The 57,671-nt window shown below is 50.6% G+C and carries 48 protein-coding genes and 3 tRNA genes (2 of these 51 running past the window's edge); 33 read left to right on the top strand and 18 right to left on the bottom strand.

The window, feature by feature from the left end; all coding sequences use genetic code 11:
* Window positions 1–844 carry the 3' portion of an MFS transporter gene (locus C6Y40_RS18450; protein ID WP_105935873.1) on the top strand. 332 nt of this gene lie to the left of the window's left edge, so only the last 844 of its 1,176 coding nucleotides appear in the window; its start codon lies off the left edge, out of view; its stop codon occupies window positions 842–844.
* Window positions 845–868: 24 nt separating this feature from the next.
* Here the strand turns inward: C6Y40_RS18450 and C6Y40_RS18445 are convergent, their stop codons facing one another.
* From C6Y40_RS18445 to C6Y40_RS18420, 6 genes are read right to left on the bottom strand one after another with little or no spacing between them, the layout of a single operon-like run.
* The gene (locus tag C6Y40_RS18445) at window positions 869–1,786 is read right to left on the bottom strand and encodes a hydroxymethylglutaryl-CoA lyase (RefSeq protein ID WP_105935872.1); all 918 of its coding nucleotides are present in this window, start codon (window positions 1,784–1,786) and stop codon (window positions 869–871) included.
* On the bottom strand, window positions 1,779–3,755 hold the full coding sequence (locus C6Y40_RS18440; protein ID WP_105935871.1) for an acetyl/propionyl/methylcrotonyl-CoA carboxylase subunit alpha: 1,977 nt from the start codon (window positions 3,753–3,755) through the stop codon (window positions 1,779–1,781). The genes C6Y40_RS18445 and C6Y40_RS18440 overlap by 8 nt, the downstream gene beginning before the upstream one ends.
* Window positions 3,756–3,758: 3 nt before the next feature.
* On the bottom strand, window positions 3,759–4,559 hold the full coding sequence (locus C6Y40_RS18435) for an enoyl-CoA hydratase/isomerase family protein (RefSeq protein ID WP_105935870.1): 801 nt from the start codon (window positions 4,557–4,559) through the stop codon (window positions 3,759–3,761).
* Between the two features lie 9 nt (window positions 4,560–4,568).
* Window positions 4,569–6,176 carry a carboxyl transferase domain-containing protein gene (locus C6Y40_RS18430; RefSeq protein WP_105935869.1) on the bottom strand — a complete coding sequence of 536 codons (1,608 nt, stop codon included), beginning with the start codon at window positions 6,174–6,176 and terminating at the stop codon, window positions 4,569–4,571.
* Window positions 6,177–6,217: 41 nt separating this feature from the next.
* On the bottom strand, window positions 6,218–7,387 hold the full coding sequence (locus C6Y40_RS18425) for an isovaleryl-CoA dehydrogenase (protein WP_105935868.1): 1,170 nt from the start codon (window positions 7,385–7,387) through the stop codon (window positions 6,218–6,220).
* Window positions 7,388–7,390: 3 nt separating this feature from the next.
* On the bottom strand, window positions 7,391–7,795 hold the full coding sequence (locus C6Y40_RS18420) for a MerR family transcriptional regulator (protein WP_105935867.1): 405 nt from the start codon (window positions 7,793–7,795) through the stop codon (window positions 7,391–7,393).
* Window positions 7,796–8,049: 254 nt separating this feature from the next.
* Between C6Y40_RS18420 and C6Y40_RS18415 the strand changes: the two genes are divergently transcribed.
* On the top strand, window positions 8,050–9,225 hold the full coding sequence (locus C6Y40_RS18415; RefSeq protein ID WP_105935866.1) for a thiolase family protein: 1,176 nt from the start codon (window positions 8,050–8,052) through the stop codon (window positions 9,223–9,225).
* Window positions 9,226–9,384: 159 nt separating this feature from the next.
* Window positions 9,385–10,803 (top strand): transporter substrate-binding domain-containing diguanylate cyclase, encoded by a 1,419-nt coding sequence (locus C6Y40_RS18410; protein ID WP_105935865.1) that lies wholly within the window; start codon window positions 9,385–9,387, stop codon window positions 10,801–10,803.
* Between the two features lie 450 nt (window positions 10,804–11,253).
* Here C6Y40_RS18410 and C6Y40_RS18405 read toward each other — a convergent pair whose 3' ends face one another.
* Together C6Y40_RS18405 and sbcB are read right to left on the bottom strand one after the other, a co-directional pair.
* Window positions 11,254–12,912 carry a DUF342 domain-containing protein gene (locus C6Y40_RS18405; protein ID WP_105935864.1) on the bottom strand — a complete coding sequence of 553 codons (1,659 nt, stop codon included), beginning with the start codon at window positions 12,910–12,912 and terminating at the stop codon, window positions 11,254–11,256.
* A 107-nt stretch (window positions 12,913–13,019) separates the two neighbouring features.
* Window positions 13,020–14,459 carry an exodeoxyribonuclease I gene (sbcB, locus tag C6Y40_RS18400; protein ID WP_105935863.1) on the bottom strand — a complete coding sequence of 480 codons (1,440 nt, stop codon included), beginning with the start codon at window positions 14,457–14,459 and terminating at the stop codon, window positions 13,020–13,022.
* Window positions 14,460–14,648: 189 nt separating this feature from the next.
* On the opposite strand from sbcB, the gene C6Y40_RS18395 reads away from it, so the two are divergent.
* From C6Y40_RS18395 to C6Y40_RS18380, 4 genes are all read left to right on the top strand, one after another.
* Complete coding sequence (locus tag C6Y40_RS18395) at window positions 14,649–15,671, top strand: isoaspartyl peptidase/L-asparaginase family protein (RefSeq protein WP_105935862.1); 1,023 nt, start codon at window positions 14,649–14,651, stop codon at window positions 15,669–15,671.
* A gap of 327 nt (window positions 15,672–15,998) precedes the next feature.
* Window positions 15,999–16,418 (top strand): CBS domain-containing protein, encoded by a 420-nt coding sequence (locus tag C6Y40_RS18390; RefSeq protein WP_105935861.1) that lies wholly within the window; start codon window positions 15,999–16,001, stop codon window positions 16,416–16,418.
* 144 nt (window positions 16,419–16,562) lie between these two features.
* Window positions 16,563–20,459 (top strand): ATP-dependent RNA helicase HrpA, encoded by a 3,897-nt coding sequence (gene hrpA, locus C6Y40_RS18385; RefSeq protein WP_105935923.1) that lies wholly within the window; start codon window positions 16,563–16,565, stop codon window positions 20,457–20,459.
* A 161-nt stretch (window positions 20,460–20,620) separates the two neighbouring features.
* Window positions 20,621–20,923, top strand: coding sequence for a PilZ domain-containing protein (locus tag C6Y40_RS18380; protein WP_105935860.1), 303 nt, complete (start codon window positions 20,621–20,623; stop codon window positions 20,921–20,923).
* Between the two features lie 74 nt (window positions 20,924–20,997).
* Here the strand turns inward: C6Y40_RS18380 and C6Y40_RS18375 are convergent, their stop codons facing one another.
* Window positions 20,998–22,185 carry a class I SAM-dependent rRNA methyltransferase gene (locus C6Y40_RS18375; RefSeq protein ID WP_105935859.1) on the bottom strand — a complete coding sequence of 396 codons (1,188 nt, stop codon included), beginning with the start codon at window positions 22,183–22,185 and terminating at the stop codon, window positions 20,998–21,000.
* A gap of 92 nt (window positions 22,186–22,277) precedes the next feature.
* On the opposite strand from C6Y40_RS18375, the gene C6Y40_RS18370 reads away from it, so the two are divergent.
* From C6Y40_RS18370 to yghU, 3 genes are all read left to right on the top strand, one after another.
* The gene (locus C6Y40_RS18370; protein WP_105935858.1) at window positions 22,278–22,709 is read left to right on the top strand and encodes a GNAT family N-acetyltransferase; all 432 of its coding nucleotides are present in this window, start codon (window positions 22,278–22,280) and stop codon (window positions 22,707–22,709) included.
* An 8-nt stretch (window positions 22,710–22,717) separates the two neighbouring features.
* On the top strand, window positions 22,718–23,695 hold the full coding sequence (locus C6Y40_RS18365) for an NAD(P)H-quinone oxidoreductase (RefSeq protein ID WP_240622011.1): 978 nt from the start codon (window positions 22,718–22,720) through the stop codon (window positions 23,693–23,695).
* 68 nt (window positions 23,696–23,763) lie between these two features.
* Window positions 23,764–24,624 carry a glutathione-dependent disulfide-bond oxidoreductase gene (gene yghU / locus C6Y40_RS18360; RefSeq protein ID WP_105935856.1) on the top strand — a complete coding sequence of 287 codons (861 nt, stop codon included), beginning with the start codon at window positions 23,764–23,766 and terminating at the stop codon, window positions 24,622–24,624.
* A gap of 398 nt (window positions 24,625–25,022) precedes the next feature.
* Here yghU and rnhA read toward each other — a convergent pair whose 3' ends face one another.
* A complete protein-coding gene (gene rnhA / locus C6Y40_RS18355) occupies window positions 25,023–25,487 on the bottom strand; it encodes a ribonuclease HI (protein WP_105935855.1) in 465 nt (154 codons plus the stop codon).
* Between the two features lie 86 nt (window positions 25,488–25,573).
* On the opposite strand from rnhA, the gene dnaQ reads away from it, so the two are divergent.
* The 8 genes from dnaQ to C6Y40_RS18315 all read left to right on the top strand — a co-directional run bounded on the left by dnaQ (window position 25,574) and on the right by C6Y40_RS18315 (window position 30,671).
* Window positions 25,574–26,266, top strand: coding sequence for a DNA polymerase III subunit epsilon (dnaQ, locus tag C6Y40_RS18350; RefSeq protein ID WP_105935854.1), 693 nt, complete (start codon window positions 25,574–25,576; stop codon window positions 26,264–26,266).
* Between the two features lie 33 nt (window positions 26,267–26,299).
* Window positions 26,300–27,715 (top strand): TIGR03503 family protein, encoded by a 1,416-nt coding sequence (locus C6Y40_RS18345; protein WP_105935853.1) that lies wholly within the window; start codon window positions 26,300–26,302, stop codon window positions 27,713–27,715.
* Between the two features lie 186 nt (window positions 27,716–27,901).
* Window positions 27,902–27,978: transfer RNA gene (locus tag C6Y40_RS18340), tRNA-Asp, on the top strand.
* A gap of 27 nt (window positions 27,979–28,005) precedes the next feature.
* Window positions 28,006–28,082: transfer RNA gene (locus C6Y40_RS18335), tRNA-Asp, on the top strand.
* Window positions 28,083–28,124: 42 nt separating this feature from the next.
* Window positions 28,125–28,201: transfer RNA gene (locus C6Y40_RS18330), tRNA-Asp, on the top strand.
* Window positions 28,202–28,422: 221 nt separating this feature from the next.
* Window positions 28,423–29,118 carry a lipoprotein-releasing ABC transporter ATP-binding protein LolD gene (gene lolD, locus C6Y40_RS18325; protein WP_105935852.1) on the top strand — a complete coding sequence of 232 codons (696 nt, stop codon included), beginning with the start codon at window positions 28,423–28,425 and terminating at the stop codon, window positions 29,116–29,118.
* Window positions 29,115–30,347, top strand: coding sequence for a lipoprotein-releasing ABC transporter permease subunit (locus C6Y40_RS18320; protein WP_105935851.1), 1,233 nt, complete (start codon window positions 29,115–29,117; stop codon window positions 30,345–30,347). The genes lolD and C6Y40_RS18320 overlap by 4 nt, the downstream gene beginning before the upstream one ends.
* A gap of 63 nt (window positions 30,348–30,410) precedes the next feature.
* Window positions 30,411–30,671, top strand: coding sequence for a hypothetical protein (locus tag C6Y40_RS18315; RefSeq protein ID WP_146129606.1), 261 nt, complete (start codon window positions 30,411–30,413; stop codon window positions 30,669–30,671).
* Between the two features lie 180 nt (window positions 30,672–30,851).
* Here C6Y40_RS18315 and C6Y40_RS18310 read toward each other — a convergent pair whose 3' ends face one another.
* Window positions 30,852–32,207, bottom strand: a complete 1,356-nt coding sequence (locus C6Y40_RS18310; RefSeq protein WP_105935849.1) for a dicarboxylate/amino acid:cation symporter — start codon at window positions 32,205–32,207, stop codon at window positions 30,852–30,854.
* A gap of 112 nt (window positions 32,208–32,319) precedes the next feature.
* Here C6Y40_RS18310 and C6Y40_RS18305 point away from each other — a divergent pair, with 112 nt between their 5' ends.
* Window positions 32,320–34,542: an Ig-like domain-containing protein gene (locus C6Y40_RS18305; RefSeq protein WP_240622010.1), complete on the top strand. Its 2,223-nt coding sequence runs from the start codon at window positions 32,320–32,322 to the stop codon at window positions 34,540–34,542.
* Between the two features lie 58 nt (window positions 34,543–34,600).
* On the opposite strand, the gene astB is transcribed toward C6Y40_RS18305, so the two are convergent.
* The gene (gene astB / locus C6Y40_RS18300) at window positions 34,601–35,941 is read right to left on the bottom strand and encodes an N-succinylarginine dihydrolase (protein ID WP_105935848.1); all 1,341 of its coding nucleotides are present in this window, start codon (window positions 35,939–35,941) and stop codon (window positions 34,601–34,603) included.
* A gap of 382 nt (window positions 35,942–36,323) precedes the next feature.
* On the opposite strand from astB, the gene topA reads away from it, so the two are divergent.
* Window positions 36,324–38,957, top strand: a complete 2,634-nt coding sequence (gene topA / locus C6Y40_RS18295; protein WP_105935847.1) for a type I DNA topoisomerase — start codon at window positions 36,324–36,326, stop codon at window positions 38,955–38,957.
* 13 nt (window positions 38,958–38,970) lie between these two features.
* Window positions 38,971–39,519, top strand: a complete 549-nt coding sequence (locus tag C6Y40_RS18290) for a DUF2058 domain-containing protein (protein ID WP_105935846.1) — start codon at window positions 38,971–38,973, stop codon at window positions 39,517–39,519.
* Window positions 39,520–39,577: 58 nt separating this feature from the next.
* Here the strand turns inward: C6Y40_RS18290 and rhaT are convergent, their stop codons facing one another.
* Window positions 39,578–40,630, bottom strand: a complete 1,053-nt coding sequence (gene rhaT / locus C6Y40_RS18285; RefSeq protein WP_205664797.1) for an L-rhamnose/proton symporter RhaT — start codon at window positions 40,628–40,630, stop codon at window positions 39,578–39,580.
* A 238-nt stretch (window positions 40,631–40,868) separates the two neighbouring features.
* Entirely contained in the window at window positions 40,869–41,591 is a 723-nt protein-coding gene (locus C6Y40_RS18280) for a sulfotransferase-like domain-containing protein (protein ID WP_105935844.1), read from the bottom strand.
* Window positions 41,592–41,892: 301 nt separating this feature from the next.
* Here C6Y40_RS18280 and C6Y40_RS18275 point away from each other — a divergent pair, with 301 nt between their 5' ends.
* The gene (locus C6Y40_RS18275) at window positions 41,893–42,810 is read left to right on the top strand and encodes an aminotransferase class IV (RefSeq protein ID WP_105935843.1); all 918 of its coding nucleotides are present in this window, start codon (window positions 41,893–41,895) and stop codon (window positions 42,808–42,810) included.
* A gap of 9 nt (window positions 42,811–42,819) precedes the next feature.
* Here the strand turns inward: C6Y40_RS18275 and C6Y40_RS18270 are convergent, their stop codons facing one another.
* Window positions 42,820–43,740 carry a LysR family transcriptional regulator gene (locus C6Y40_RS18270; protein WP_105935921.1) on the bottom strand — a complete coding sequence of 307 codons (921 nt, stop codon included), beginning with the start codon at window positions 43,738–43,740 and terminating at the stop codon, window positions 42,820–42,822.
* Window positions 43,741–43,885: 145 nt separating this feature from the next.
* Between C6Y40_RS18270 and C6Y40_RS18265 the strand changes: the two genes are divergently transcribed.
* The 3 genes from C6Y40_RS18265 to C6Y40_RS18255 all read left to right on the top strand — a co-directional run bounded on the left by C6Y40_RS18265 (window position 43,886) and on the right by C6Y40_RS18255 (window position 46,160).
* A complete protein-coding gene (locus tag C6Y40_RS18265) occupies window positions 43,886–44,335 on the top strand; it encodes a DoxX family protein (protein ID WP_105935842.1) in 450 nt (149 codons plus the stop codon).
* Between the two features lie 62 nt (window positions 44,336–44,397).
* Entirely contained in the window at window positions 44,398–45,342 is a 945-nt protein-coding gene (locus C6Y40_RS18260) for a glutathione S-transferase family protein (RefSeq protein ID WP_105935841.1), read from the top strand.
* 8 nt (window positions 45,343–45,350) lie between these two features.
* Complete coding sequence (locus C6Y40_RS18255) at window positions 45,351–46,160, top strand: DODA-type extradiol aromatic ring-opening family dioxygenase (RefSeq protein WP_105935840.1); 810 nt, start codon at window positions 45,351–45,353, stop codon at window positions 46,158–46,160.
* A gap of 21 nt (window positions 46,161–46,181) precedes the next feature.
* Here C6Y40_RS18255 and C6Y40_RS18250 read toward each other — a convergent pair whose 3' ends face one another.
* The gene (locus tag C6Y40_RS18250) at window positions 46,182–47,186 is read right to left on the bottom strand and encodes a phosphotransferase (protein ID WP_170308531.1); all 1,005 of its coding nucleotides are present in this window, start codon (window positions 47,184–47,186) and stop codon (window positions 46,182–46,184) included.
* 63 nt (window positions 47,187–47,249) lie between these two features.
* Complete coding sequence (gene rne / locus C6Y40_RS18245; protein ID WP_105935838.1) at window positions 47,250–50,384, bottom strand: ribonuclease E; 3,135 nt, start codon at window positions 50,382–50,384, stop codon at window positions 47,250–47,252.
* A gap of 662 nt (window positions 50,385–51,046) precedes the next feature.
* Between rne and rluC the strand changes: the two genes are divergently transcribed.
* Both rluC and C6Y40_RS18235 read left to right on the top strand, forming a co-directional pair.
* Window positions 51,047–52,033 carry a 23S rRNA pseudouridine(955/2504/2580) synthase RluC gene (gene rluC / locus C6Y40_RS18240; RefSeq protein WP_240622009.1) on the top strand — a complete coding sequence of 329 codons (987 nt, stop codon included), beginning with the start codon at window positions 51,047–51,049 and terminating at the stop codon, window positions 52,031–52,033.
* A gap of 14 nt (window positions 52,034–52,047) precedes the next feature.
* Complete coding sequence (locus C6Y40_RS18235; RefSeq protein ID WP_105935836.1) at window positions 52,048–52,707, top strand: HAD family hydrolase; 660 nt, start codon at window positions 52,048–52,050, stop codon at window positions 52,705–52,707.
* On the opposite strand, the gene C6Y40_RS18230 is transcribed toward C6Y40_RS18235, so the two are convergent.
* Entirely contained in the window at window positions 52,690–53,307 is a 618-nt protein-coding gene (locus C6Y40_RS18230; RefSeq protein WP_105935835.1) for a Maf family protein, read from the bottom strand. The genes C6Y40_RS18235 and C6Y40_RS18230 overlap by 18 nt on opposite strands.
* Before the next feature lie 141 nt (window positions 53,308–53,448).
* On the opposite strand from C6Y40_RS18230, the gene yceD reads away from it, so the two are divergent.
* The 6 genes from yceD to fabG form a co-directional block, all read left to right on the top strand.
* A complete protein-coding gene (gene yceD, locus C6Y40_RS18225; RefSeq protein ID WP_105935834.1) occupies window positions 53,449–53,976 on the top strand; it encodes a 23S rRNA accumulation protein YceD in 528 nt (175 codons plus the stop codon).
* 3 nt (window positions 53,977–53,979) lie between these two features.
* A complete protein-coding gene (gene rpmF / locus C6Y40_RS18220) occupies window positions 53,980–54,150 on the top strand; it encodes a 50S ribosomal protein L32 (RefSeq protein WP_105935833.1) in 171 nt (56 codons plus the stop codon).
* Between the two features lie 18 nt (window positions 54,151–54,168).
* Entirely contained in the window at window positions 54,169–55,194 is a 1,026-nt protein-coding gene (gene plsX / locus C6Y40_RS18215) for a phosphate acyltransferase PlsX (RefSeq protein WP_105935832.1), read from the top strand.
* On the top strand, window positions 55,191–56,156 hold the full coding sequence (locus C6Y40_RS18210) for a beta-ketoacyl-ACP synthase III (protein WP_105935831.1): 966 nt from the start codon (window positions 55,191–55,193) through the stop codon (window positions 56,154–56,156). Before plsX ends, C6Y40_RS18210 begins: the two co-directional genes overlap by 4 nt.
* A gap of 63 nt (window positions 56,157–56,219) precedes the next feature.
* Complete coding sequence (fabD, locus tag C6Y40_RS18205; RefSeq protein WP_105935830.1) at window positions 56,220–57,155, top strand: ACP S-malonyltransferase; 936 nt, start codon at window positions 56,220–56,222, stop codon at window positions 57,153–57,155.
* Window positions 57,156–57,168: 13 nt separating this feature from the next.
* Window positions 57,169–57,671, top strand: the 5' portion of a protein-coding gene (gene fabG / locus C6Y40_RS18200; RefSeq protein WP_105935829.1) for a 3-oxoacyl-ACP reductase FabG. 238 nt of this gene lie beyond the right edge of the window; the window shows 503 of its 741 coding nt (coding positions 1–503); it begins with the start codon at window positions 57,169–57,171; its stop codon lies off the right edge, out of view.

Here is a 57,671-nt window from a genome sequence, read left to right as displayed (position 1 = left end):
GAGTTTAGGCCGCTCGGCTTGCTCGCTGACCATGAAAGATATTCAGGCGGATGTGGCGGATAAAGGCGATCGGGGAAAACTACTTGGCATAGCGTCTACCACCTCAGGCGTACTAACGTTAATTATCGCCGTACCGCTGGTGTATTTTGCTGACCAGCTGGGTGAAACTCTGATCTTTGGTTTGCTCATCGGCGCGGTCACCGCAATGTTACTCGGCCTGTTTATTTTATTGCCGGTAAAATCCTGCGTCGAGGCAGACGAAGATGAACGGCAGGGCGGTCACAGTTGGTGGGATTTCGATGCCGTGGTGTACAAGTTTATTGTGGTTCGGGGGCTGTTTGTTCACAGCGCTCTGGTAGCGCCTTACTTTATGCTCGAAACCGAGCAGGAAGCGTCCAGCCTGTTACCGTTTTATATTGGCGCGCAGGCCGCAGCAACCATGCTTTCTTCGTTTATCTGGGGTAGCGTGGCGGATTATAGCGCCAGGCTCACCCTGCAACTGGCCGGTGTGCTGGCGCTTATTGCCTGTGGCGGTTTGTTATTATTGCCGGGTCATTCGCTGTGGATTTCCGGCGGCTTGTTCTTTGTGCTGGCCGTGGCCCATACTGGTGTACGCACAGGCCGTAAAACCTATAGCCTGGATGTGAAAGACGGCCAGCAGCGCACCGAACTGGTGGCCTTCAGTAATACGGCAATCGGTATTATTTTGCTGGGGTTTGGCGCACTCTATGCGGCGCTCAAGTCAGCCTTTGACATCAATATCGTCGCTACCATGGCGGTAATGCTGCTGGTCGGCATTGGCTTAAGTTTTATTTTACCAAAGGAAAAACAGCAACCGGCCTGATAGACAATCAGGCCGTCATTCTGCTCACATAACGTTATGATTTTTAGCCAGCAATGCCCGCATTGTCCGGGAGGCTGGCTCATGGTTAAGATGGTCGAATATTTGTGTCGACGCCGCTACTAACGCATTGATATCAACGCCGCACTCAATCCCCATGCCGTTTAGCATATATACTACGTCTTCGGTGGCGACATTGCCGCTGGCACCGGCAGCATATGGGCAGCCGCCCAAGCCTCCGGCGGCCGAATCAATCACGCTGATACCATGCTGTAAGGCAACCAGAATATTGGCCAGCGCCTGACCGTAGGTATCGTGAAAATGCACCGCCAGTTTCGATGCGGGGATGGTCTTCAATAAGGTGCTCAACAAACGCGACGTCTGTCCCGGCGTGCCGGTACCTATGGTATCGCCCAGAGAGATTTCGTAGCAGCCCTTGTCGAGCAGTGTCTGGCTAACCGCCAGCACGGCATCCGGCCTGATAGCGCCCTCATAGGGGCAGCCCATCACGCAGGACACATAGCCGCGAACCCGCAGGTTATGCTGGCGGGCTAAACGGAAGACCGGTTCAAAACGTTCCAGGCTTTGCTCAATGGAGCAATTAATGTTGCGCTGGGAAAAGCTTTCAGAGGCGGCGGCGAATACCGCAACCTCATCAACGCCTGCATCGATAGCTGCCAGCATGCCTTTTTCATTAGGCGTAAGGGCACTGAAGGTGGCGCCTGAGTTTTGCGGTAGGCTATTAAACACTGCTGCGCTGTCAGCCATTTGAGGCACCCATTTAGGTGACACAAAACTACCGGCTTCTATGCGTTTTAGACCGGCGCGCAAAAGGCCGTCTATAAATGCCAGCTTCACTGGCAGTTCGATCACCGAGGCTTCATTTTGTAAGCCGTCACGAGCGCCAACCTCTACAATGCTGACCTGCCTGGGATAATTACTCATCAGCGACAAACTCCAACAGGGCGGTGCCACCGTCAACCATATCGCCGGCCTGGTAATAAAACTGTGCTACTTCACCGTCGGCCGGGGCTTTGACGTTGTGCTCCATTTTCATCGCTTCCAGGATCAGTAGCGAAGTGCCTTTAGTTACCTTACTGTCAGGCTCGACCAATAGCTTAACTACAGTACCGTTCATGGGAGCAACACATTCATTTTCGTGGGCATCTTCATGCTGGCCGAAATCCGGGCGCTGCAACGTAAAGGGCAGGGCGCTGGCACCGTCAAACAACACCCAGCCGTCAGCGCTGTCCGGGCAAACAGTATAGCGGCGCTGGTAATTATCGACGGTGAGGTTGAGGGTTTCATTATGCCAGTCGCCACTTACCTGCCAGTGAGCATCCTCGCAGGTGACGCTGAGCTGACCATCATTCGCAGTGACTAAGAGCAGATAGGCTTTCCCCTGACACTGCACTGAAAGATAGTACTGGCGCTGATGATTTAAGCGGAAACCTTTGAGCCCTTCATCAGTCAGTGGCGCGCTATCAGACTGCATGGTTTTAAACAGGCAAAACGCCATAGCGGGCAGATAATCGGTGTTAAACGCCCTGGGCACCAGGGCCTCACTGTGCTCGGCGATAAAGTGAACGGTTAATCTGGCTGCAGCAAAGTCGGCGTTTTCCAGCACCCGGTGTACATAGGGTAAATTGGTGGTCACGCCGGTAACCCGGGTTTGTTCCAGGCAGTTGAGCATTTTTGCCAAGGCTTTTTCACGATTATCGCTGTAGGTAATGAGCTTTGCCAGCATGGGGTCATAATGTACGCTCACCGTATCACCTTCGGTAAAGCCGGTATCGACCCGCACGCCATCGCCCTCAGCCGGAAAACGTAAGCGTTTAAGCAAACCGGTGGAGGGCAAAAACTCGTTATCCGGGTCTTCGGCGTACAGCCTTACCTCAAAGGCATGGCCGCTACAGCGCAATTGCTGCTGCGTTTTTGGCAGGGGCTGACCCGCGGCCACCGCAAGCTGCCATGAAACCAGGTCTTCACCACTAACCATTTCCGTTACCGGATGCTCAACCTGCAGGCGGGTATTCATTTCCATAAAATAGAAATCATCGCCATCGAGCAGAAATTCAACGGTGCCGGCGCCCACATAATTAATAGCTTTGGCCGCGGCGAGGGCACTTTCGCCCATCTGCTGACGCACGGTATCGCTAATGCCCGGTGCCGGTGCTTCCTCAATAATTTTCTGATGGCGGCGCTGCACTGAGCAGTCACGGTCGAACAGGTAAACACCGTTACCGTGCTGATCGCAAAAGACCTGAATTTCCACATGGCGGGGCTCGGTTAAAAACTTTTCGACCAGCATCAGGTCGTCGTCAAAACTGGCTTTGGCTTCCCGTTTAGCAGCGTCCAGAGCCTCCTGAAAACCGGCTTCGGTTAACACCTGACGCATGCCTTTACCACCGCCGCCGGCTGCAGCTTTAAGCATCACCGGAAAACCAATCCGGCGGGCCTCACTAAGTAAATACTCAGCACTTTGCTCATCGCCATGATAGCCGGGCACCAGCGGAACGCCGGCGTCTTCCATAATTTGTTTAGCCCGGGATTTAGAGCCCATGGCTTCAATGGCACTGGCCGGCGGACCAATAAAAATAATCCCTTCCTGTTCACAGCGTTTGGCAAAGGTGGCATTTTCCGACAGAAAGCCGTAGCCCGGATGAATGGCATCGGCGCCGCACTGTTTGGCCGCCGCTATGATTTTGTCCTGCACCAGATAGCTCTGACTGGCCGGGGCAGGGCCAATCGCAACGGCTTCATCGGCCTGTTTAACATGCATGGCATGCTGGTCGGCTTCAGAATACACCGCTACAGAACGGATATGTTGCTGACGTGCCGTGGCGATAATCCGACAGGCAATCTCGCCACGGTTGGCAATCAGTACTTTTTTGATGTTGTTGGTGACTGACATGACTTACTCCTTTGACCCTGCTGGTAACCAGTTTGGCGGACGTTTTTGCAAAAAGGCGTTAAGGCCTTCCTGACCCTGCTCGGATACGCGGATCCGGGCAATCCAGTCGCTGGTGAGCGCGCGCATGGACTCATCAACAGGCTGGCCGGCCACGGTATTCACCAGTAGCTTTGACTGGCTGACGGCTTCAGGGCTATTGCGGCGCAGTGTATCGGTAAGTTGTTCGATGGTGGCATCGAGCTGGTCTTCACTCACTGCTTCGCTGATCAGACCCAGACGACGGGCACGGCGGGCAGTAAACACTTCGGCGGTCATAAAGTAACGTTTAGCAATGCGCTTGCCCATGGCTTCGATAACGTAGGGGCTGATGGTGGCCGGGACCAGGCCGATTTTAGCTTCGCTTAAGCAAAACTTGCTGAGCTTGCAGGCGATGGCGATATCGCAACAGGCAATCAGGCCCACCGCACCGGCGTAGGCCGCACCCTGAACCCGGGCAATGGTCGGTTTAGGCAGGGTATACAGGGTATGTAACATGGTAGCCAGATTCATGGCGTCGGCGCGGTTTTGCGCTTCGGTGTAGCCGGCCATTTTCTGCATCCAGTTTAAATCAGCACCGGCACTGAAGTTTTTACCGTTACTGGCCAGTACTACTACCTTCACGGCAGGATCGTTACCGGCGCGCTCAAAGCTGGCGGTTAGCCCGGCAATCATGTCTTCATTAAAGGCATTGTGTTTATCGGCACGGTTTAGCGTAATGCGCCCCACGCCTTGTTCGTTAACCTCATATAATACGTGTTCGGTCATCATTTCCCCCTACATTCTGAATACGCCAAACTGCGTATCCTCGATGGGTTTATTGAGACTGGCGCTTAATGCTAAACCCAGCACCTTGCGGGTATCCGCCGGATCGATAACGCCGTCGTCCCACAAACGGGCTGAGGCATAGTACGGGTGGCCTTGTTGCTCATAGCTGTCGATAACCGGCTGTTTGACTGCCTGCTCATCGGCATCAGTCCAACTGGTGCCGGCACGTTCGGCCTGGTCTTTTTTCACCTGGGCCAGTACGCCTGCGGCCTGTTCGCCACCCATAACGGAGATCCGCGCGTTGGGCCACATAAACATAAATCGGGGATCGTAGGCACGCCCGCACATGCCATAGTTACCGGCACCAAAACTACCGCCGATCAGCACGGTGAGTTTAGGGACGTTGGCGCAGGCTACGGCAGTGACCATTTTGGCGCCGTGTTTTGCAATACCGGAGGCTTCGTATTGTTTACCCACCATAAAACCGGTGATGTTCTGCAGAAATATCAGCGGGATCTTGCGTTGGCTGCATAGCTCCACAAAATGAGCGCCTTTCTGGGCTGACTCGCCAAACAGAATGCCGTTGTTAGCCACAATGCCTACCGGCATGCCATACAGATGCGCAAAACCACACACTAAAGTGGTGCCGTAGCGGGCTTTAAACTCATCAAAGTCGGAGTCATCGACAATTCGCGCAATCACTTCTCTGACATCAAAGGGCTGGCGCAGATCCTGCGGCACGATGCCGTACAGCTCGGCGATAGGATAACGCGGTGGTTTTACCGCCTGATTCGCGGTGGTCACCGGCTTCTTACGATTTAAACGGGCTACCGCGTTGCGGGCAATGTCCAGGGCGTGCAGATCGTTATTAGCCAGATGGTCGGCAACACCGGATACCCGGGTATGCACATCGCCGCCGCCAAGCTCTTCGGCACTGACTTCTTCGCCGGTAGCCGCTTTAACCAGTGGCGGGCCCGCCAGAAAAATAGTGCCTTGCTCTTTCACGATAATGCTTTCATCGGCCATAGCCGGCACGTAGGCCCCACCAGCGGTGCAAGAGCCCATAACGACCGCGATTTGCGGTATGTTCATCGACGACATTCGCGCCTGATTAAAGAAAATACGGCCGAAGTGATCGCGATCCGGAAATACCTCATCCTGACGGGGGAGGTTAGCGCCGCCGCTGTCTACCAGATAAACGCAGGGCAGGTGATTCTGCTCGGCAATGGTCTGGGCGCGCAGGTGTTTTTTAACGGTTAAGGGGTAGTAGCTGCCGCCTTTCACGGTGGCATCGTTGGCCACCACCATACATTCACTGCCGTGAATAAGACCAATACCGGCTACTACGCCAGCACAGGGTACCTCTTCGCCATACACGTTATGGGCGGCCAGCTGACCAATTTCAAGAAATGGTGAGTCGGCATCGAGCAGCGCATCGATACGCTCACGGGCCAGCAACTTGCCCTTGGCTTTATGCCGGGCCACGTATTTTTCGCCACCACCTTTTACTATGGTCGCGATGGTATTTTGCAGATCATCCACCACTTTCTGCATGCCTTGTTGGTTTTGTTTATAGGCATCGCTTTGTGGATTAACCTGACTGGTGAGTACAGGCATAGTGCCTCCTCTGTGTCCTGTCGTTAGTAAGGATTGTTGGTTCAGGCTGACTCTTTAAACAGCTCCCGACCAATCAGCATGCGGCGTATTTCTGAGGTACCCGCGCCAATTTCGTACAATTTGGCGTCGCGAAGCAGGCGGCCGGTAGGAAACTCATTGATATATCCATTGCCGCCCAGTAGCTGAATGGCATCGAGGGCCATTCTGGTAGCCAGCTCAGCTGAGTAGAGAATTGCGCCAGCAGCATCTTTACGTGCTGTTTCGCCGCGATCACAGGCTTTTGCTACCGCATACACATAGGCGCGCGCGGCGTTCATCTGGGTATACATATCGGCCACTTTGCCCTGCACCAGCTGAAACTCACCGATGGACTGGCCAAACTGTTTGCGGTCGTGAATATAGGGTACGACCACGTCCATACAGGCCTGCATAATGCCCAGCGGGCCGCCGGATAACACCAGCCGTTCGTAATCGAGGCCGCTCATGAGTACACGGACGCCGCCGCCTTCTTCGCCGAGAATATTTTCGGCCGGTACTTCGCAGTCTTCGAATACCAGCTCACAGGTGTTGGATGAACGCATGCCGAGCTTGTCAAGCTTTTGCGCACGGCTAAAGCCGGTGAAGTCACGTTCGACAATAAATGCAGTAATCCCTTTGGGCCCGGCGCTGACATCGGTTTTGGCGTAAATCACAAAGGTATGGGCGTCGGGACCATTGGTGATCCACATTTTGTTGCCGTTGAGGATGTATTTATCACCGCTTTTGCGGGCGTTGAGCTTCATGCTGACGACATCGGAACCTGCGTTGGGTTCACTCATGGCCAGCGCCCCAATGTGCTCGCCGCTAACCAGCTTCGGCAGGTATTTTTCGCGCTGGGCGTCATTGCCGTTTTTGAAAATCTGATTCACACACAGGTTAGAGTGAGCTCCGTAGCTCAGGGCAATACCGGCAGAGGCGCGGCTGATTTCTTCCATTGCGACAGAGTGAGCCAGATAGCCCATTTCTGAACCGCCGTATTGTTCGCTGACGGTGACGCCAAGCAAACCCATGTCGCCGAGTTTTGGCCACAACTGGTTGGGAAAGGCATTATCTTCGTCGGCCTGGCTGGCTAATGGGGCGATTTCATTCAAGGCGAACTGACGAACATGCTCGCGCAGCATGTCGATGTCTTCACCGAGATCAAAATTTAATGTGGGGTAATGTGTCGTCATGGCTTAACTACCTCTTTTTTGTAAGTCGGCCAGTTCGTCGCGGCAACGCTTTTCAACTTCATCCAGTTCATTCATGAGCATCTGAATATCGTCGAGCTGTTGGCGCAGGATGGCGCGTTTTTGTTCTGTCATCTGTAACATGGCTTCTAGTTGCAGCATGGAGTTGGCGTTGCTATCGTAGAGTTCAAACAGGTTCTTGATTTCAGCTAACGAGAAGCCCAACCTCTTACCACGCAGTATTAGCTTTAACCTGACCCGGTCTTTGTTACAGTAGATACGTGTTTGCCCGGTTCGCTCGGGACTTAATAAGTGCTGTTCTTCATAAAAGCGAATAGAACGGGGCGTAATATCAAATTCTTTAGCGAGTTCACCAATAGAGTAGGTTACTTCATTATTTTGATTGGTCATTGCCGGTATCCTTTTTGTCACCTACTTTCAGGCGTGATAACTGTACTGGTAAAATTGATTTACGTTAACGTTAGGGTTAGGTTAAAGTGAATTTAATGTAACATTTATTTAACGTCAAATTTATAAACGTCATGGCTGACATAAAACCAAAGTCGTGTGTTTATTTTTTTATACAGGTGTAGGCTATGTGCAGTAGTAGGCTCGAGCAGGTGGTTATCTGTATTTGTTTAAATCTCAATTGAGGCAAGGAAACTATGAGTAAAGAATCTGTCGTTATTGTAGCTGCGAAACGTACTCCCATGGGCGGTTTTATGGGATCGCTGTCAACGCTGCCAGCCACTGATTTAGGCGCAGAAGCGATTAAAGCAGCATGCGGTGATGTTGATGTTGCTGCAGTAGACGAAGTCATTATGGGCTGTGTACTGCCAGCAGGTTTGGGACAATCACCAGCCAGACAGGCTTCACTGAAAGCAGAATTACCGTTATCGGCAGGCGTGGTAACCATTAACAAAGTGTGTGGTTCAGGGTTAAAAGCAGTGATGCTGGCATCCGACATGATTCAGTCGGGCAGTGCCGAAGTGATTGTTGCCGGTGGTATGGAAAGCATGAGTGGTGCACCGTACCTGTTACCAAAAGCGCGTGGCGGCTATCGTATGGGTCATGGCAAAGTGCTTGATCACATGATGATGGACGGTCTGGAAAATGCCTACGATGGTCAGGCTATGGGCTGTTTTGCGCAGGCAACGGCCGATGCAGAAGGTCTTACTCGTGAAATGATGGATGAATTTGCGATAGGTTCATTATCAAAAGCCAACGAAGCAATTAACAGTGGCACCTTTGGTGATGAAATTGTGCCAGTAACCATTTCTACCCGTAAAGGCGATGTAGTGGTAGACACCGACGAAGGTCCGGGGTCTGCTCGTCCGGATAAAATTCCGTCTCTGCGCCCCGCATTCAAGCGCGATGGTACAGTTACTGCCGCGAACTCAAGTTCTATCTCTGATGGTGCTGCCGCGCTGTTGGTAATGAGTGAGTCAAAAGCGGCTGAGCTGGGCTTAACGCCACTGGCGAAAGTGGTAGCTCATGCAACTAACTCTATTGCACCGGAAGACTTTACCGTTGCGCCGGTTGGCGCCATGGAAAAAGTGCTCGATAAGGCAGGCTGGAGCAAAGACGACGTTGATTTATTTGAAATCAACGAAGCGTTTGCCATGGTAACCATGCTGGCGATTAAAAAGCTGGGGCTGGATGAGAGCAAGGTGAATATTAAAGGCGGTGCGTGCGCGCTGGGTCATCCGATTGGTGCTTCTGGTGCCCGTATCCTGGTTACCCTGTTACACGGCCTGAAGCAAAAAGGCCTGAGTAAAGGGATTGCCTCACTGTGTATTGGTGGTGGTGAAGGTGTGGCACTGGCAGTAGAAATGCTGTAATCAGAGCCGCTAATAACACAGGGCCAGCTTCAGGCGGCCCTGTGTACATTTACCAATCAGATAGTCCTGAACATTACATTGATTTTATTCGTAATTGTTTCAATGAGTTGATTTAAAGCACGCTGCAACGCATACTTGGTAAAAACAAGAATAAATGACATGGTGATGTTCAAATTACGAACAGTATTTACGCTTTGCTTTGTTATCTGCGCCGCTAGTTTTGCAGGTAAGGCAAGTGCCAGCCCAAAATCAGTAACCTACTGTATAGACCCGGCCTGGGTTCCTTACGAAATGCTCCGCAATGACAAACACGTGGGGATTTCTGCCGACTACCTCAAATTGGTAGGGGAGCTGGCTAATCTGAATTTCAAACTGGTTAAAACCGACTCTTTCCGTCAATCTCTTGAGTATGTGCAAACCGGCCGTTGTATGCTGATGTCGATGCTCAACAGTTCTGCGCACCGCAATGTGTACCTTGATTTCACGGTGCCATACTTTCAATCGCCGAATGTGCTTATCGCCCGTGATGCTAAAGTAATGTACCAGGGCCTGGAAGGGCTGAATAATCAGTTATTGGGTGTGGCAAAAGATTCATTTCTGGCCGATTACCTGGCTCGTTATTATTCACAGCTCAGCCTGCAGCTATTCGAAAGTGAAGGAGAAGGACTACGGGCGTTGAGCAGTGGTGACGTTGATGTGTTTGCCGGTGCACTGCTGAGTATTAATACAGAATTGAATAAAATGAATATGCAGGAAATGGCTATCGTTGGTTATGCTGAACCCTACAATTCCCTGCGTATGGGCGTAAACAAAGCGTACCCGGAACTGGTTGCCCAAATTAATGACGCCATTGAGCGAATTCCCGAAGCGGCTCGGGTGGATATCTATAAACGCTGGAGCAATGTAAAACGCCAGTACCATCAGGATTTTCGTTTGGCGGTGCTGGGCATTGCCTGTGTTGCGGTGATTCTGGCCACACTGTTCTGGCGGCGCAATATTATGCGCAGGTACAGTCGTGAATTACGTTCAAAGCAGGAAGAAATGGAAAACCTGCGGTCGGTATTGCTGGAAAAAAACCGCATGCTGGAGTTTTTATCCTCCCATGATACTGCCACCAATCTGTATAACCGCAATTTTATGCTGCACCGGGCAGAAGATGAAGTGTCTCGCTTTAACCGTTTCCACACCGCGGCTACGCTGATCCTGTTTGATTTTTCTACTCAGAATGTGCGGCCACACCCCGGCGATAAACTATTCTCGGAAGAGAGCATGAGAGAGCTGGCCAGAGTCTGCCTGCGCAGCGTGCGGGAAGTCGATATCGCCGGACGTTGGAGTGCTGAACAAATTATTATCCTGTGCCCGCAAACGCCCATTGCAGCATCGAAAATTCTGGCAGAGCGATTAAAGGATGCCATTGAAACGCATCCCCGGGATGACATTCGTTTATTACCATTCTCGATAGGACTAGCCGCTTTGCAGGAAGGTGAAACCTTTGCCGATTGGTATGAAAGAGCCAGTCAGGCATTATACCTGGCGCGTCGTCATCATAGTGGTAAGGTGATGATAGCGGAAACCTGAGAGGCTTCAGTTTAGTATCAAAAAGGGCAGCGTGCAGCTGCCCTTTTAGCCCCAAACAACATGCTTCAATAGGTGGTTTGATCAATAGTGTAATTTCGCATTTATTGTTAGGGGTCAGCAAAGGAAGATGTTTATAGATTTTTGTCGGAGTCGCCGACGTCGACCAGAGGGGGTTGTGCGACCCCCTCTGGACTCCCCGCAGCCCTTATCAGTGAAAGGCGTCATCGTCTCTGGCAGAACAAACTAGACCGTCAATGACGGCACATCCCTGTGCCGCATCGACTGAATCCTCATCCATGATGATTCTTCTACTTTGTTATGTCTGCCAGTGACGATGACAACACTGAAATAGGGCCAAAAATATAGTTCTTTCTTCGCATTAAATAGCATTAACTGTTTAGGAGGGAGGGCAGAACAGCCCCTTGGGAAAGAGGCATTTTCTGTATTGGACTATACCAGTGGTTCGTATTTCCACTGATGCATATCGTAGCTGACTTGCGCCCGGTCGTATTCCCGTTCGGAACGCCAGTTACGGTTGTTGAGTTTAACCGACACGCCGGAGTACAGTTTTTTGTTGGCAATCAGCTTAGCGGCTTCCTGATACTGTTGTTTGGCCTGTGACATCTCTACCGATTTACTCTCCATCCAGGTCAGCAGGTTCGATTCGTTTTTGAGCATTTCTTTAGCTTCGTCAACCTTGCTGAGTAAAGATTTGGGCACAACGCGGTTATTGATGTTGTCAATTTTCTGTTTGTGTCGTTCAGCATTACCGCGGATCTGACGCAGCAGCTCCTCAAAACTGTCTTTACGGGCCTGGAGCTGATTAAAGCCCATGCTGAAATCAATACGCAAAGTACTGCCTGAGACTGCACCTACGGTACCCGCGATGACCGGGCCATGACTGCTGATTTCGCAGGCAAACAAGTTACCTTGTGGGTTATCCGGCTGTCCCACCACAATCTGGCCACCGGTAATGACCCGGCAATGGGCAAGCTGGCGGCCTACATTCAGGTTGCCACCACAGATAATGTCGAGCCCCTGTCCATGTTGTAGATACACGCTGCCACCGGCCTGGATAGTGCAGGTATATTCGTTGTGATTGTCTGACTGCTTACCCATTGCCCCTTCGGTGATGATGACATCGCCGTCAGCCTGGATATGAGCAGACTCGGCAAAGCCATTCACGGTGACATCCCCTTTGGCTTTGACAATCATATTTTCAGTCACGTCACCATTAACCAGCACAGAACCCTCATAGGTAATATGGCCGGTACCCACGTTAACACCCTGGCAAATAAAGGTATCGTCAACCTGCATCACCAGGTTGTTGTATTTGGGCATGCCAGCAATAGTAGAGACCACCAGGTTTTCATCATGATCGCTAAGCGCGGTGCCACTTCCTAGATTAAGTGGTACCCAGTCACCAATTTTTGATGGTAGTACGTTGCCGTGCACATCAAAGCCATGGCGGCCTTTGCCGGGCGCTTCACGACGCAGCACTTCGGCGCCGGCTTTAACGCAGACAATTTCGCCAAGGTTACGTAAATCGACTTTTTTATCGGTTTTAGCCTGAGGCTTGAGCACGCGCTCCAGCGCGTTAGGGACCAATGGCACCTGTTTAGATGAGTGGCCGTCGCGAGGCGGTAGCCCTTTGGCGATTTCACCTTCAACATGACTACCAGGCTCTGCCTCGGCGACTCTATCAAGCAACGCGCGAATGCGTTTAATGCCTACGCCGCGACGTATACCGTTATTTTTTGCCATCATCTGGATTTGTTCAGCCCGCGGCAACTGGCCACCGTGAGGCGCTGTAAGAATGGCATAGGCGCTCATATTGTCTTCGCTAATGCGAAACTCAACTTCGGTATGGCGTCGTTCGCCAACCTGTTCAACCACCTGTTGTGAACTGTCACGGGTTTTGAACAAGTGATTCGCCTTATCACAGGCTGTTTTGATGGCGTTCTCTGACAGATAGACTTCATCAAAGCCCTGTTCACACAGCGCTTTATGGACTTCTTCTGCCGAGAGCTCCTGTTCCAATTCACCGGGGGAGATGGTTAACGTTACGTTTTCCCGGTTGGTATCGAAAGAAAATTTTACACCTTGCATTGCCATTCCTGTCTGTTAGCGCTGCGCGCACGTGAACAAGTCGTCGTTATTATTATTCTATATCTGCAATTTTGGGTATTTCTGTAGCGGTTGACCCTACACAAATACTACAAATTTTGTGCGTAATCGTATAACGCTTTCAATATCGCTTTGTGCTCGTTATTTTCTGCATGTTGCATGGCCAGTTGTTCCAGCTCCAGCAGGTAAGCATCTATGGTGATACTGGCCGGAGAATCTGGCGCTGTCAATCTAAATTGGCGGTGCTGCTGCCAACGCTGGCTTTCCTCAAACGTCAGTGTATGTGGGTAGTTTCTGGCCCGATAACGAAACAGCAGGGTTTTGAGTTTGGGGTTCTGCATGCGCTCAGCAAGTACGCTGAGCTGCTCCGGCTGAGCCTCTCGCACATCATCGCACCAGTGTTTCTCTTCGTTAGTTAAAAAGCCGCCGCTGTAGAGTGCGTGATCGGCATCAACTTCGCTATCTTCATGAGGCTCATTGTAAAGCTCAATCAGGGTATCCCGCCAGGCGTTATCTTCGGCCAGGCGTTTGTAATTTTCCAGGCACTGATCACGGTTAAGGCCCAGGCGATCGGCATTGTCTTCGGTCAGCGCTTTAGCGGTGGTAATAAACGGCGAACGGTTAATGTGGATAAGCTTAATCCCCGGGCGTTGCTGGCCTTCCTCGAAGCTCTCCTGGCGCGCATACAGCAGGCTACGCAGGGTTTCGGCATTCTCGTTTAAAATAGCTTGTGGATCCTTGCTTAAGTCTACGCAAATAATCGCGTTAGGGTTAGAGGGATGCTGCGCAACCGGCAGGATCCAGGTGCAACAGCCCTGACTGGCGGGGATCTTCGATGAAACATGTACCAATGGAGTAAGTTGCTGCAGATTTATTTGTTTAATTACCTGGGCTTTCTGGCGTAACGAGAACGCATAGTCGAACAGCTTAGGCTGTTTTTCCTTTATCAGACGCGCCAGCGCAATGGTGGCACGCACATCAGCCAGGGCGTCGTGAGCCTGACCATGATCGATACCGTTTGCTGCGGTGAGTAATTCAAGCTTAAAGCTCGGGCTGCCGTCTTCCCTTAGCGGCCACTCAATACCTTCCGGGCGGAGCGCGTAACAGGCCCGAACCAGATCAATGATATCCCAGCGACTATTGCCGTTTTGCCATTCCCGGCCATAGGGGTCGTAAAAGTTTCGATAAAACATGTAGCGACTCACTTCATCGTCGAAGCGAATGCTGTTGTAGCCCACCACGCAGGTATTGGGTTCGCTCATGGCCTGATGTACTTTGGCGGCAAAGTCTGCTTCTGTCATGCCGTCCCGCAGGGTGTGCTGTGGTGTCAGTTTGGTCACCAGTGCCGCCTGCGGATGGGGCAGGTAATCGTTGCTAATGCGACACATAATATTAATGGGTTTGCCCACCTCATTGAGATCCTGATCGGTGCGGATGGCAGCAAACTGACTCGGCTGGTCTTTTTGCGGGCTGACTCCCCAGGTTTCGTAATCGTGCCAGAGAAAAGTTGCAGAACTGGTAGTACTCATGGTTTAGGTCGTTTAATCCGTAACGCTTTTGCTTTTATAGCGACATCCTAACATGGTTAACCGGGGGAGAAGCCAGAAAATCAGTGTTCGGGAGGAAGTCCCGCTCTTGCAGGGTGAATGACTCTGGTACCTGCAGGCAATAGGCAGTAGAGTAAATTACACAACGATAATAAATATTGGGAACCACTAATGTTGAAAAATGTATCTGTCAAACCTCTTCTCGCTGCTTCTTTGTGCGCACTGGGTTTATCCTTTCAGGCTATGGCGGCTGACGTTGCCATTGTTATCCACGGCGGTGCCGGCACAATACTGAAAAAAAACATGACTCCCGAGCGCGAGAAAGCCTATGTTGAGAAGCTTACCGAAGCAGTTAAGAAAGGTTACGCGTTACTGCAGTCCGGTGTAGATGGTGAAACTGCAGTGGTAGAAACCATTCAGGTGCTGGAGCAATCGCCACTGTTTAACGCCGGTATTGGCGCGGTGTACACATTTGACGGCGAACATGAGCTGGATGCCTCTATGATGCACGGTGGCACATTAAACGCAGGCGCGGTAGCGGGCGTTAAAACTATCGCCAGCCCGATTGCCGCCGCACAAGCGGTGATGGAGCACTCTCCCCATGTTATGTTAAGTGGTGAAGGCGCCGAAGAATTTGCCTTGTCGCGCGGTATGGAGCCGGTTGATAACCATATTTTCGATACCGACCGTCGCTACAAAGCGCTGGAAAAAGCCCGCGAACGGATTTTAAAGGCAGGCATTGCTTACGGTGGCCAGCGGGGCAACGAGCGCTTCGGTACGGTTGGCGCTGTCGTTATCGATAAGCAGGGCAACCTGGTGGCTGGCACGTCCACCGGCGGCATGACAGCCAAGCGTTATGGCCGCATTGGTGACTCGCCGGTCATTGGTGCCGGTACCTGGGCCGATAATAGCAGCTGTGCGGTATCAGCTACCGGTCACGGTGAGTATTTTATTCGCTACCATGTTGCTGCAGATATTTGCTCACGGATGAAGTATACCGGCGTCAGCCTTGATGAGGCGGCCAATACAGTAATTAACGATGTGCTGGTCGAAGCCGGCGGCGATGGCGGTATTATCGCCATTGACCACGATGGCAACATTGCCGCGGTGTTTAATTCTGCCGGTATGTACCGGGCGCAAATCGATACTGACGGCAAAGTGAAAGTTGGCATCTATAAAGAATGGGTTGAGTAAAACTGATACCGGACATTGATACCTGTTAATGTCCGGAATGCTTTAAAAGGTGATGTAAATAGGGTTTCTGCGTTCAGACAGCCTGCTAAAATTACCTTTCCTCCTCCTAAATTACCCCCTTATTACGACCAAAGTAGTGTTAAGAAAAAGTTAACATTCCATCGCATTCTGAACTAGGCTTATTACAGGGCAAGACGCCCCAGAGGCTGTCTTAATAGCCGGGCAACAATGCCCCGTTATATAGCTGTAGTATGCGCTATCACCCTCTTGATAATAACAATCATGCCACAGCAGAGCGTAAGGTTTAATCGTGGCAAAGGAGGATCTATGGAATCGTTACTGGTAGGTAAATACATGAGTCAGCATCCGGTTAAGCTCACTGAGTCAATGCCGGTGGCTGAAGCGGTAGAAAAGCTACTGCAAAACAACCAGTCCGGTGGACCTGTGCTGGATAGTGCAGGGCAGTTGTGTGGCTTTTTATCCGAACAGGACTGCATCAAAGCCATGGTGGAATCGACCTATTACCGTGAGCAGGTGTGTCGCGTGGGTGAAATCATGAAAACGCCAGTACTCACGGTGCGTGAAGATATGTCGATTCTGGAAGTGGCAGAAAAGCTGCTGGTTGAAAAACCTAAGGTGTATCCGGTGGTCAACAGCGATAACAAGCTGGTCGGCTGCATTACCCGCAGTCAGATCCTGTTTGCTATCGATAAACACTTACACGCGGAATACCCCAAAACCGCCTGATAAGGCCGATAACGCCTGATTTATACAGTGATGCTGGCATAATAAAAGACCAGCAGGCTGGCATTCGGGATATTGAGACTGGAAAAATGGTTGCGGTTCTTCTAGGATCGCTGCGTTTTTAGTTTCCGGATGTTATCTGCTTTTATGTCAAAGCCTTCGCCCATCGGTGCGTTACTCAGTCAATTGCCGCAATGTCTTATTAAAGACAGGTTTCCTATACGCCGCCAGTTACATAAACTGGGTAAGGCCGATCTAACTAATGAGAGCAATCAGCAGCAATTGGCAAAAGTCATCGAGCGTATTAATGCTTCGGTGGAAAAGTGCTCGGCGCGCCAGGCGTCTATTCCGGATATTGCTTATCCGCCGCTGCCGGTCAGTGACAGAAAGGATGACATCAAACAGGCCATTGCCGACAATCAGGTAGTCATTATCGCCGGTGAGACCGGCTCCGGTAAAACCACCCAGATCCCTAAAATCTGCCTGGAACTTGGCCGGGGCGTGGCCGGTACCATTGCCCACACCCAGCCACGGCGACTGGCCGCCCGCAGCGTGGCCAACCGCATTGCCGATGAACTCAACACCACTATTGGTGATCTAGTCGGTTTTAAAATTCGCTTTTCTGATCAGGTCAGCGACAACAGTCTGGTAAAACTGATGACCGACGGTATGCTGCTGGCAGAAATGCAGCAGGACCGTTTTCTGAATCAGTACGATACCATCATTATCGATGAGGCCCACGAGCGCAGCCTGAATATCGATTTTCTGATTGGTTACCTTAAGCAGCTGCTGGCAAAACGCCCGGAACTGAAGGTCATTATTACCTCGGCAACTATCGATCCCGAGCGTTTCTCGCGCTATTTCAACGATGCGCCAATTATCGAAGTGAGCGGCAGAACCTTTCCGGTAGAAGTTCGCTATCACGACCCGGAAGACGCCGAGGACGATGCCGATCAGGTGGAGCGGATCATCCACGCGGTAGACGAGTTGATGCGCGAACCACCGGGTGACATTCTGGTGTTTTTAAGCGGTGAGCGTGAAATTCGCGATACCCAGGATGCATTGAGTCGCCGTCAGTATCGGCATACTGAAATCATTCCGCTGTATGCAAGATTGTCGGCTTCTGAGCAACAGCGGATCTTTCAGTCGCACAGCGGTCGACGCATCGTATTGTCGACCAACGTTGCGGAAACCTCACTAACCGTCCCCGGCATTAAGTATGTTATCGACCCGGGTACGGCACGTATTTCCCGCTACAGCGCGCGCAGTAAAGTACAGCGCCTGCCTATTGAGCCGATATCCCAGGCCTCAGCCAATCAGCGTGCCGGTCGATGCGGCCGGGTCTCAGAAGGTATCTGTATTCGTCTTTACTCTGAACAGGATTATGACAGCCGGCCGGCATTTACAGACCCTGAAATTCTGCGTACTAATCTGGCCTCGGTTATTCTGCAAATGGCCAGCCTGGGCTTAGGTGACATTAACCAGTTTGATTTTGTGCAGCCGCCGGACAGTCGTCAGATTAACGATGGGTTTCGTTTACTGGAAGAAATTGAAGCCATTTCCCGTAAAAAAGGTCGGGTTACGTTAACCAAACTGGGCCGGCAGATATCCCGCTTACCGGTGGACCCGCGTTATGCCCGAATGGTGGTGGCAGCAGGTGAGTTTAACGCGCTGATGGAAGTAATGGTGATTGCGGCCGGGTTATCCATTCAGGATCCCCGTGAGCGTCCGCAGGATAAACGGGCACAGGCCGATGAGGCGCACAGTGAATTTGCCGATAAAGACTCTGATTTTATTGCCCTGTGGAATTTATGGTTGGCCTTTAGGGAGCAACAAAAAGCGCTATCGAACAGCCAGTTGCGTAAATGGTGCCATGGCCATTTTATCAACTACCTGCGCATGCGCGAGTGGCAGGACATCGTTAGCCAGTTACGTAAGTCTGTGGCAGAAATCGATTTACGCATTACCAGTCAGGCTGCTGATTACCAGGCCATCCATCAGGCTTTGTGTAGCGGTTTGTTATCCCATGTGGGCATGAAAGATAAAGACCGCGAATACCTGGGTGCGCGCAACACCAAATTTATGATCTTTCCCGGCTCAGGACTGGCCAAAGCCAATCCCAAATGGATTGTGGCAGCCGAGCTGGTAGAAACCTCCAAACTATTTGGCCGCATGGTAGCCAAAATTGAACCGCAATGGCTGGAATCGCTGGGCGAGCACCTGGTTAAACGCAACTACGCTGAACCGCACTGGTCGAAAAAACGCGGCGCAGTGACGGCCAGTGAGCGGGTAACCTTATTCGGCCTGCCAGTCGTGGCGCAGCGATATGTGACTTACAGCCAGATAGATCCGGCCACCTGTCATCAGCTCTTTATCCGTGAGGCGCTGGTTAATGGCGAAACCAAGCTGCGGTATGCCTTTTTAGAAGATAATCAGGCGTTGCTTGAACTGGCCGATGGCTGGGAGCAGAAAACCCGGCGTCGGGATCTTATGGTCGACGAACAAATCCTGGTGGACTTTTACGCCGATAAACTGCCCCTTGAAGTGAATAACGACGCCGCCTTTAAAAAGTGGTTAAAAGGGCAGTCCTCTACCGACTTTTTGCGCCTGACCGAGCAGGATGTGTTTCGTGAGCAACCCGGCACATCGGCGGCTAATGCGTTTCCAGACGTTTGGCAGCAGGGCAATATCACCCTGCCGCTGAGCTATCATTTTGAGCCTAACGCCGACGACGATGGCGTGACGGTAAGCATCCCTTTACCCTTGCTTAATCAGGTGGTGGAAGACGGCTTTGACTGGCAGGTTCCGGGCCTGCGCGAAGAGCGGGTAGTCCAATTAATAAAAAGTCTGCCCAAACGCCTGCGGCGTAACTTTGTGCCCGCGCCGAATTACGCGCAGGCGGCACTGGCAGATATGCGCATGCAGGAAGAAAAGTCCGGCAAGCCGATTAAGCTTCTCGATGCACTGACCACTAAGTTACTGAGAATGACCGGGGTGAGGGTAGCGCCAGAGGACTGGCACCCTGAGCAACTGGACAAACACGTGATAATGCATTTTGCTGTGGTGGATGCTGAGAACAACGTACTTGGCCGCGGCGATGATTTGCAAGCCTTAAAGGACCGCCTGCAGGGGCGGGTAAAAGAGACCTTTGAGCAGGCTGCCACACCGGAACTTGAGCGAAAGGATATCACCACCTGGGATTTCGATACACTGCCAGCCAGCTTTACCCAGAAGCACGGCGGTTTTGAGGTACAGGCTTATCCCGCGCTGGTTAATCATAATGGGCGGGTAGACATTGAACTGATTGCCGAGCAGGACAAGGCTACTGTATTGCATCAACAGGGGCTTAATCGTTTACTGATGCTGGGTATGCCGTCGCCGGTGAACTACCTCGAGCAGAAGCTGCCAAATAAAGCTAAACTGGGGCTTTATTTTAACCCCTTTGGTCAGATTAAAGCGCTTATTGACGATTGCATTCTGGCTGGCATCGACGCGCTCAGCCATGAATTTCAGGCTAAGCACGAGCTGGTCATTCGTGATAAAGAAAGCTTCGACCGGTGCCTGGAGCATGTGCGCGCCAACATCAATGAGTCGGTGCTGGCCATTGCCCAGCAGGTAGAAACCGGTCTTACACTGGCCCATCAGTGTCAGAAGAAAATGAAAGGGAAGGTGTCACTGGATATGGTGGCTGGCCTTAACCATGTCAAACAACATCTGGGGACGCTGGTGTATCCGGGCTTTGTGGCGGAGGTGGGCTTTGCCCGACTGGCCGATTGGAACCGCTATATTAAGGCATTGGCGCGCAGGCTGGAAAAACTGCCGGTCGATCCGAATCGTGACCGCTTACAACAAATTACGCTGGATAAAGTCGAACAGGCCTATGCGGCAGTACTCAACAAATACCATGCCGATAAAGTACCTGCCGAACTGGCAGAAGTGCGTTGGATGATTGAGGAGCTTCGGGTATCTCTGTTTGCTCAGCAACTGGGGACGGCTTATCCAATCTCAGCTAAACGGGTGTTAAGCGTCCTTGAGGCTTATTAGCCCCTGGACTTAAAACCAACAAATAACGTTATTTTAAACTTAACCCTCGGAGCTGGTCTGAAATTACATTGACAACTCACGAATGTCACCCTATAAACTTGTTAGTAGCAGGGCAGTATTGCCTTTCCATTTGCAGTTGAGGTGAGAGGAGAAGTAAGTAAATGTTAGGATACGATGATAAACGCAACTTTTTCAGGATGATGGTTAACTCTCCGTGTCAGTTACAAATAATCGATGATGAGTCGAGCCGGACGCTCCAGGCGGTGTGCAAGGATATCAGTGCAACCGGTATGTCGTTGGAAGTTGATGAGCCATCAATTGAAGTCGGCACCCAGGTGAGCGTTAGCATCGATTCAACCAGTTCGCAGATACCGTCGTTATCAGCAGTGGCTAAAGTGGTGCGTTGCGTACCAGAGTCTGATAGCAGTTGTATTGTGGGTGTTGAAATTTCTGAGATGAAATAAGATACGGTGATCTGGTTAAGCGCTACCTTTGGCGGGCAGCGCTGGATTCGTACGTTTCTTTTATTACTTACCTGCTATAAAACCACACAAACTAACCCTTTCAGATAATAGCCTTCCGGATAATTCAGACCCACCGGATGATCAGGCGCCTGCGACAAATGCTCAAGAATTTGCACCCGCCTGCCAGCATCCAGCGCCGCATCTGCGACAATTTTCTGAAACAGCGACTGCTCCATCAAACCCGAACAGCTGAACGTCAGCAAAATACCGCCGGGTTTAACCGCGTGAATGCCGTACATGTTGATATCTTTGTAGCCGCGGCAGGCCCGCTTAAGTGACGCTTTGCTGTCGACAAACTTGGGTGGGTCGAGGATCACCATATCGAATTGCTGTTGCTGGCTATGGTAATTGCGCAACACCTCAAAGACATCGCCTTTTACCTGGCTACACTGCTCGGGGGGAAAACCGTTTAGCTCGATATGGCGGCTGGCCATATCCAGTGCCGGTTGTGAGACGTCAACGTTAGTCACGTGGGAAGCACCGCCATTCAGGGCGTAACAGGCAAAGGTGCCGGTATAACTAAAACAATTCAGCACGCTGGCCTGCTCCGCGTAGCGGCTGGCGGCTAAACGGTTTTCGCGCTGGTCGAGATAAAAGCCGGTTTTATGACCGGTATGCGGGTTAACCAGAATTTTTACGCCGTGTTCAACGATTTCTACTTCTTCAGGGATGTCGCCATGCAGGGGCTGGATCAGCGGCTCGAGTCCTTCTTTCGTTCTGACATCCACATCACTGCGCTCCATAATAGCCACGTCAGGCAGTAACTTTTGTAGCGCCCAGACAATCTTACTGCGATGTTTATCGGCACCAGCACTAAGCAATTGCAGCACTGCCAGGTTGTTATACAAATCTATAGTTACGCCCGGTAACCCATCGGACTCGGCAGCAATCAGCCGACAGGCATTGGTATTTGCCTGCTGCATCAGGCGCTGGCGGAGCTGCCAGGCCTGTTCGATACGGCGCAGAAAAAACGCGTTATCGATGACTTCCTGCTGATTGAATGTCCAGATACGCACGCGTATTTGTGAAGATGGAGAATAAGCACCACGGCCTAACCATGAGCCGTCAGCGGCCACTACGTCCACCGTATCACCACTGCGGCAGCGACCTTTTACAGTTGCCACTGCACCATCGAATACCCAGGGGTGATGACGTTTAAGCGATTTCTCGCGACCTTCTTGTAATATAACGGTAGCAGGCATACTCTGACATTCTTCTTAAGTTCGACCGGCGCGCAGTATACTGGTTATTGCCGTTCACTGCACGGCCCGGTTTATTTGCCACAGGACTGGCTATGTCTGCTTCTGCCGTTGTTATCACCAATCATTTGCATGAAATGGATTTTCAAACCATTCATGAGTTTATCCGTAACAGTTACTGGGCGAGAAACATCCCCGTGTCTACTTTACAAAAAGCACTGCAAAATTCGCTGTGTTTTGCGGCGCTTGATGCGCAGCAAAATACTATCGGGTTTGCCCGAATGGTCACCGACAAAGCCACTTTTGGTTATCTGTCTGATGTGTTTGTGTTGCCTGAATGGCGCGGTCGCGGCGTAAGCCGTGAAATACTCGAAGCGGTAGTTGCCCATCCTGATTTACAAGGGCTCAGACGCTTTATGCTGGCCACCAAAGACGCCCATGGTTTATACACAAAATACGGTTTTTCACCGGTGGAAGACGCCAGTCCGTTAATGCAAATCTGGCAGCCGGATATTTATCAACAATGAGTGTTTTCATGCAATTTATTCAACATACCGAAGGTAACATGGAGTCGGGTTTGTCACTGCAAACCATCGAGTTACCTGTTCCTACAACGACTCAGGTGCTGGTTAAAGTCGCCGCGTTTGCGGTTAATCGCGCCGATTTACTCCAACGCGCAGGGCATTATCCGCCGCCCAAAGGCGAGAGCCCGATTTTAGGGCTGGAAGTAAGTGGGGTTATTGAGTCGGTTGGCGAGGCGGTGACCGACTGGCAGCCCGGGCAGCGGGTCTGTGCCATTGTTTCAGGTGGCGGTTACGCCGAGTATGTGGCTATTGAGGCCAGTCACCTGATGGCCGTTCCAGAAGCGCTATCCGATGCCGAAGCGGCCGGTTTAAGCGAAGTGTTCTTAACCGCTTACCAGGCCCTGCGCTGGGTTGGACAGTTGGACAATGGCCAGAAAGCCCTGATACATGCGGGCGCCAGCGGGGTAGGTCTTGCTGCTCTGCAACTGTGCAAGTTATGGGGCATCAGCACCGCGACCACCGCCTCATCCGCACAAAAACTGGCCGTTTGTGAAGCGGCCGGGGCCGAATTGCTGGTGAACTATAAGCAGCAGGATTTTGTGGCTGAGCTCAAATCGCACTGGCCTGAGGGGGTTAATATGGTGCTGGACATGGTGGCTGGCGATTACCTGAACCGTAATCTTAAAGTGCTCGCCACCGACGGCTCGGTAGTGTACTTGGCCATGATGGCCGGACGCTTTGCCGACAAACTTGATATGGCGCTGTTACTGGGTAAACGAGCCAGTGTGCGCGGCACCACACTGCGTAATCGCGACAATGACTATAAAGCCCGGCTGGTAGAGGCCTTTCGCCAGGATTGTTTACCCGCGTTTAGCAATGGTGAATTAAAAGTACCGGTTGATACGGTCTATACAGTGAATGAAGTCGAACAAGCCCATCAGCAGGTGCTGAACAACAATACCAGCGGTAAGGTTGTCATCAGCTGGTAATTTAGCGCTGGCCCTGGTTAGTCAGGGCGTCGCTACTTCGAATTTAATGTAAATTTTCAGGAGACGTTATGAGTGAACAATATGTCCCGCCTAAGGTCTGGGTAAATGACACTGCCGGTGGCAATAAGTGGGCGAACATCAACAGCCCGGAATCCGGTGCCCGTTTTGAGCGAGAACTGCCGGTAGGCGAGCATCCACTGCAGCTTTATTCGCTGGGTACGCCAAATGGTCAGAAGGTCACCATTATGCTGGAAGAGTTGCTTGCCGCAGGTGTTTCAGCCGCAGAGTATGATGCGTTCCTGATTAACATCGGTGACTCCGACCAGTTCTCATCGGGGTTTGTGGCGGTGAATCCGAATTCTAAAATCCCGGCGCTAGTTGATAAATCAGGCGATCAAGACGTGAACGTGTTCGAATCAGCGTCTATTTTGGTTTATCTTGCGGAGAAGTTTGGTCAGTTTCTGCCCGCAAAAGGTTTCGCCAGAACCCAAACCCTTAACTGGTTGTTCTGGGCACAGGGCTCCGCACCGTTTTTAGGTGGCGGTTTTGGCCATTTTTATGCTTATGCCGATGAGAAACAGGAATACCCGATTAATCGTTTTGCCATGGAAGCGAAACGCCAGTTGGATGTGCTGGATAAGCATCTGGCGCAGAATACCTATATGGCGGGCGATGAATACACTATAGCTGATATGGCTATCTGGCCATGGTATGGCTGTTTGGCCCTGGGCAATCTGTATAACGCCGCCGAGTTTCTGCAGGTCCATACTTATACTCATGTAAGGCGCTGGGCGGGACAGGTTCAGTCTCGGGAGGCCGTGCAGCGAGGCCGGATAGTAAATCGCACCTTTGGCGAGGAGTGGGAACAACTTCGGGAGCGCCATGAGGCTGCAGATATTGATAAAGTGCTGGCTAATAAGCCTGCTTAAGATGCCTGGTAGTAAGAATTATTTCATTAAATAGTTCTTTCAGATATAGGTTTTTGCTTACTTTATAGTGTTAGTGCATAAGGCTGTTTATAGATGGTTGCCGGAGTCGCCGGCAGCGACCAAAGGGTGTTGTGCGACCCGGTGACCGGGAACCACTCTAGACTCCCCGCAGCCCTTATCAGTGAAAAGCGTCATCGTCACTGACAGAACAAACTGGACCGTCAATGACGGCACATCCCTGTGCCGCATCGACTGAATCCTCATCCATGATGATTCTTCCAGTTTGTTATGTCTGCCAGTGACAATGACAACACTGAATAAGGGCACAAGTTCTTCTTTCTTAGACTTAAATACCAGGATGACCAAAAGTCACGTTTTCTGAATGCCGTGCCAATTGATTAGGGGTTATAACCGGTATCTTCTTTGGTCGGTGATTCGGCAGCGTTACGGGCTAAATCATCGCAGCGTTCATTTTCCGGGTGGCCACTGTGACCTTTTACCCAGTGCCAGTTTACTTCATGTTGCTGGATCACCTCGTCGAGGGCCTGCCACAGATCGGCATTTTTTACCGGCTTCTTGTCTTTGGTACGCCAGCCATTGCGCCGCCAGTTGTGGATCCACTGATTGATACCGTTCTTTACGTACTGACTATCGGTGGTGAGTTCCACCTGGCAGGGTTTAGTCAGTAATTTGAGCGCCTCAATGGTGGCCAGCAGTTCCATACGGTTGTTGGTGGTTAGCGTAAAGCCTTCGCTAATTTCTTTACGGTGCTTGCCATAAATTAAGATTGCACCATAGCCACCAGGGCCGGGATTGCCTAAACAAGAGCCGTCGGTATAAATATGCACAGATTGTTGGGCCACGGATTCTCCTTTTTTTAACCTCAAGCGTGGTCACTTGGCAGTGGCTTGGTATACTACCGCAATCAGCAATAAGATAAGAGTGGTTTATGCGTCAAATAGTACTGGATACGGAAACAACGGGTATTAATCCAAAAGAAGGCCACCGGATCATCGAAATAGGGTGTGTGGAAGTGATCAATCGCCGTCTTACCGGCAATCATTTTCATGTTTATATTAATCCCAAGCGCGAAATTGAACAGGAAGCCATTGAGGTTCACGGTATTACCAACGAATTTCTGGCTGATAAGCCGGTATTTGCCGATGTAGCCGGTGAGTTTATAGAGTTTATTCGTGGTGGTCAGTTAGTTATTCATAACGCGCCCTTCGACGTGGGCTTTATGGATCACGAATTTGCCATGCATGGCCCCACCGCGAGCGTAAAAACCAAAGAAATTTGCGGTGTGCTGGATACCCTGGTACTGGCCCGTGATATGCACCCCGGACAAAAGAATAACCTGGATGCGCTGTGTAAGCGTTATGGTATCGACAACAGCCATCGTGAACTGCACGGCGCATTACTGGATGCCGAGATCCTGGCCGACGTGTACCTGATGATGACCGGTGGACAGACCGATCTGAATCTTAGCGGTAACAATCAGGCCAATTCAGGCGGTGCTGAGGTGATCCGCCGAATTCCCCGTAATGGAAAAAAATTAAAGGTTATTCAAGCTACTGCCGATGAATTAACACAGCATGAGGCGCGTCTGGACCTGGTACAAAATCCAATCTGGCGCCAGTAAACCGGTGAATTTTGCCAACACAGGGCTAATTGGGTGAGCAGAGCATTACTGACAATCTTGAGTGTAGCACTGGCCTTTACGGTAAGTGCTCAGGAGCCTGCTGAGCAGGGGGCTGAGCCAGCGCCGGAGGCTACCGCTCGGCAAGCGGAGAGTGAATCACCCATTGCGCTGATTGGTAACGATTATGAAAATGGGATTAAGCTGCTGCAAAACCGTTTTCGTATCGATCACAATGTTAAGGAAGTCACCATGGTGTTCTTCCGGGAGTACGGCTCTGCGCCCGTGGTGCTGGTGCGCCCGGATGGCTCCAAGATATTCCAGTCGCAGGTAGAAGGCGAGGACATCTTCTGGTTCGATTCTGATACCTACGACATGATCAGCATTAAAAATCCGGTGCCCGGCCCGTGGCAGGCGGTAGGGCAAATTATCGAAGGTAGCCGCGTAATGGTGCTCTCTGACATTGCTTTGCATGCAGAGCCCTTACCTCCCATTTTATTTTCCGGTGAAATTCTCAAACAAACAGCCTACCTGACCAACGGTGATAAACCCATCGATTACAGCCAGTTTCGTGATGTGGTTGAACTGACCATTGATCTGGTGAGCACGAATAATCCTAATTACGATAATTTCGGTGCTGACGACCAGCAAATCGCGACGTTTGAAGATAACGGCCGCGGCATGGATGAAGCGCCGCTGGACGGCGTGTTTACCGGGCAATTTAATCTGAATGTACCGGCGGGTGAGTGGCAACCGGTTTTTCGCGTTACCACGCCTATGTTTACCCGTGAACAGGTCGATCCGCCACTCAGGCTTTATCCTAACCCGGTTAAAATAGACGTTGAACTCGACGGCGGCGGAAACGATTATCACAAATTGCTGATCGATGTAGACCGTGACCTGGTGGACATCAACACGTTACTGGTAGACGGTAAAGTACGCTATCCCAACGCCGACGTGCGCAACTTTTCACTCACAGAGTTGGGAGGTGATGTTCGCGAATACCTTATCATTGCCTATGATTACGGTATTTTCAGAGTAAAAATGACCGCTTATGGTAAAACTGTTAATGGCCGTGACTTTATTCTGGATGTGCCGGAGTTCACCTTTTTAGTGGCGGAACCTGAATTACCAGAGCCTGAGGTTACTGAATCGGCTGCCGACAACAACGTGGATGAAGTGATACCTGAGCAGCCGGTTATCAGTGACGAAGAAGAAGGTATGGACGACGACACCCTGATGATGTGGCTGATCATTGTTAACGGCAGTATTGTTGGCGTTGGACTGCTCGGTGCTATTGTGGTTATCGTCCTGAGGCGCGGTAAAGGCAAGGGAAGTGTGCAGCCAGCTAAAGCAAAGGCTGATGCGAAAGCCGCAGCTAAACCAGCCGAGGCGGCCAGGCCGGGATTCTTAGGCGGTCTGCTGGGTAAGTTCAAAAAGCCTAAAGATTAACCTGCAAGCGCCGGTTTTGCTGGCTTTTCGGCCAACGTGGCGAATTATCAGGCAAACGATTCAAAGAATGACATTTTCGTGAAAAAAACCGTTGACTCCTTTCGGGGTAATACGTATCATCTGCGCCGCAGTGAGGGACAGGGTTAAGCACTTACCCAAGTAACTTGCTGAAATGATTGAAAATGTGGAGCGGTAGTTCAGTTGGTTAGAATACCGGCCTGTCACGCCGGGGGTCGCGGGTTCGAGTCCCGTCCGCTCCGCCACTTTTCAGTTGTGACTAAAGGCTTTATGGAGCGGTAGTTCAGTTGGTTAGAATACCGGCCTGTCACGCCGGGGGTCGCGGGTTCGAGTCCCGTCCGCTCCGCCATTAGCCTGATTCAAAAAAGCGTATACCACTACGCATACCGTTGGAGCGGTAGTTCAGTTGGTTAGAATACCGGCCTGTCACGCCGGGGGTCGCGGGTTCGAGTCCCGTCCGCTCCGCCATTTCTCTATCGAGAATTAAATAATCCTTTTCCTGACATTTTAAGCTTATTACAAAGCAGTTTATTCTTTCCTACGCAAACCTCGCTGTCTCAGCTATATCTTATCTTCGCTAATTTAACCGTGCTGTGCCCTGACTGGTTCTATACCTTGTCTGTCCTATCGAGTACACTTGCAAACCTATGATAATAAATATTATCGCTGCATTTAGTTAAGAGGACAGCATGGCAGAAAAAGCGGTATTGGTTTGCCGGGACGTCACCAAAACCTATCATGACGGTAACGAAAAAGTATCGGTACTCAGTGAGGTATCATTTACCCTCGCGCGGGGCGAAAAAGTGGCGATTTTAGGTAGCTCAGGGTCCGGTAAAAGTACCTTATTGCATATTCTTGGCGGTCTCGACCTGCCCACCTCAGGGGAAGTGACCATTAATGGCCGCTCACTGGCGGGTCTTAACGCCAATCAGCTGGCCGCACTGCGTAATAATGAACTCGGCTTTATCTATCAGTTTCATCACTTGCTGGCTGAGTTCAGTGCTCTGGAAAATGTTGCGATGCCATTACTCATTGCCGGCACAGGTAAAGCCGAGGCAGAAAAACAGGCGGCGGCGCTACTGGAAAAAGTGGGCTTAAGCCACCGTTTAAGCCATCAGCCGGCAGCGCTCTCGGGTGGCGAACGTCAGCGGGTTGCTATCGCCAGGGCGCTCGTGAATAACCCGTCTATAGTATTGGCTGACGAACCTACGGGGAACCTCGATAAGAAAACCGGCGATCAGATATATCAGTTACTGTGTGAACTCAGTGAGCAAATGGGTACCAGCTTTATTGTGGTAACTCATGATATTGCCCTGGCCAATGCTATGGACCGAGTATTGCAACTCACTGATGGTTCACTGGTAGTCCAGCGGAGTGAGTCGTGAATCTCAGCTTACAACTGGCGCGCCGCTTTCGTCGCGGTAAAAGCAGTAACCGCTACATTTCCTTTGTATCGTTATCATCGACGCTGGGGATCGGCTTAGGCTGTTTTGTACTGATTATTCTGCTGAGTGTTATGAATGGCTTTGAACGTGAGTTACGCGAACGTTTGCTGGCCATTATTCCTCATGCCGAACTCTTCTCGATTAACCAGCAGGGCATTGTTGACTGGCGTGAATACCAGCAGGTACTGGGCGAAGATCCTCGCATCAGAAAAGTGGAGCCTTACACTAAAATTACCGGCATGATCCAACAGGGCAGTGCACTGAAAGCGGTTGAACTAACCGGTATACAAATAAACGCGGCGATTCCGACGCGCTGGCAAAACGAAATCAGCGATGCCGACTGGCAGCTACTTCGTGAAGGTCCCAATCAGGTTCTGTTGGGTAAAGGGATCCTGAATAAACTGGGGCTCGCCCCCGGTGATAAAATCAGTGTGGTTATTCCCTCTGTAACGGAAGATTTAACCTTTGCAGCCCCAAAAAATCTGTATCTCACTGTGGCAGGCAGTATTCAGGTGGGTGGCGAGCTGGATAACCTGATTGGCATTATGCATCTCGAAACGGCATCTGAGCAGGCGGGCATTAAATCCGGCGCGCAGGGGCTGCGTTTTCAGTTTTACGATCCTTTCGCCGCCTATTCGATTATCCGCGAGGTTGGCTACGGATTTCCTCAAGCGGTATATATGTCTGACTGGACCCGAACTCAGGGGCACCTGTATGACGACATCCGCCTGGTAAGAGTGGTGGTGTACATTGCCTTATCGCTGGTTATTGCAGTAGCCTGCTTTAACATTGTTTCGTCGCTGGTGATGGCGGTAAAAGAAAAACAGGCGTCTATCGCTATTTTAAAAACCATGGGCGCAACAGATAGTCAAATCCGTAATACCTTTGTTTTTCAGGGGTTGTTAAATGGCTTTATCGGGGTCTTCTGGGGCACGTTACTGGCGGTGATCACGGCGCCGAATTTGTCATTGATTGTGGCTAAGCTGGAAGACCTGCTGGGAATAAAAGTGCTGTCGGGCGATATTTATTTTATCGACTTTTTACCCTCGCAGTTGCAGGCAAATGATGTATTGCTAACTGTTTTAGTTGCTATCGTTCTGTCGGTACTGGCAACGCTTTACCCGGCACAAAAGGCCGCTGCAATACAGCCCGCCAGAGCGTTACATTAAAGAGCGTTTTAATCTGCGGCTAGTTGGAGTATGTGAACGTTGGATATGGGATTATTCGTTTTAATGGTGTTTATACTGCCGGCGTGGGTGGCATATCAACTGGCTAAATATGAAGGCATGGCGGTGACAATCTTATGCCTCGCGTTGCCTTTTGCAATTATTCACCTGGTGGCGATGAATGCCGATTTGTTAACATCTGACCAGACACCGCCAGTGAGCACTGGTGCACCGATGGGATCCGTGGTTTATATTTTGTACGGCATTCCCTCTGCAATACTGAATTTAAGTATCCGGCTGTTGGTAAGAAAACACAACAAACGGTGACTGCATGTCACCCTGGTAAGGTCAGGAAAACTGGCGTACCGAGGGAGTAAGACTTTAAAGGGGTCCCGGATAACGCCTTTGGCGTTTCCGGGACAAAGAAAGTGCTTAGGTAATCGGCGTAGTCCAACTGTTAAGGGGGGCCCGGATAACGCCTTTGCGTTTCCGGGATAAAGAAAGTGCTTAAGCACTTTCTTTATTTTTATCAAAGTGTTCGAAGTCTACGTCTTCCTGTTGATGGCCGGCGTCCGGATCGTTAAACACGGCTTCATCCAGATCACCTTCCGATTTTGCGATAATGGTTGCTACGGTACAGTCGCCGGTAATGTTTACCGCGGTGCGGGTCATATCCAGTAAGCGGTCTACACCGATGATAAGCGCAATCCCTTCAACCGGTAGGTTCACCTGTTGTAAAACCATGGCCAGCATGATCAGGCCAACCCCGGGCACGCCAGCGGTTCCCACTGATGCCAGCGTAGCGGTTAAGACCACCATCACATAGTCACCCAAAGACAGGTCTACACCATAAACCTGAGCAATAAACACCGTGGCAACACCCTGCATAATAGCGGTGCCATCCATGTTGATAGTGGCGCCCAGAGGCAGGGTGAATGAGGATACAGATTTACCAATGCCCAGTTTATTGCGCGCGGTTTCCATGGTTACCGGGAGCGTGGCACTACTGCTTGAGGTACTGAATGCAAAGAGGGCCGCATCGCGCATCTTTTGTAGCAGGATTAACGGGTTCATACCGCTGAAAACTTTGAGTAATACCGGGTAGGTCACCAGTGCATGAATAACCAGCACAGCCAGTACCAGGAAGAAATACCACAACAATCCGCCGATGGTTTCCAGGCCGATAGTGGCAAACAGTTTAGCCATCAGCACAAACACACCATAAGGTGCCAGATTCATGATAATGGTCACCAGGCGCATGATAACGGTGTTAACATCTTCGAAAAACGCGGCTAGTCGTTTACCAGCATCGCCGGTCATTGCCATGGCTACACCCAGTAAAACCGCAAACACAATAATTTGCAGCATGTTACCTTCGGCCATTGAATTGATGGGATTAGAGGGGAACATGTCCACAATAACCTGTGATAACGAAGGCGCTTCCTTGGCGACATAAGTGGTTTCGCTTTGCAGATTAAGCCCTTCGCCCGGGGATACCAGCAAACCGCCCATAATAGCCAGCGTAACGGCAATAGCGGTGGTGAGGATATACAGGCCAATGGATTTAGCCCCGAGCCGGCCAAGCTTAGATGGTTCAGATAAACTGCTGGTACCGCAGATCAAAGAAACAAAAACCAATGGCACAACAAGCATTTTCAGGCTCGAAATAAAAATTTGCCCGAGCGTTGAAAATATACCTTCGACCAAAATGCCATACGTGGAAACTTCCACTGAGAATATCGAAAACCGCAAATCTCCGCTATCATCAAATATAAATTGAAGCAGCGCACCAATAATGATTCCGGCTACCATGCCGATAAAGATCCGTGCAGTTAAACTGTACTTGTGTGAAGACTGAGACATGTAAATTCCCTGAAATGTTATTTTATTTATAGTTCTTAGTTAGTGTGCCAGATTCATAGCAGTTTTAAATACTTAAAATGACCCAATAACGGTAAAGAGGTCCGGGAAGACGATGAAAATGCAATCTCTACGCTTAATAGCCGCCACATGGGCACTATTATTACTAGTTGCCTGCGGAGGCGGTGGTTCAGTCTCCAGAGAAGAGAATACCGGGGGCAATACGCCCGATCCTACTTATTCTGTGAGTCTTGCACTTGCCGACAGTAACGGTAATACCAGTACGTCACTCACCGGTGACTCACCACTCATCCTGTCAGCCACTGTTACCGACAGTGGCGGTAGCCCGGTTGCTAATACGGTAGTGACCTTTAGCTTTACCGTTGCCAACCTGGCCCGCTTTTCAAACGATACGGGCACGGCGCTGACCAACGATGAAGGGGTGGCGACCATTACCCTTATTGTGGGAGAACTATCTGGCTCCGGTGCGGTAGAGGCGGCGCTGGAAACCGGAGAGACGGCCCGTATTGGCTTTAGTTCCAGTGGCACCACGGCCAATGTGGAAACACCGGAATCTCTTGAACTGTTTGCCAGTCAGTCACAGTTATCCTCAAGCGGCTCAGATGAAGTAGAAGTCTGGGCAGTGGTTAAGAATGCACAGAATATCCTGCTCGACGGTGTCAACGTAACATTCTCTGCCGACAACAACGCCGCTATTGCTGAAACGCAGCCTGTCACCGATGAAAACGGCACGGCTATTGTGATGTTGCGTACCGGTGGCGACAAGGAAAACCGCACTATTAACGTTACCGCGACGGTGAGTGGCGAACAAACGCTCATACAAACCCTGAGCATCAATGTGGTGGGAACGGAAATCGAGATTAACGGCACTACATCAGCAATCATCGGCGACAGTGTCAGCCTTACGGTCAGCCTGCAGGACTCCGACAACGTGGGCATCGCCAGTGAAACACTGACGTTGCGGGTGGAAGATGAATCAGGAACCGACGTGACGGCCACCACGCTGGATGATGCAGCACCGCAAACCAGTGCTGAAGGGCGCGCTACGGTGGCCTTTACCGCGCCTGCTGCGGGCACCTTTACGGTATTCGCTAACGCTCTTAACACTGAAAGCAGCTTCGCTATTGAAGTGCAGCAGGATGAGTTTGTGTTTGTTAATGCACCGGATGTGAATGATGTTGATCAGGATATTCCGCTTAATACCGATTACAATCTACAGGTTAGCTGGTTACGTGACGCGGCACCATTTGCCGGCGGTTCAATAAGTTTTGCTATTTCACGTGGTTCAGTGGTAAGCGCAGATGCGGTGACCGATGGCAGTGGTATCGCAGATCTTACGGTAAGTTCAGGTAATGCCGGACTGGCAACTATCTCTGCCACCGGTACAGATGGCGCAGGTGTGCAGGTCTCCACGCAAATTGAGATTGCCTTTATTGCTACCGATGCAGAAACCATTATCGTAGATGCTACGCCGGACTCGATTGGTCCTGACGGTCAGACCAGCACCATTTCTGCTGTGGTTCTGGATGCCGACGGCAACCGGGTGCGTAACAAGCTGGTTAACTTTGAAGTCAATGATGTGTCTAACGGTAATCTGACCGACGCTCAAAGCCGCACAGACCGTCGTGGTATTGCCACAACCGTTTATGAGTCTAACGCGGTGAGTACCTATCAAAGTGTTGAAGTGCGTGCTTATGTAAACGATGAGCCAACGGTTGAAGATTCTACCTTACTCACTGTGGGTGACCGTCCTTTTGATATCTCTTTAGGCACCGGTAACCTGATTGAAGCACCGCAGCAGTCTTCTTACCGCAAAGAGTTCTCGGTATTTGTTACCGATGCTGACGCAAACCCGGTTAGCGGCGCAGCGTTAACCTTTAGTGCTACGCCGGTGGCTGAAACCACTAATGATGCAGCTTATGCTAAAGGCTACTGGCTATGGGATGAGGATGATTCTATCTACTACTCAGTGACAACCGCTGTCTGCGCGAATGAAGATTTGAACGGCAATGGCCGACTGGATGCAGGTGAAGATTTTAATGGTGACGGTCAGCTTACCCCGGGTAACGTAGGCGCTATTGATGCCGATGCCAACACCGATGAAAACGGTCAGGCCCTGATCAACCTTAACTATCCGAAACAATATGGTGCATGGGTACAGTTGGCCATTAGTGCCCGCGGTGAGTCATCCGGCACAGAGTCGGTGGATTCAATGAATTACTGGCTGAGCGTGTCTACCGAAGACCGCTCTACACAAGGGGCGCCGCCACCTTCAAGTCCCTGGGGTGTAAGTGCAAATTGTGGTGATACTCTGTAAGCAGTGACTGAGACCAATAAAAATGCCGGCAATTGCCGGCATTTTTTTGCGCTGATGATTATGCTTGCTGGAACGGATAAACCGACCCCAGCTTTAAGATTTGCGTTAGTTCATCCAGTGCCGTGCGAGACTCAACCAGCAGCTGCGGATCGCACAGATCCTGCTCGGTTAAGCGGTCACGGTAATGCTTGTCTACCCAGCTATTGAGGCGGGTAAACAGCGCATCATTCATAACGGTACTCGGGTTGACGGCGGCCAGTTCGGCGTCGGTCAGGGCAACGCGCAGACGCAAACAAGCCGGTCCACCACCATTGCGCATGCTTTGCTTTACATCGAAGTAATTAACGCTTTTGATGGGGGTATCACGGTTAACCAGCTCAGCCAGATAAGCGGCAACAGTGGCGTTTTCTTCACACTCTGACGGCGCAACAATGGTCATATTACCATCGGGTAAGGTGAGTAGTTGCGTGTTAAACAGATAGGTTTTAATGGCGTCCTGCAGGCCAACCTCATCACTTTTTACCTTGATAAAGTGGAGCGGTTTGTCGCCGAATTTGGCTTTTACCTCAGCCAGTGCAGCTTCACTGTTATAAAAAGCAAGCTCATGATAAAAAAGCACATTTTGATTACCTACGGCGATCACATCGTTATGGAATACGCCCTGGTCGATGACCTCGGGATTTTGCTGGATATACACCACACTTTCGTCGCTCAGACCATGCAACCGGGCAACGGCCTGACAGGCCTCAAACGTTTGTCGGGCAGGGTAGCGGGTTGGCTGGGGCAAATCATGGCGGAACGCATGACGGCCGTATACAAAAACCTCAACACCAGCATGGCCATAGGCACTGCATAAACGGGTGTGGTTGGCCGCGCCTTCATCGCCGAAATGGTCATTGTCAGGCAAGTGAGCGTGATGAGCAAAGTATTTGCTGTTGGCAAAGGTTGCCTTAAGAATATTGCCGGTGACCTGTGGCTCTAATGAGCGGTGAAATTTACTGGTCAGGTTGGCAGGCGTAAAATGGACCCGGCCATCGGCGGTATCGGCACTGGGTGAAACGGTGGCGGCATTGGCGGTCCACATACTGGAGGCCGAGCAACAGGCCAGAAACACTTCTCTGGCCTGAGCGGCTGCCTGTTCCAGCACTTTGGCATCGCTGCCTGCAAATCCCAAACGGCGCAGGGTAGCGATATCAGGGCGTTCCTGGGGTGCCAGCACGCCCTGTACCATACCCATATCAGCTAGCGCTTTCATTTTCTGCAGGCCCTGTTTGGCGGCTTCCTTGGGGTTGCTGATAGCATTCGCATTAGAAAAAGAGGCGACATTGCCAAAAGACAATCCGGCATAGTTATGGGTAGGGCCAACCAGCCCGTCAAAATTCGCTTCACAATGTTGCATGACAACCTGCCTTAATTTTTAGTCATTTGGTACACATGTTGTTGAGCAAAGGGGCAGAATAACCAGACAGCGCCTATGATTACGCTATATATAAGTACAACTTTTTTTTATTTAAGTGTTGTAATTTCTGCCGTTATTTGCGACAACCCGGCGCATTATACGTGTTTTAACTACGCTGCCAATCGCAGTGGTTAAAAAATACACTATTTTGGGTGGGTGAAAAATAAACTTTACGAATAAGTATGAAGAAGAACTTGTTTTCCATTCACTTTGTAGATATATGTTAAAAAAAGAAGCGCCAGACTATGTGAGTGTAATTGCCTTATTTTCTTCCTGGTTTGCTATCTAAAATTTAAATTATTCAAAGGTTTAATTCTTATTTATGACAAAATCACTAGTCATAGTCGAGTCTCCGGCCAAAGCCAAAACAATAAATAAATATCTTGGTAAAAATTTTATTGTTAAATCTTCCGTGGGCCACGTACGCGACCTGCCGACCAGGGCGCTCGGCAAGGTGGAGCCGAAAAAACCAGCCAAAGAACTGAAAACATTGTCTGACGATGCCAAGTCCAAATACCTGCGTGAATACGAGTATAAAAAGCTGGTTGACCGCATGGGGGTCGACCCTCAGCAAGACTGGAAAGCGCACTATCAGGTGTTAGAGGGCAAGGAAAAGGTCGTTAACGAGCTGAAAAAGCTCGCCAAGGATGCTGACACCATCTATCTCGCAACGGATTTGGACCGCGAGGGGGAGGCCATTGCCTGGCATCTGCAGGAGATCCTGGGCCAGAAAGGCAAAACCTATCAGCGGGTAGTGTTTAATGAGATCACCAAAAACGCCATCAAGGAAGCCTTTGAACATCCGGGTGATGTCAATCAGGACCGCGTAGAAGCGCAACAGGCACGTCGTTTCCTCGACCGTGTGGTGGGCTTTATGGTGTCGCCGTTGTTGTGGAAAAAGATAGCCCGCGGATTATCCGCCGGACGGGTACAGTCGGTAGCTGTGCGTCTGGTCGTTGAGCGCGAGCGTGAAATTAAGGCCTTCGTGCCGGAAGAATTCTGGGATGTGCATGCCGACCTGACCACCGCAGCCAGTGATGCACTGCGCATGCAGGTGGTAAAAGAGAGCGACAAGCCGTTTAAACCAGTTAATAAAGCGCAAACTGATGAAGCGCTGGCGGCGCTCAAGCCGGCTGACTATGAAGTGGTTAGCCGTGAGTCCAAGCCTACCCAGAGCCGTCCGTCGGCACCGTTTATCACTTCTACCCTGCAACAGGCGGCCAGTACCCGTCTCGGTTTTGGGGTAAAGAAAACCATGATGATGGCGCAGCGGTTGTACGAAGCGGGTCATATTACCTATATGCGTACCGATTCAACCAACCTCAGCCAGGAAGCACTGGATGCCTGCCGTGGTTACATCGACGATAACTTTGGTGCTAAGTACCTGCCAGCCTCTCCAAATCGCTACGGTAGCAAAGAGGGCGCACAGGAAGCTCACGAAGCCATCAGACCGTCTAACGTAAATACCCTGGCCGCAACACTAAAAGACATGGAACGCGACGCACAGCGTCTCTACGAGCTTATTTGGCGTCAGTTTGTGGCCTGTCAGATGACACCGGCCAAATATGATGCTACCACGGTGAAAGTAAAAGCCGGTGAGTTTGAGTTGGTCGCCAAAGGCCGGGTACTCAAATTTGATGGCTGGACCAAAGTGCAGCCACAGAAAAGCAAAAAAGGAGAAGAAGACAAACTGCTGCCGGACGTTAACCCTGGCGATAAGCTGGCGCTTAAACAATTGGATCCGAAACAGCACTTCACCAAACCAGTGGCGCGTTTTAACGAAGCCTCGCTGGTTAAGGAACTGGAAAAGCGGGGTATCGGTCGGCCGTCTACCTACGCCAGCATTATCTCAACCATTCAGGACAGAGGCTACGTACGCCTTGAAAACAAACGGTTTTATGCTGAAAAAATGGGTGAGATCGTCACCGATCGCCTGATGGAAAACTTTGATGGCCTGATGAATTACGATTTCACCGCTAACATGGAACAGCAACTGGACGAAATCGCCGAAGGTCATGAAAACTGGAAAGCCGTACTGGATAAGTTCTACAGCGACTTTTACAGCAAGTTGCTACAAGCCGAACAGGAAGCCGAAGCGGGCGGTATGCGCCCCAATCAGGCAGTACCGGTAGACATTAACTGCGATAAGTGCGGTCGTCCTATGAACGTGCGTACGGCCAGTACCGGCGTGTTTTTAGGCTGTTCTGGTTACAACCTGCCGCCGAAAGAGCGTTGTACCAATACCATGAACCTGACCTCCGGTGAGGAAGTGGTTAAAGTCGACAACGACGACGAACAGGAAACCGAAGATTTACGCGCTAAACGCCGCTGTCCGGAGTGTGGCACGGCCATGGACAGTTATCTGGTTGATGAAACCCGCAAACTCCATGTTTGTGGTAATTCACCAGCATGTCCGGGGACTTACGTTGAAGCCGGTACCTTTAAAATTAAAGGCTACGATGGTCCGTTGATTGAGTGTGACAAGTGCGGCAGCGACATGGAGCTCAAAAACGGTCGTTTTGGTAAGTACTTCGACTGTACTAACAGTGAATGCAAAAATACCCGTAAATTATTACGCAGCGGTGAGCCTGCACCACCGAAGGAAGATCCGGTTGATTTACCGGAGCTAGAGTGTGAGAAAAGTGACGCTCACTTCATGCTCAGAGACGGCGCCTCCGGTATTTTCCTGGCCGCCCATAATTTCCCCAAGTCGCGGGAAACCAGAGCGCCTAAGGTGGAGGAGCTGGCCCGCTTCCGAGATCGTATATCGCCCAAGTTTTATTACCTGGCCGATGCACCGAAAACCGATCCGGACGGTAACCCGGCAATTGTTCGCTACAGTCGTAAGACCAAGCAGCAATATGTCATGACCGAAGATGCTAAGGGCAAAGCCACCGGTTGGTCTGCCTGGTATCAGGACGGTAAATGGCAAGCCAGAGACACTAAGAAAAAGTAGGCAGACACCGATTATGGCATCATTACAGGACCAGTTGCTCAAAGCCGGTTTGGCAGATAAGTCCAAAGCCAAACAGGCCAGAGCCGATAAACGTAAAAAGCAAAAACTTAAAAACAAAGGCACTGCGGTTGGTGAGGACGAAAATAAACTGGCCGCTCAGCAGGCCGCTGAAGCAAAAAAGCAGCGTGATCGCGAGCTTAATCAGCAGCGTCAGGCGGAGCTTGAGAAAAAAGCCGTGGTGGCGCAAATCCGCCAGCTGATTACGGTAAACCAACAGCCGAAAGGCAATGGCGATACCGTTCTCAACTTTACCGACAACAACGTGGTAAAGCGGATGTATGTCAGTGACGCAGTGCATAAGCTGGTGGTGGATGCACGCTTAGCAGTGGTCAGACTGGACGATGACTATGCGCTGATACCGACACCAGTTGCTGATAAAATTGCCGAACGTGATGCGAACGTGGTGATATATCGTGCCGATCTTCGTGAAGAGAATAAACAAAAATCTGCCGAAGATGATTGGTATGCAGAGTACGAAATTCCGGATGATTTAACCTGGTAAAGGCTATTTTTCAGGACTAAGAAAGCCCGCGTTATGCGGGCTTTTTGATGGTGACGGTTTATTGTAATGAATTGCCCACGCCGATAAGAATGGTCGACAATACGAGCAAGGAGATGCCCACTAGCAGTAACATTCTGCTCTTGCGATTTGCGCCTTTCCATTCCATTAATGCCAGCCCCCACAGGGTTGAGAAAATAATGATACTGGCCATGTGAATGGTCCAGCTGGAAAACTCATAGTCGCCCATATGACTTTCGCCCATGGTGTAGAAGAAAAACTGAAAGTACCAGAAGGATCCCCCCAGCGCTGCCAGCAGGTAGTTTTTGAGAACCCGGTTAGAAGCCAGTCGCTGGTTATTTTGCTGCGTATGGCCGGTAAATTCAGCTACCGAACGATTTTTGTGGATCAGCCAGGCGCACCACAGGGCGTTGGTGGTTAACCCGCCAGCCAGGACTACACAGAGTACCGGCAAGCCTTGCCACAGATGGTCGGTGCCGGCGGCCAGCGTGAGTTCGCGAATAGGTTTACCGGCGGCAATGCCAAACGCAAAACACGACGACATCACCCCTGAAAAGAGCGCAATTATCAGGCCTTTCTTCATATCAATAGCGTCTTCAGACTGGCTGCCCAGACTGCGGTTTTTCTCGGCTGTGGCCCTGGCTACTAAAATGACGCCGAGTAAGGTTAAAAAGGTGCCTAATACGGCAAACTGGCCACTTGGTGTAGCCAGCACCTTACCGATAGTACCATCGAAAACCGGTGGTCCAAGGGTGCCTAAAACGGTGGTCAGACCCAGTACAATCGCCATGCCGGATGAGATCCCCATATACCGGACCGCCAGACCGAAAGTCAGACCACCAAAGCCCCAGCCCAGCCCCCATAGGAAGCATTGTTGTAATACACTGAATGACGTTGTACTTAATACCTCAAACAATTGTTGGGTTTGTACCCAGGCAAACAGCCAGGGGCAAATCAGCCAGCTAAAAATCCCACCGGTTAGCCAGAATATTTCCCATGACCAGCCTTTGATCCGTTTATACGGTACATAGAAGCTGGCAGAAAATAAGCCTCCCAACCAATGAAAGAACACCCCAAGCAATGGATTCTGCATTATTCCTTACTCCTGCTTTACTTATTGTTTTGTAATTTTTAGGTGAACAATTTACAAAAAATACACATGCAGGGAGAGAATACACAATTAATAAACATTTATACACAAAAATAATCACAAATAATCATTATTGTGTAATTTTATGATTGAAGTTGATTGCTTTGGGTGGGGAAGATGCTGAGATGGTAGAGCTGGCAAGGAAACACCAGCCCCGCTGAATGATTAACTCAAAGGTACATTAAGGCGCTATTTTGTGAGTCGCCAGCTGTTCATAATAAGGCTGAGCTTCTTTCAGTACCCCTTGCAACGCATCGGGCAGTTCCGGTATGGGGGGCTCGGCCGGTGCGAAGCCAGTACTTTTCCAGACTTCCGGATACCAGTGCTCTGCCCAGGCACCATCATTGGGATGGCCGCCTTCAGACCAGTTGAGCATGGCCGGGTCCCAGGGAATACCAATGGCATTACACAGCTTTTCCAGCATCACCGGTGGATTCTGACGAATATCCGAGGAGTCTACGACGATAGGATACTGACCCGACTCCGAGACAATTTTATTAAATAGCTCACACTGGGCGCGGATACCGATATCTTCCAGACAGGGTGCACCGTTCTTTTTATGGTAGCTGGTGATCACCCGCGCAGGATGACGGATTAAAAACACATTACACACTTCTGATAGCCAGTCTAGCGGAAACGATTCAAGCATATGATGGGGCATGTGTTTCTGGTAAAAAACCGGTTTGTTTTCTGGGGTAGGGCCAATACATCGTTTTGCCACTGCCACCGGGTCGGTCTCTTCGCGGGCAAAAATCTCATCCTGCATAGGATGCACCCGGTCGCTGTGTTTCAGGTAGGGCGCATAAAATGGCTCATCCCATACCGCACAATCGGCGCGGGCGCCAAAAGCATACATCATGGCGGTAGAGAGATTGCGCGGGCCAGACCACATGGCTATTCGCATGGGTAACTTCCTTTTTATCTGTTACCGGCCACTACTTGCTGACCGGTGGTAAATGCACGATACCGGCAAGCATAATCGGGCGGGCGGTACTTTTTCAAGTCTATTTTTAATATTTTATACAATATAATATTTTGTTTTGCGAGCAGGAAAATGCTAGGGTAACGCCGTGATTTACTTGCTTTTAATCGTTTATGCTGGTGAGCGTATGTTGAACACCGGGTTTATCGGTTAAAAGGTATGGGCTGAAGTATACTTCATTGGTCACAATAAAAGTGTCAATTAAAACAGCAATGAGGAAGCCATGCAGGAACATAAAGCGGGCGGCGCACATGCCTCCATCGATGACGAACGTAATCAGAATATTTTAATTTATATCAACGGTGAGCTGGTGCCCCGGGATCAGGCTAAAGTGTCGGTGTACGACAGTGGCTTTATGCTGGGGGACGGCGTATGGGAAGGCCTGCGTTTACACAAAGGCAGGTTTTCTTTTATTGACGATCACCTCGACCGTCTGTTTGCCGGTGCCAAAGCGCTGGATATGGACATCGGCAAAAGCCGTGACGAACTGAAAGCGGCGCTGCAACAAACGGTAGATGCCAATGGTATGACCGATGGCGTGCATGCCAGACTGATGGTTACCCGGGGGCCGAAGAAAACCCCTTATCAGGATCCGCGTCTGAGCCTGTGGGGGCCAACCATAGTGATCATTGCTGAATACAAGTCGCAGGATTTGGTGCCGGTGGAGAAGGGCATTAACCTGTTTACCGTTCACGTGCGTCGTGGCCACCCTGATGTTCAGGATCCGCGCTTAAATTCACACAGTAAAATTAACTGTATAACCGCAATGATCCAGTCCTATAAAGCCGGTGCTGATGAAGCTCTGATGCTTGATCCTCATGGTTTTGTCAGTACCTGTAACTCAACTAACTTCTTTATTGTTCGTAAAGGCGAAGTGTGGACCTCCACCGGTGATTACGCCATGAAAGGCATAACCCGGCAGAAAACTATCGACGTATGCAAGGCCAACGGTATCCCGGTATTTGAAAAGAACTTCTCCCTGGTGGATGTGTACAGTGCCGATGAAGCGTTTGTTACCGGCACTTTTGGCGCACAAACGCCGGTGGTCGATGTTGACGGCAGAACCATCGGTGAGGGCAAACCCGGTGCCATGGTGAAAAAAATCCGCGAGCTGTATCACGCCATGGCAGAAGCGCAATAAACGCCTGGTTTATTGGTTTGTGGTCAGGCAGCTATCCCAATAGGGCGTGTCGCCATAAAAATCGGCAGCAAAGTTTATAAAGGCTCTGACCTTGCTGGCCAGCAACTGCCGGTGCGCATACACCGCATATAAATGCAGCGGCTCGGGCTCGTTGTCACGCATAATGAGTCTGAGTCGGCCGGCATTTACTTCTTCAAAGCAAATAAACGTGGGCTGCAAAACGATTCCCTGACCTAACGCTGCCGACTGACATAAAAACTCACCATGATTACAGCTCACCGTACCAAGGCTGCGATGAGGGCGCTGATTTAAACACTGATGGGCGGCCGGGCTGTTGTCGTTATCCAGTAAGCTGTAGCGCAGATAATTGTGTTCAATCAGATCTTCCATGGTTTTTGGCTCCCCATATCTGGCCAGATACTCCGGTGCGGCGCACATCACCAGATTAATGTTAGTCAGGCGTTTGGCGATCAGCGAAGAATTTTTCAGGTGACCAATTCGCAGCGCCACATCAAAGCCTTCTTCAACAATATCCACTTTTCGATCGTTCAGGTGCAGGTCTACATCCACATCGGGGTACTGTTGTTGATACTGATTAATAAGCGGCGCCAGATGGCGGGTAGAGAACGCTACCGGCGCACTGATGCGTAATAAACCGTGAGCTTTATGCTGTAAGTCGCCCAGCTGATTTTCCATGGCGTCTATTTCATCAAGTACCTGACTGGCTCTGGGCAGATATTGCTGGCCGGCTTCGGTCAGGTGCACCTTACGGGTGGTACGGTTGAGCAGACGCGTAGACAGATGAGCTTCAAGTTGCGAGACGTACTTACTGATCAGCTGGGGTGACTTGTCGAGCTTATCTGCCGCTGCACTAAATGAACCGCTGCGAGCCACCATCACAAATGCCCGCATTGCATCTAATCTGTCCATAATTTTAATTATCAATAAAATGTTGATAGTTACTCTATTTTAACCCTCTTAATAAATCAATATGTGGATAGTAAAGTATCACCATCGAGTCGGAACAACACAGGGTTGTTTCCACATTCACCTACTTTGATGAGAGAGATTTATTATGAAAGTATTAATTACTAAGTTAGTCAGTTCAGATGCCGGTATCGCAGCATTCATTTTACGGGTTCCGGTTGGTCTTACGCTGGCGGCCCACGGTGCACAAAAGTTATTTGCCTGGTTTGGCGGCTATGGCCTTGAAGGCACCGGACAGTACATGGCGAGCCTGGGACTGGAGCCGGGTTTCCTGATGGCCTTGTTGGCAGGCAGTGCAGAGTTCTTTGGTGGTCTGGCCCTGGCGCTGGGTTTACTGACCCGTCCTGCCGCCGCAGTCAGTGCATTCACTATGCTGATTGCCATCTTCAGTGCACATATCCCAAACGGTTTGTTTTTATCTAACGGTGGTTATGAATACGCACTGGTACTGTTTGCAGTCACCGTTTCGCTGGCAATTACTGGTGCCGGACGTCTGGCAGTCGATAATGTGATAGCCCGCGCTCTGACAACCAAGTAAACACAGCACCCACAGTAATAGCTGCCAGGCTTGTCCTGGCAAGCTGTACAGGAGGAGACAGAATGTTAGTGAATGGAAAATGGGATGCCGACTGGCAACCCGTACAGAAAAAAGACAAGGACGGGCGTTTTATTCGTCAGGTTTCATCCTTTCGGCATTGGATAACGCCAGATGGTTCGCCCGGTCCCACCGGCGAGGGGGGCTTTAAAGCCGAAGCGGGCCGCTATCATCTTTATGTTGCCTATATTTGCCCTTGGGCATCACGTGCGTTAGCAGTGCGTGCGCTAAAAGGCCTGACAGATCTAATCACTGTAAGCGTGGTGAATCCGCGTTTAAGCGACCAGGGCTGGCAGTTTGGCGGTTATCCGGGGAGTACCAATGATAAACTCAATCAGGCAACCTACATGCACCAGATTTATACCCAGGTAGCGCCGGATTTTACCGGCCGGGCAACGGTACCCGTGCTGTGGGATAAGCAGAAGCAAACGATTGTTAATAATGAGTCTGCAGATATCCTGCGGATGCTGAATTCGGCCTTTAATGAACTGGTCAATACCGGTCCGGATCTCTACCCGGCAGACCTGGCTGATGAAATTGACGAGCTGAATGAAGAGATTTACCACAAGCTGAATAACGGCGTCTATCAGGCCGGCTTTGCGTCCAGTCAGGCCGCTTATAATGAGGCTTTTGATAACGTATTTAGCACACTGGATAAGCTCGAAGCCAGACTGGCCGACGGTCGAGGCTATGTTTTCGGCGATGTTCTGACCGAAACCGACATCAGGTTGTTTGTCACCCTGGTGCGATTTGATGCCGCTTACTACGGTTTGTTTAAATGTAACCGCCAATTGATCAGGGAATTTCCTTATCTTAATGCTCATATGCATCGGATCTGGGCCCTTGACGGTATTGCTGATACGGTGAATATAGACCACATCAAAGCCGGTTATTACTCTATTAAAATGTTGAATCCCGGCGGGATAGTGCCGCGTGGCCCACAATTTTAGGAGGTGTTATGCAGGCATCACAACAAGCCTTATTTATTTCCCATGGCGGCGGTCCGATGCCGTTACTGGGCGACCCCGGCCATCGTGCATTAACCGAGCATCTGGCGCAGCTGGCAGGCACCATTCGTCGGCCAAAAGCCATCCTTATTATCAGTGCGCACTGGGAGGAATCGGTGGCAACGGTGACTACGAATCCGGCGCCAGAACTGATTTATGATTATTACGGCTTCCCGCCGGAAAGTTACGCTATTAAATATCCCTGTGCAGGCGAGCCTGAGTTGGCCGGTAAAGTAGCTCAGGCGATTCGGGCGAGTGGCATTGACGTTGCCGAGGATGCTAAGCGCGGACTTGATCACGGGGTATTTGTGCCGCTTAAAATCATGTATCCGGACGCCGATGTCCCTTGTGTTCAGCTGTCTCTGGTCAATACCCTGGACGCGGCCGCGCATATTCGCATCGGTGAAGCACTGGCTAATCTGGATTATGATGATCTGCTTATCCTGGGCTCAGGCTTTTCGTTTCATAATATGCGGGCGTTTTTTGCCGCCGATACGCCTCAGAGCCGCGCCATGAATCAGGGTTTTGAAGACTGGCTTAAAGATGTGTTGTCCAGCACGTCGGTCAGTGAAACTGAGCGTCAGGAAAAGCTAAAGAATTGGGAGCAAGCGCCGGGAGCGCGATTCTGTCACCCGCGGGAAGAACATCTGATACCACTGCATGTGTGTTATGGCGCTGCGGGACGCGCCGCCGATCTGACCGATTCGGTTGTAGTGCTTAACAAGCAGGCCGGCACCTTTGGCTGGTTTAATCCTGCTTAAAATCGCCAGCCAGGTCGCAATCTATTGCGGCCTGGCAGATACCAGCGCAATAGCCTGTTCAGTTTGCTGTTGTAACATCCGGTTAATTTTAAAATGCTCAGGGCTCCAACCCGCTAAAAAGCGGTGAAAGTCGGCATTAGCCACGCAGTAGAGTTGGCGCCAGCTGTTGCACACGGCTTCACATTCCTCTGGCGCCAGTTGCTTGCTTAAAGCGCTGCGTAATTCCCTGAAGTAATAATCAAGATAGTCTTTAGTATGGTTAAGCAGGTCTTGCTCAGACAACACGCTGCCCAGAAAATATGCCACATCCTGAACGCCGATACCGCCTCCCACATATTGAAAATCGACGGCTGCGACAGTCTGATCGTCAGCACTGAAACAAAAATTCGCCACTTTCGCATCACCGTGGATTAGCGTGCGATAGGGGCACTGTTGCAGCGTTTTATCAAAGGCCGGGGCAAACTGTTTAAGCGGGCCAGCTGCCATTTTGCTGAACTCGTCGGGACGGGTAGCCAAATGCCAGTAACTGCCCTGGGACCATAAACCGGACGGCGACTGATGAATAAAGCGGCCATGAAAGGCGGCTAGCCAGGCAAGAACAGGTTTACAGGCATCGGCGCTTAGTTGCTGATGTCTCCCTTCAAACCCCGCAGTATTTAAGTCACTGAGTACCAGTGCCAGCCGCGTACCTGACTCGTTGCTTACTGCGTCTGAGGCTATCAACCGGGCAAGGTGCCCGTAATCTGCAAAGAGGGGCGCGTAATGCGTATAGAAATATTGCTCTATCTCATAGGAGCGCCATTTACGCTCAAGGCTTTGCTGGCTACTCCAGCCCCGCGGGTGGCGGAACGTGGCAGGCTGGGAAATCAGCTTGATGATCACGCTGGCCTGGCGAGCGGGCGAGTAACAGCGCAGCAGCTGACCAAAATCACTCCACAGTGACTGCACCAGTTCAAACTGACTCAACTGTGGGTCCTGCAGCAGGCTTTGTAGCCAGGGTAAGGGTAAAGACGATGGTGTATTCATAATCATGCTACCACATAAACAAAAAAGGCCAGCATGGCTGGCCTTTTGAATAATGTTACCGTATTACACGCTGGCTGGACGGGTCGTCGGCGCTGATGCTATGGCATTAGCATTTGCCATTGTTGCCAGGCGACCAGATACCGACAGGGCAGGACGCTGATCGTCGTCTCTGCTGATAATGGTGATCTCTTCCGTTGACGCTGCCACCTGAGGTGGGTTAGTCATTGGGTGAGAAGCGGTAAATTTACCTAAACTGCTGGCCATAGCCACTTTAGCAGGCGCTGCCGGAGCAGTGTTTGCTGGTATAGTCTCTGCTACAGGCTCTGCTTCGGCTTCTACCGGCACCGGTTTTGCCTCTGGCTCTGGCGCTTTTTCTTCAGCGGCAGTGTCTTCAGCCTGGTTTTCAGGTGCTTCAGTGGCAACCGGTTCAGCGGCTTCAGGCGCAGTTTGCTGCTGCACTTCTTCCGTTGCGGCAGGGGTTTGCGGCTCAGCTGGCGCTGGTTCTTCAGACGCTTGCTCTGCCGGGGCTTCTTCAGCGCTGGTCGTGCTCTGCGTTTCGGCTTCCAGGTTAATTTCGACCTGCTTTGGTTCTTCATTCGCAGTCGATTCCGGCGCTTCTGTTGCTGCTACGGTTTCATTATCAGTCGCGGCAGTCTCGGCAGGTTCTGGTGCATCAAACTGCAGTTCATCCTGCTGAGCTGGCTGAGCCTGAGTTTCATCCTCTGACTTTTCTTTCTTACGACGCTGGCCAGCTGCACGGGCATGGCGAGGTGAGCGGCGACTGCGGCTGCGCGAGCCTTTTTCAGCGCGTGCTTTATCGTCATCATCCTGCTGGTTAGCATCATCCTGACCTTCTGCCGGTTGCTGAGTCGCTTCCACCGTTTCGGCTTCCGACTGTTCGCTTTGTACCGGCGCCTGAGGTGCCTGAGCTTTCTCTTCTACGCTGGCTGGAGACTGGGTAACAGTCTCTTTTACAGGCGCTTCAGTTTGGCTAACTGGCGCTTCAGTTGCGGACTTGTCGGCGTCAGCTTTAGCTGCTTCGGCTGCTTTCTGCTCAGCTTTTTCCTGAGTCGCTTTGGTTTGCACCGGATGCTTGTCGGTACCGCCTTCCGCACGCACACTGCCTTTCAACTCGCGACGCTGACGACGCTCTCTGGCTGGCTTTTTACGGGCCGGCTTTTCAGTCGTTTCGATGTCGCTTTGTACTGCTTTGTCAGCCACTTCATCGTTAGCTTTATCGGCTTTATCCGTTTGTGTTCTGTTGCGCGAACGGTTACGACCGCGGGTCTGCTTCGGCTTGTCCTGGCGCTTATTATTGCTGTTGTCAGAAGATTGTTCACTGGTGTTATCAGTCGACTTCTCTTCGTTATCGTTGCGACGGTTTTTATTACCAGAACGGTTATTACGACGTCTGTCATTATTATTGCGACGACGGCCGTTCTGGTTGTTATTGCGCGGCTTGGCTTTTGGCCTAGGCTTCTCTTCGACTTGTTCTTCTTCACTGGAGAATAAGCCGGATAACCATTTGCCAAGCCCTGCCAGCAGGCCGGTTTTCTGGTCAACGGGCTTCTCTTCAGCCTTAGGCGGTACTACCGGCGCCTGGGTTGGCGCAATCAATCCTTGTAATGCCGGCTCTTCGCGCTTAACCGGCGCGGTAACGCCCGGTGAGGCTTCCTTGGTTTCTACTTCAGCCAGGCTGATATTGTAGCTGGCGTCAGATACTACATCGTCTGCGCGGTGGCGAACGATTTGGTAATGAGGCGTATCAAGATTCGGGTTTGGAATAATGATCAGGCTAACGTTATGACGCTTTTCGATGTTCTGCACTGCTTTACGTTTTTCGTTGAGCAGATAGGTGGCTACCGGTACCGGCAGCTGGGCTTCAATCTGGCCAGTGTTATCCTTGATACTTTCTTCTTCAAGAATTCGCAGGATAGACAGCGCTAATGACTCAGTGCCACGAATAGTGCCATGACCAGAACAACGTGGGCATACGTTATGCGCTGATTCACCCAGTGACGGGCGCAGACGCTGACGAGACATCTCAAGCAAGCCAAAGCGGGAAATACGACCCAACTGAACACGCGCACGATCAGGACGCACGGCGTCTTTCATGCGGTTTTCAACTTCACGCTGGTGCTTCACCGGCGTCATATCAATAAAGTCGATAACCACCAGACCACCCAGGTCGCGCAGACGTAACTGGCGGGCAATTTCGTCGGCGGCTTCCAGGTTGGTATTGAGTGCGGTTTCCTCAATGTCGCCGCCTTTGGTTGCACGGGCAGAGTTGATATCGATGGAGGTAAGTGCTTCGGTTGGGTCAATAACAATTGATCCACCTGAAGGCAGACGTACTTCGCGTTCGAAGGCTGATTCTATCTGGCTTTCAATCTGGTAATGACTGAATAATGGTACATCGCCTTTATACAATTTAACGCGGTTAGCAAAATCAGGACGAACCAGCTCAATGTGCTGTAAAGCCTGCTCGTATACACGCTGTTTATCAATCAGGATTTCACCCACGTCGCGACGTAAATAGTCACGGATCGCACGCACAATGACGTTACTTTCCTGGTGGATAAGGAATGGAGCAGGGCGTTCTTCGGCGACTTTGGAAACCGCTTCCCAGTGCGTCAGCAGCACGCGTAAATCCCAATCCAGTTCTTCGTAGGATTTACCAACCCCCGCGGTACGAACAATCAGACCCATGCCATCAGGCAGGTCCAGTTTCGACAATGCGGCTTTCAGATCGGTACGCTCGTCACCTTCGATACGGCGGGAAATTCCCCCTGCACGAGGATTGTTTGGCATTAATACCAGGTAACTACCTGCCAGCGATAGGAAAGTGGTTAACGCTGCGCCTTTCTGGCCGCGTTCTTCCTTATCGATTTGAACGATAACTTCCTGGCCTTCCTTGATGACGTCCTTGATATTCGGACGACCTTCGAGCTTGTAGTTTTTCGGGAAATAAGTGCGGGCAATTTCTTTGAGAGGAAGGAAACCGTGGCGTTCGGCGCCGTAGTCAACAAAGGCAGCTTCTAAGCTGGGTTCTACACGGGTAATTTTACCTTTGTAGATATTCGCTTTCTTTTGCTCGTGCCCGGGACTTTCTATATCCAAATCATACAAGCGTTGCCCGTCTACCAGGGCAACCCGCAACTCTTCTTGCTGAGTTGCATTGATTAGCATTCTTTTCATTGTATCTAACTCTGTTATTGCTTACAGCCGTTCAGATACACAATTAAAGTGACTGTGCAAAACCTCACCGCGCAACCTCACGTTGGGCAGGGATCTTGTTGTATTGTCGTATTACCCTTGATTCTATACGCTTTTTACTTCTTCAAAAAAGCGTTTCTGTCTTTATTGGGTGTCGGGAACGACGGCCCTGTACAAGTTTTCTGTATCTGTTCACCAACCTGAACTTCGCGGGTCAGTGAACTATGTCAATTCAATTCTGTATAACTAAACGGCACATTATTTTTGCCATTGTCGCAAGTTTTCAGCTACGTGATTGTTCATCAACGCACGTTGTATTTCCTACTCAATTGATAATTCCGCAATGGGGTAGTTTGGTAGTAATACAGACTCTGCGACCGGTTGTTTAACTTTTTAGTTTAACGTTATTTTAACAACGAGTCTGACGAGAACCTTTCGGTGTCGTTTCGGTTAAAACAGTTTGATTATCGCACCAAAGGGTTGAAATAGGCAAGCCATACGCGTAATTAGGGAGCAATTAACTCAGCCGGACGTCGTTTTCTGAACAAAATGCCGGGTTAAACAACTGCTCATGATGTAGTTTTCGATTAATCGGCGTTCGAGTTAAGTGAATGTGCAGACGAAATACGTTAGAATCGCCGCCTATGAAATCAGCCGACACAATGCCCGTGACATCACCAGACAAGAATTCCCCCACATCTCAGGTTCAATTTGTTGAAGTCGAACCAGACTTAGACGGGCAACGCATTGATAATTTTCTGCGTACCTTTTTAAAAGGCGTCCCAAAGAGCCTTATTTATCGTATTTTGCGCAAAGGCGAAGTGCGGGTGAATAAAAAACGGGTAAAGCCGGAATATAAACTGGTCGCAGGAGATTTGATTCGGGTTCCGCCTGTAAGGGTGAGTGAAACCCCTGAATTGCCATCCCCTAAACTGGAAAAGATTGCCAGTCTGGAACAGCACATCCTGTTTGAAGACTCACATATCATTGTGTTTAACAAACCTTCCGGGTTGGCAGTGCACGGTGGCAGTGGTTTGAGCTTTGGTTTGATTGAAGGGCTCAGAGCATTGCGCCCGGAAGCGAAGTTTATGGAGCTGGTTCACCGGCTCGACCGCGATACGTCGGGTTGTATTCTGGTGGCCAAAAAGCGCTCGGCGTTACGCCATATGCATGAGCAGTTACGTAACAGCCAGATGGACAAACGTTATCATGCGCTGGTAGCCGGACAGTGGCCACAAAACCGCTTTAAAGTGAAGGCGCCATTGCAAAAGAACATTTTGCAGTCTGGTGAGCGGCTGGTAAGCGTGTCTGAGCAGGGCAAACCTTCAGAAACCCGCTATCGAATTTTACAGTCGTTCGAAAATGCTACGTTAGTTGAGGCTTCACCAATTACCGGCCGGACCCACCAGATCCGCGTACATTGTTTACATGCCGGCCATCCCATTGCCTGTGATGATAAGTACGGTGATGCGGAATTCGACAAGCAAATGAAACGCATAGGGCTCAATCGTTTGTTTTTACATGCTTCCAGCTTACGGCTGATGCATCCGAAAACTGAAGAGATGGTGACCTTTAATGCGCCCTATGATGAGCAATTAACCCAGGCCGTTAACACGCTTAAAAAAGTATAAGAGTGCAGGAAGTTATGACCAAGCAGTACAAACTGATCATCTTTGACTGGGATGGCACGCTGATGGACTCAGCGGCGAAAATTGTTAGCTGTATGCGAAAGGCAGCCGCACGTTGTGAGGTTGCTATCCCTTCAGCAGAAGCTGTCAGCCATATTATCGGCATCAGTTTAAAGCCTGCCATTAAGCAGTTATTCAATATTGATGATGACGAGCTGGCCGAGCGTTTAACCCTGGCGTATAAGGAAGTGTACCTTGGTGCAGATACCACGCCTTGCCCGCTGTTTGATGGGGTAACCGATATGCTGACTGACCTTAAGGATGCTGGCAATGTGCTGGCGGTAGCTACCGGTAAAGCCCGGCGCGGACTCAACCGGGCCTGGGAACAAACCGGTACTGGTCATTTCTTCACAACGTCCCGCTGCGCCGATGAGGCAGACTCCAAACCTTCCCCGGACATGCTGTTGCAGTTGCTTGAAGAGCGCGGTTTGTCTGCCGGGCAGGCGCTGATGATTGGTGATACCACCTACGACATGCAAATGGCACAGGCTATTGGCATGGACAGAGTGGGAGTAAGCTACGGGGTGCACGCACCAGTGAACTTAGCCAAACATCACCCCAAAGCCATTGTACATTCCATTGCTGAGTTGCACGACCTGTTAATGACGCAGGGTTAAATCGAGCAGGTTAATGTGCCAGTCGGCCAGCATGTCGCGCAGTAGCATAACCGGCAGGCCAATCAGGGTGTTAGGGTCCCGGGACTCGATGCGGTCGAACAACAATACACCGGCCCCTTCGGCTTTAAAGCTACCGGCACAGTCGTAGGGTTGCTCTTTTAACAGGTAGCGCTCAATAACCGAATCCGATAATTCAGAAAAGGTGACGTACACATCCTCAAACCGGGTTTGTTCGCGCTGCTGTGCCTGATGAACCAGGCTAAGCGCCGTGATAAAGCGCACTTTATTGCCTGAACACAGCTCGAGCTGTTCGATGGCTTTATCCAGCGTGCCGGGTTTACCAAGTATGTGGACATGGCCGGTTTTATCGGTAACGGTGGCAACCTGGTCGCCACCAATGATCACCGCATCGGGGTAATTAGCAGCCACCGCCCGGGCTTTTTCCAGTGACAAACGGCAAGCCAAATCCTGAGGAGCCTCACCAGGGTTAGCGGTTTCATCTATGTTTGGGCTGATACCGGGAACCTGGAAGCCGATATTGGCAAGTTGAGCTTTGCGGTAGTTGGATGAAGAAGCCAGGATAATTCGTGGTGAAGTCATAGTTATTATAATTCTGTCGTCGCTTAACTTACCCCTTTATAATAAGGGAAACGCCAAAGAGTTTAGCGGATTTTGTCACAATGGTAAAAAAACGATTAATCCTTTGACAGTAAAGGGCTGACGCTATATTATGCGCGCCCTATGCAGAAAGTGAAATTACCGCACCAAGTCGAACCGGTCAAAAGCGCGCTAAAACGCTCAGATTATGAGGGAGTTATCGCGACCATAGACATGGCAAGGCTAATGGGTTCCGTCGTCAGCAGTGACGAATGGGTTGAAGTGAAAGTACAGTTCGAAAAAGACGCGCAGGGTCTTACTGTTTTTCATGGTACTCTGGACACCGCAGTAGTTTTACTCTGTCAACGGTGTAATGAGGCATTTGATTGTCCGCTTCATGTCGATTTTTGTTTTAGTCCGGTGCAGGGACAACAAGCCGCAGAAGCATTACCCGAAGCCTATGATCCGGTAGAGGTCGGCGACCATGGAGAAGTCAATCTTCTTCAATTATTTGAAGACGAGCTGATTTTGTCGTTACCGATTGTGCCCTTTCATGCAGAGGAAGATTGTACAATCACCAGTGACGATATGCAGTTTGGTGAGATTGAACCGGAACAGAAGCAACCAAACCCTTTCGCGGTTTTGAAAGAACTTAAGCGAGACCAGGAGTAAGTTATGGCAGTACAACAAAATCGTAAAACGCGTAGTAAGCGCGGCATGCGTCGTTCACACGATGCGTTGACAGGCGAGACTTTGTCTGTCGATGCAACGTCGGGTGAAACACACCGCCGTCACCACGTGACCGCTGATGGTTACTACAAAGGCAAAAAAGTCATCGGTAACTAAGTTACTGGTGCCGACATTTTGTCTAAACTAACCATTGCGTTAGATATCATGGGGGGCGATCATGGTCCCCCTGTTATTCTTTCCGCCGTCCAAAAAGCTATTCAGTCCATTACCGATGCACAGTTTATTTTGTGTGGTGATGAGAACGTTATACTTCCCGCTCTGGAATCCCTCACCGAACAGCAACGTCAACGCGCCATAGTGCATCATTGCGAGCAAATCGTTGAAATGGGTGAGCCACCGACCTCGGCATTACGCAATAAAAAACAATCTTCCATGTGGAAAGCGCTGCAACTGGTTGAATCCGGTGAGGCAGATGCGTGCGTAAGTGCGGGTAATACCGGTGCGCTGTTGACCATGGCGTTTTACCTACTTAAAACGTTACCAGGCATCGACCGCCCCGCGCTGGTTTCAGATATGCCCACCGCTAGTCATCATCGCGTTTTTTTGCTCGATTTGGGCGCAAATGTAAATTGCACCTCTGAAATACTGTTCCAATACGGTGTTATGGCATCGGTACTGGCCGAGCAAATCAGTGGCATTGAGTCACCACGGGTGGCATTACTGAATGTGGGCGAGGAAGATATCAAGGGCAATGCCCAGGTTAAATACGCCGATCAGTTGTTCAAAAATGCCAAAGGTATTAACTATATTGGTTATGTAGAGGGTGACGATATTTTCACCGACTACGCCGATGTGGTAGTGACCGACGGGTTTACTGGTAACATCGCACTGAAATCCTGCGAGGGCCTGGCAAAACTCGTTATTAATGAAGTAAAACGGCAATCACAGGCAAACTTTTTCAGCCGCATGATGGCGCGAATTGCCTTACCCTTACTAAAAACAGTTTACAATCGTGTGAACCCCGACCAGTATAATGGTGCCAGTCTGTTAGGATTGCGCGGCATTGTTATCAAGAGTCACGGCAATGCCTCGGCAGAAGCGTTTTATTACGCCATATTGCAGGCCAAGCAAGAAGCTGAGATGAAAGTGCCTGAAAAAATAAAAAGTAAAATAGAAACCGTTTTATTGGAGCAACTTTGAGCAAATACTCTCGTATAATAGGTACGGGTAGCTATTATCCTAGCGACGTACGTACCAATGCCGATTTAGAGTTGATGGTGGACACCAGTGACGAATGGATCACGGACCGAACCGGCATTAAAGAACGCAGAATTATTGGTCCGGATGAGACCGCTGCAACCATGGGCGCAGAAGCCAGCAAGAAAGCCATTGAAGCGGCCGGTATTGATGTGACTTCTATCGACATGATTGTTTGTGCGACCACTTCAGGTCGTCATGCCTTACCCAGCACTGCCTGCGAAATTCAAAATATCCTCAACATCGATAATATCCCGGCTTTTGACGTAGCAGCGGCTTGTGCCGGTTATTGCTATGCGCTGAGCGTTGCCGACCAATACGTGAAAAGCGGTATGGCAAAGCGGGTATTAGTAGTGGGTACCGATTGCCTTAGCCGGCATATTGATCCAGCCGATCGCACCATGGTTATCTTATTTGGTGATGCTGCTGGCGCTACCATTATTGAAGCCAGCGACGAGCCGGGCATTTTGTCTACGCATATTAATGCGGCCGGCTCATACAGTGATCTGCTGAAAATTGGTAACCCGGATAAATCAAACCCGGATTCCATTCATGAAAACTGGGGCACAATGAAAGGCAATGAAGTCTTCAAGGTCGCAGTGACCAAGCTGTCGGAAATTGTTGAGCAAACACTGTCTGCCAATAATATGCAAAAGAGTGATTTAGATTGGTTGGTACCACACCAGGCCAACTTCAGAATTATTAAAGCGACAGCCAAAAAGCTGGATATGTCGCTGGATCAGGTTGTGCTGACACTGGAAAGATACGGTAATACGTCAGCGGCAACCGTGCCAACAGCGCTCGACGAAGCCATTCGCGATGGCCGAATCAAGCGTGGTCAACATTTATTGCTGGAAGCATTCGGCGGTGGTTTTGCCTGGGCTTCTGCTTTAGTTAGGTATTAACAAATGCCATGGTGAGCAGGTTAGCCCGGCTCACCTGAATTAGAACAATTATAAGGATGCTTTATGACTCGTATCGCCTGTGTGTTCCCTGGACAGGGCTCTCAAGCGGTTGGCATGCTCAAAGAGCTGGCCGACGTTCATCCGTCTATTCTCGATACCTTTGCGCAAGCCTCTGAAGCGCTGGGTTATGATTTGTGGGACGTGGTACAAAACGACCCCGACAGTAAGTTAAACGAAACCCAGGTAACGCAGCCGGCATTGCTTACGGCCAGCGTGGCTATTTATCGTTTGCTGGCAGAGCAGGGCATTGCACCGGAATATATGGCCGGTCACAGCCTCGGTGAATACTCCGCGCTGGTGTGTGCTGGTGTTTTGGATTTCGCTGAAGCCGTAAAGCTGGTTGAAGCTCGTGGTGAGTTTATGCAACAGGCAGTTCCGGCAGGTGCAGGCGCCATGTACGCCATTATTGGCCTGGATGACGATAGCATTGCTGAAATTTGTCATGATACCGCAGTGGCCACCGGCGACGTGGTATCACCGGTTAACTATAATTCGCCGGGTCAGGTAGTGATTGCTGGCGAAAAGAACGCTGCAGAACAGGCCGCTAACGCCTGTAAAGAGGCCGGTGCCAAGCGTGCATTACCACTGGCGGTGAGTGTTCCTTCTCACTGTGAGTTAATGCGTCCGGCAGCCGATCATCTTGACGATAAGCTGGAAACCATCGCGATTGCCGAGCCTACAGTGAAAGTGGTTAATAACGTTGATGTGGCGGTTGAGTCAGATCCGGCGGGCATTCGCAGCGCACTGGTTCGTCAGTTGTACTGCCCGGTGCAGTGGACCAAAACCGTGGAGTTTCTGGCCGCAGAAGGGATTGATACCATTATCGAAGTTGGTCCGGGTAAAGTGCTTACCGGACTCGGTAAACGAATTGTCAAATCTGTAAGCTATATTGCTGTTAACACCCCGGAGACGGTGGCAAGTTGGCAGGCAGAAGAATAGGAATCTTTTTCAAATGAGCGATTTACAAGGTAAAATTGCCCTGGTCACCGGTGCCAGTCGTGGTATTGGTAAAGCGATAGCAACACAATTGGCTGCGCAGGGCGCTACCGTCATTGGTACAGCTACCAGCGAAGGCGGAGCCGATGCTATTACCGAATACCTGGCGGCCTCCGGCGGCAAAGGTATGAAGCTGAATGTCACCGAAGAAGGTGCCGTGGATGCGCTGATTAAAGCCATCAACGAGGAATTTGGCGCGGTTGAGATCTTGATCAATAATGCAGGTATCACACGTGATAATCTGCTAATGAGAATGAAAGATGAAGAGTGGCAGGCGATTATCGATACTAACCTGACCGCTATCTTTTCATTGTCAAAAGCTGTTTTGCGTGGAATGATGAAGAAACGCTGCGGCCGCATTGTGAATGTGGGTTCTGTAGTGGGTAGTTCGGGTAATGCCGGACAAGCGAACTACGCGGCGGCGAAAGCCGGTGTCATTGGTTTTTCTAAATCACTGGC

This window comes from Marisediminitalea alba (genome assembly GCF_002993365.1).
In the GTDB taxonomy this organism is placed as follows: domain Bacteria; phylum Pseudomonadota; class Gammaproteobacteria; order Enterobacterales; family Alteromonadaceae; genus Alteromonas; species Alteromonas alba.
This window is presented reverse-complemented; position numbering and strand designations above follow the sequence as displayed.

Bases quoted from the DNA above. Each gene is read 5' to 3' on its own strand.
- C6Y40_RS18445 (WP_105935872.1), bottom strand. From the start codon at position 1,786: ATGAGTAATTATCCCAGGCAGGTCAGCATTGTAGAGGTTGGCGCTCGT.
- C6Y40_RS18440 (WP_105935871.1), bottom strand. From the start codon at position 3,755: ATGTCAGTCACCAACAACATCAAAAAAGTACTGATTGCCAACCGTGGC.
- C6Y40_RS18435 (WP_105935870.1), bottom strand. From the start codon at position 4,559: ATGACCGAACACGTATTATATGAGGTTAACGAACAAGGCGTGGGGCGC.
- C6Y40_RS18430 (WP_105935869.1), bottom strand. From the start codon at position 6,176: ATGCCTGTACTCACCAGTCAGGTTAATCCACAAAGCGATGCCTATAAA.
- C6Y40_RS18425 (WP_105935868.1), bottom strand. From the start codon at position 7,387: ATGACGACACATTACCCCACATTAAATTTTGATCTCGGTGAAGACATC.
- C6Y40_RS18420 (WP_105935867.1), bottom strand. From the start codon at position 7,795: ATGACCAATCAAAATAATGAAGTAACCTACTCTATTGGTGAACTCGCT.
- C6Y40_RS18415 (WP_105935866.1), top strand. From the start codon at position 8,050: ATGAGTAAAGAATCTGTCGTTATTGTAGCTGCGAAACGTACTCCCATG.
- C6Y40_RS18410 (WP_105935865.1), top strand. From the start codon at position 9,385: ATGGTGATGTTCAAATTACGAACAGTATTTACGCTTTGCTTTGTTATC.
- C6Y40_RS18405 (WP_105935864.1), bottom strand. From the start codon at position 12,912: ATGCAAGGTGTAAAATTTTCTTTCGATACCAACCGGGAAAACGTAACG.
- sbcB (WP_105935863.1), bottom strand. From the start codon at position 14,459: ATGAGTACTACCAGTTCTGCAACTTTTCTCTGGCACGATTACGAAACC.
- C6Y40_RS18395 (WP_105935862.1), top strand. From the start codon at position 14,649: ATGTTGAAAAATGTATCTGTCAAACCTCTTCTCGCTGCTTCTTTGTGC.
- C6Y40_RS18390 (WP_105935861.1), top strand. From the start codon at position 15,999: ATGGAATCGTTACTGGTAGGTAAATACATGAGTCAGCATCCGGTTAAG.
- hrpA (WP_105935923.1), top strand. From the start codon at position 16,563: ATGTCAAAGCCTTCGCCCATCGGTGCGTTACTCAGTCAATTGCCGCAA.
- C6Y40_RS18380 (WP_105935860.1), top strand. From the start codon at position 20,621: ATGTTAGGATACGATGATAAACGCAACTTTTTCAGGATGATGGTTAAC.
- C6Y40_RS18375 (WP_105935859.1), bottom strand. From the start codon at position 22,185: ATGCCTGCTACCGTTATATTACAAGAAGGTCGCGAGAAATCGCTTAAA.
- C6Y40_RS18370 (WP_105935858.1), top strand. From the start codon at position 22,278: ATGTCTGCTTCTGCCGTTGTTATCACCAATCATTTGCATGAAATGGAT.
- C6Y40_RS18365 (WP_240622011.1), top strand. From the start codon at position 22,718: ATGCAATTTATTCAACATACCGAAGGTAACATGGAGTCGGGTTTGTCA.
- yghU (WP_105935856.1), top strand. From the start codon at position 23,764: ATGAGTGAACAATATGTCCCGCCTAAGGTCTGGGTAAATGACACTGCC.
- dnaQ (WP_105935854.1), top strand. From the start codon at position 25,574: ATGCGTCAAATAGTACTGGATACGGAAACAACGGGTATTAATCCAAAA.
- lolD (WP_105935852.1), top strand. From the start codon at position 28,423: ATGGCAGAAAAAGCGGTATTGGTTTGCCGGGACGTCACCAAAACCTAT.
- C6Y40_RS18315 (WP_146129606.1), top strand. From the start codon at position 30,411: ATGGTGTTTATACTGCCGGCGTGGGTGGCATATCAACTGGCTAAATAT.
- C6Y40_RS18310 (WP_105935849.1), bottom strand. From the start codon at position 32,207: ATGTCTCAGTCTTCACACAAGTACAGTTTAACTGCACGGATCTTTATC.
- C6Y40_RS18305 (WP_240622010.1), top strand. From the start codon at position 32,320: ATGAAAATGCAATCTCTACGCTTAATAGCCGCCACATGGGCACTATTA.
- astB (WP_105935848.1), bottom strand. From the start codon at position 35,941: ATGCAACATTGTGAAGCGAATTTTGACGGGCTGGTTGGCCCTACCCAT.
- topA (WP_105935847.1), top strand. From the start codon at position 36,324: ATGACAAAATCACTAGTCATAGTCGAGTCTCCGGCCAAAGCCAAAACA.
- C6Y40_RS18290 (WP_105935846.1), top strand. From the start codon at position 38,971: ATGGCATCATTACAGGACCAGTTGCTCAAAGCCGGTTTGGCAGATAAG.
- rhaT (WP_205664797.1), bottom strand. From the start codon at position 40,630: ATGCAGAATCCATTGCTTGGGGTGTTCTTTCATTGGTTGGGAGGCTTA.
- C6Y40_RS18280 (WP_105935844.1), bottom strand. From the start codon at position 41,591: ATGCGAATAGCCATGTGGTCTGGCCCGCGCAATCTCTCTACCGCCATG.
- C6Y40_RS18275 (WP_105935843.1), top strand. From the start codon at position 41,893: ATGCAGGAACATAAAGCGGGCGGCGCACATGCCTCCATCGATGACGAA.
- C6Y40_RS18270 (WP_105935921.1), bottom strand. From the start codon at position 43,740: ATGGACAGATTAGATGCAATGCGGGCATTTGTGATGGTGGCTCGCAGC.
- C6Y40_RS18265 (WP_105935842.1), top strand. From the start codon at position 43,886: ATGAAAGTATTAATTACTAAGTTAGTCAGTTCAGATGCCGGTATCGCA.
- C6Y40_RS18260 (WP_105935841.1), top strand. From the start codon at position 44,398: ATGTTAGTGAATGGAAAATGGGATGCCGACTGGCAACCCGTACAGAAA.
- C6Y40_RS18255 (WP_105935840.1), top strand. From the start codon at position 45,351: ATGCAGGCATCACAACAAGCCTTATTTATTTCCCATGGCGGCGGTCCG.
- C6Y40_RS18250 (WP_170308531.1), bottom strand. From the start codon at position 47,186: ATGAATACACCATCGTCTTTACCCTTACCCTGGCTACAAAGCCTGCTG.
- rne (WP_105935838.1), bottom strand. From the start codon at position 50,384: ATGAAAAGAATGCTAATCAATGCAACTCAGCAAGAAGAGTTGCGGGTT.
- rluC (WP_240622009.1), top strand. From the start codon at position 51,047: ATGAAATCAGCCGACACAATGCCCGTGACATCACCAGACAAGAATTCC.
- C6Y40_RS18235 (WP_105935836.1), top strand. From the start codon at position 52,048: ATGACCAAGCAGTACAAACTGATCATCTTTGACTGGGATGGCACGCTG.
- C6Y40_RS18230 (WP_105935835.1), bottom strand. From the start codon at position 53,307: ATGACTTCACCACGAATTATCCTGGCTTCTTCATCCAACTACCGCAAA.
- yceD (WP_105935834.1), top strand. From the start codon at position 53,449: ATGCAGAAAGTGAAATTACCGCACCAAGTCGAACCGGTCAAAAGCGCG.
- rpmF (WP_105935833.1), top strand. From the start codon at position 53,980: ATGGCAGTACAACAAAATCGTAAAACGCGTAGTAAGCGCGGCATGCGT.
- fabD (WP_105935830.1), top strand. From the start codon at position 56,220: ATGACTCGTATCGCCTGTGTGTTCCCTGGACAGGGCTCTCAAGCGGTT.